We start from the raw sequence: 55,499 nt of genomic DNA on the forward strand, positions 1-55,499 counted from the left end.
GGGCGCCGACCGGGCCCTGCAGCGCGAGCACACCGTCGTGGACGACGACCTCTCCCTCCAGTTGCAGGTCGTCACGGAGGAGCTCGCCGTCGCCGACGACGAGCTGGCCGCGCAGCAGCGGGAGATCGACGAGCTCCTCGCCCGCGAGCTCGACGCCCGGAGGACCGCGAGCGCCGTCGTCCGCAGCGTGCCCGTCCCGGTCCTCGTGACCGACGCGGCCGGGGCGATCGTCGAGGCGAACCTCGCCGCCGCCACCCTCCTCGGCGTGCCCGCCGCGCGGCTGGTGCGCAAACCGGTGCAGGCCCTCGTCCCCGCGCCGGCGCGCTCGGCGGTCCGCGACCTCGTCTCGGCCGCCGCCGGGTCCCGGACGGTGGGAGGGACCGTCGACGTGAGTCCGCGGTCTGGTCCCGACCGCAGCGTCCGGATCGTCATCACGGGCGGGGCCCGCCGCCTCGACGGTCGCTCCGTCCTGACCTGGGTGCTCGCGGACGCGACGCCGGCGCAGGGCACGGCGGACTCCGAGTCCCCGGCCGCCCTGCACGCCGTCGCCGCCCTCACCGCACTGCCCGTGGGGGACCTGTCACCGCACGAACTCCTCACCCGGGTCGCGGCCCTGGCGACGCAGGCCGTGGCGGGGGCGTCGTGGACGAGCGTCGTGCTCGGCGACCCGGCCGAACCGGCGGAGCTGGCCGCGGACTCCGAGGAGGCGCAGCGGATCGACGGCGCCCAGTGGCGAGCGGGGGAGGGCCCCGCGGCGACGGCCTACCGCGACGGGGTCGCGGTGGTCAGCGCCGACCTGCGGCAGGACGCGCGGTGGCCGGTGCTCGCGGGGCCGGCCGGGCAGACCCCCGTGCGCAGCGCGCTCGCGCTGCCCATCCGCTCACGCGACCTGTCCGCGCCGTCGGACGTTCGCGGCGTCCTGACCGTCTACGGCCCCGAACCCGGTGCCTTCGCGGGCGAGGTGCAGGTCGACCGTGCGCTGGTCTTCGCCGAGGCGGCCTCGGCCCTGCTGCACGACCTCGACCGCATCGCCGAGCTGCGCACCACCGCGGAGAACCTCACCCTGGCGATGCGGTCCCGCGCGACGATCGAGCAGGCCAAGGGCCTCGTCGCCGGGTGGCTGGGGTGCAGCGTCGAGGAGGCCTTCGAGGTGCTCACCCGCCTGAGCCAGGACCGCAACGTCAAGCTGCGCGACCTCGCCGCGCTCGCGGTCGCCGACCCCTCCCGCCACGACCTGCGCCCCGTCCTGGCGCACGCCCACGAGCGGATGCAGTCGCGGCGGGCCCAGGAGTCAGCTCAGGAGGGGTCGTCGAGCTGATCCATGACGACGAGGGCCCCGGCGCTGCCGTGGGTCCCCGCCAGTGAGCTGACGGTCACCTGGACCCGGACGGGTCGCCCGCGCCGATTGACCGCGGCGAGTTCGAGGACGGCGTCATCGGTGGCGAGGTGCTCACCGGCCAGGACCGTCCGCACGGCGGGGCCGATCTCGTGCAGCGGCAGGCCGATGTCGAGGTTCAGCAGGTGCTCGCCGGCGGCCTCGTCGGCGCGCACGCCCCACAGGTCCGCGGCCCACGCGTTCCACACCGTGATCCGCATGTCGGCGTCGACGACGGCGACCCCGACACGCAGGCTGGCGAAGACGCCCTCCATGTACCCGTTGAGGGCGCTGACCTCGTCGGTGCGCAGCCGCAGCTCGTGGTTGGAGTTCTGCAGCTCGTCGTTCATCGACTGCAGCTCCTCGTTCATCGTCTCGAGTTCCTCGTTCGTGGAGTGCAGCTCCTCGTTGGTGGTCTCCAGCTCCTCGACGGTGGACTGCAGCTCCTCGTTGGTCGTCTCGAGTTCCTCGTTCGTGGACTGCAGTTCCTCGTAGGCGGTCTCCAGCTGGCGGTGCGCGTCCTCCAGCTCGTCCTGCAGCTGCCGCGACCGACTGACGTCGATGAACACGACGGCCGTTCCGAGGACGTGTCCCAGGGGGGTGCGCAGCGGCACGACCTGCACGTCGAAGAACGTCCGGTCCGTGCGGGGGCGGGTGAACTCCACGTCCCGGATCCACACGGTGCGGCGCTGGGTGTGGGCCTGCTCCACGGCCGAGCGCAGCTCGACCGGCCGGTAGCTGACCTCGAGGTCCTGGAACGGGCGGCCGGCGTCCGACGCCGAGAGGTTGAAGAGCGTGTCCGCGCGGTGGTTGGACAGCACGACCTCACCGGTCTGGTTCAGGACGATCTGCGCGACGGGGCTGGCCGCGAGGGCCTCGGCCCGGAGCGTCACCGCGTCGTCGCCGGTGGGCGGGTAGACCGCAGGCGGGACCGTCGCGGTGATGCGCGGCCGGGTGCGCGTACCGCCCACGCGGCGGAAGAACCGGTTCTTCAGGTCGACGGGGGAGAACAGCGAGGACTGGCTGAGCAGCATCTCCGCCTTGCCCAGGAACAGGAGCCCGTCGGGTTCCAGGGAGTAGTGCAGCCGTTCGGCGATGCGCGCCTGCGTCTCGGCCGTCAGGTACATCAGGGTGTTGCGGCACGTCAACAGGTCGACGTGGGAGATCGGGGCGTCCTGCACGAGGTCGGCCCGCCCGAAGATGACCGACCGCCGCAGGTCCTGCCGGAACGTGTAGCGGGTGCCGTGCTGCTCGAAGTACTTCTCGAGCATCTCGGGAGGCAGGCTGCGCACCTCGCGATCGGTGTACGTCGCCGTCCGGGCCTGCGTCAGGGCGTCCTCGTCGGCGTCGGTGGCGTAGATCTTGACCCGCCGGCGGAACTCCTCCGGTCCCAGGGCCTCGGCGAGGCAGATCGCCACGGTGTACGCCTCCTGGCCCGAGGCGCACCCCGCGCTCCACGCGCGGATGGGCCCGGTGGGCCGACGGGCGAGGACCTGCGGCAGCAGGTCCGACCGCAGCCGGTCCCACGCGTCGAGGTCGCGGAAGAACGACGTGACGTTGATGAGGATCGTGTTGAACAACGCCGTGAACTCTTCGGCGTCGACCTCGAGCCGGTCGCGGTACTCCTCGTACCGGGCGACGCCCACGTCGTCCATGCGCCGGTGCACCCGCCGCAGCAGGCTCGCCCGCTTGTACCCCGTGAAGTCGAAACCCCGGGCCTCCTTGAGGTGCTCGAGCAGGCTCTCGAACTCCTCCGCCGTCCCGTAGGACGTCCCCGGCGCGGTGCCGCCGTCGCCCGTCCCGTCCACCGTCTCGTCCACGCCCTCAGCCGTCCGTCTCGTCCTGTGCCCGTTCCGTCCCCGCCGGTCCCCGCAGTGTCCCCGACGTCAGCAGCCGGCGGATGGTGCGGGCCGCGTCACCGGTCTCGACGGCGCGGTCGGTGTACCGGCTCGCCGTCAACCCGTGCCCGGACTCGCGTGCTCGGTCGGCCATCTCCCGGGCCAGCGCGGCCCGTTCCTCCAGGCTGCGCAGGGCCATCCACAGGGCGCCGTCGAGTTCGGAGGTCTGCTGGTCCTGCAGGCTCCCCGGGCTCCAGGCGTGCCCGACCCGGCAGCGGAACCGCAGCAGCCCGTGGTCCTCGATCCGCCACAGCACGCCCGAGCAGTCGGGGCAGGAGTACCCCGACGGCTCACCGGGGTGGTCGTCGCCCGCCAGGGGACGCAGGTCGAACTCCGCCATCGCGACCTCCTCGCGCATCCGGTCGTCGCCGGCCGAGGACGGCCGGGCTGGGGCCTGCTCGTGGACGAGCCGGACCAGGAGCCCCGGCAGGTCCGCGAGCGGCACGACGTGCTCGGGCCGGGCCGCCTCCAGGGCCGCCCGGGGCATGCCGTCGTAGAGGGCGTCGGCGGGGTCCTGCACGACCCCGGTGCCGCCCTGGGCGCGCAGGGCCACGAGGCCCGCGGCGCCGTCGTCGAGGGCGCCGGTCAGGACCACGCCGATCGCTCGGGGGCCGACCGCGCGCGCCGCCGACCGGAAGAGGGTGTCGACGGCGGGACGGTGCCCGTTCTCCCGCGGTCCGCTCGTCAGGGCGACGTGGTCGTCGGTCAGCAGCAGGTGCCGGTCGGGCACGGCGACGACGACCTCGCCGTGACGCAGGGCCCCGCCGTGCTCGGCGGCGCGGGCCGGGAGCGGGCCGGAGCGGTCCAGGATGGCCGCGAGGGCGTTCGACCCCGTCGGCGGCACGTGCAGGACGACGAGGACGGTGGCGGGCAGGTCGGCCGGCAGGCCGGCGACGAGGGTGCGCAGCGCCTCGACCCCACCCGCGCTCGCGCCCACGAGGACGACGTCTCGGGTGGTCACGGGGCTCACCCTAGTGACCGCCGTGGACGCGACGGACGACCTCGGCGGTGCTGGAACAGTCGTGGTCCCGGCGCAGGGCCACGAGTTCCTCGCGCAGCCGGTCGACGGGCACGGCGAGCCGGTCGGCGGCTTCGTGGACGCTCCACCCTCGGGCGAGCAGGTCCAGCAGGTCACCCGCGGTGGGCAGCCGTGGCCGGGGCCGCGGCGGCGGGGTCCACCCCAGGTCCTGCAGCAGCCGGTGCAGGGGCCCGCCGGTCCTCGTGGGGTCGGAGAGCTCGTCCCGGATCCGGGCGGTCAGGTCGTCGGGCGGGAACACGCGATCACCACGCACGTCGTCGAGTGCCGCGCCCGTTGCTTCGAGCCCGGTCAGTCAACCACGCGGGATGGCCCCGCCGCCCGGACGGACCTGGGATTCGAGTCGGTTGTAGGGACAGCCGCAGCACTCGCGAGAGTCCGACGAAGGAAGCGCGCTGTGTCCACAGCCCCCCTCGACGACGTCTTGACCACCCACCTCCACCGCTGCGGCGGCCGCTGCGTCGTGCGCCTGCGCGGCGAGCTCGACACCGTCTCCGGCCCGCGGGTGGCCGCGGCCCTCGACGAGGTCCTGGCCTGCCCCTGCGCAGGAGCCGCCGTCCTCGTCGACCTGCGCGCCGTCTCCTTCTGCGACCTCGACGGGCTGCGGACGCTGCGGGCGGCGCGAGCCCGTGCCGCCCAGCGCGGTGTGGACCTGACCTGCGAGGGGTGCTCCCCGTTGCTGCTCCGCGTCGCGGCCATCGTGGGGTACCGGGAGCTGCTGGCCGCGCAGGAGTGAGCGGTGAGCGGGGCCGGAGGGGCGGGGGAGTACCGTCGGGGGTCCGGCTCGAGCACAGGGCGGGAGACCGCACGTCGACGGCCGAGCAGGAGGGACCAGCGTGGCCACACCCTTTCCCGTCCCCCCGCTGGGCGACGACGAACCCGTCGGAGCCGTGGAGCTGCTGCACGCCGAGGACGCCCTGACCGTCGTCCTCACGGGTGAGATCGACGACGAGCTCCGTCCGGCGCTGGACGCCGTGACCGCCGACGTCGACCGCGAGGTCCGCGCCGCGGCCCGTCCCGTCGTCGTCGACGCCACCGCCGTCTCCTTCATGGACTCCGCCGGCGCCGCCTTCCTGGCCAAGCTCGCCGTCGCCGTCCGGCCGGCGCGCATCGCGGTGCGCCCCAGCGAACCCGTCGGGTTCCTGCTCGAGGTGACGCGGTTGTCCGAGGTCGTGGACGTGCGCAAGCCCTGACGGACCCCTCCTGCGGTTCCTGACGAGCGCGTGCGCCGATCGTCGGCGACGATCGACCTCCATGTGCGAGTGGTCTCCGAGCGCCGAGTCCGCCGTCGTGGTGGACCGGTCCGCCGCCCGCCACGCGCGGCGCTTCCTCGACGACCACTGGTGCGTCGAGCACGCGGCCCTGCTGCGCGGCCACGCCGACCTCGTCGTCAGCGAACTGGTCACCGAGGCCGTGTCCCACGGCACGCCCCCCGTGACGCTGCGCGTCGAGTGCGAGGGCGCCGACGGGGTCGTCATCGAGGTCAGCGACCGCGACCCGAACGGCCCCCACTTCCAGGCCGTCGGGCCCGACGAGGCCCACACGACGAACCTCGTCGAGGTCCTCAGCGACGAGTGGGGCGTCCGCACCCGCCCCGGTGCCAAGACGGTCTGGAGCCGGCTCATCGTCTGAGCGGCTCCGGGGTGCCGGACGCTCCTGCCGCGCCTAGCGTGCGGAGCAGTCCCTCCGTGCAGACCGTCGCGGGCGACGTCCCCGTCGCCGTCCGCCCTCGTCCGCCGCTGGAGACCCTCGTGCCCGCACCCCTCGTCGAGGCCGCCCTCGCGCTCTGCCGTCGCCTGACCACCGAGGTGCCGCTGCCCGGTGCCGGGGCCACGCGTGCGCGGTGGGACGTCCTGTCCACGCTCGCCGAGCAGGACCTCACCCTCGCCCGGGTCGTCGAGGCGCACCTCGACGCCGTCGCCGTGCTCGCCGAGGCCGGTGCGGAGCCGGCCCCCGGCAGCACGTGGGGGGTCTTCGCGGCCGAGGCCGCCGACGCCCACCTCTTCGCCTGGCAGACCTCCCGGGGACAGTGGCGGCTGGACGGGACGAAACCCTGGTGCTCCCTCGCCGGTGTCCTCACGCACGCGCTCGTCACCGCCCACACCGAGGCCGGACGACGGTTGTTCGCCGTCGACCTCGCGGCGGCCCGCGCCGACGGCCGGCTGGAGGTCCTGCCCGACCGCTGGCACAGCCGCGGCCTCGTCGACGTCCCCAGCGGCCCGCTCGTCCTGCACGACGTCCCGACCGACCCCGTCGGGGAGACCGGTTGGTACCTGCAGCGGGCCGGGTTCGCCCACGGGGGGATCGGGGTCGCGGCCTGCTGGTACGGCGGTGCCGTCGGCGTCGCCCGGCCGCTCGTGCAGTCCGGCCGCGACGACCAGCTCACGCTGCGCTCCCGCGGTCTCGTCGACCTGCGGCTGTGGGCGGCCCGCACCGCCCTCGACGCCGCGGCCGAGGTCGTCGACGCCGGCCACGCCACCGGGGTGGAGGGTGAGCTGCTGGCCGCTCGCGTCCGGGCGCTCGTCGCCGAGGCCGCCGAGGTGGTGCTCAGCGAGGTGGGGCACGCCCTCGGCCCCCGACCCCTCACCGCCGACGCGGCGCACGCGGCCCGCGTCGCCGACCTCACCGTCTACGTCCGCCAGCACCACGCCGACCACGACCTCGTGGCCCTGGCGGAACTGGCCGCGAAGTGAGCCCCGAGTTCACCCACGACGGACCGGGCACCGCCGAGGACGAGTGGCGGCGCTGGCCGGGGTTGCGCGACGTGCCGGAACTGGACTGGTCCGGCGTCGGGCACGTGCTCGTCGTCGCGGCCCACCCCGACGACGAGACGCTCGGGGCGGGCGGGTTGCTCGCCACCGCGGCCGCCCGGGGTGTCGCCGTCGACGTCGTCGTCGCCACCGACGGGGAGGGGTCGCACCCCGACTCGCCCACGACGACCCCGCAGGCGCTCGCGGTCGTCCGCGCCCGCGAGGTGCGCGACGCCGTCGCCGCCCTGGCTCCGGACGCGCGGGTGCACCGCCTCGCGCTGCCCGACGGCGGGGTCACGGCGGCCGCCGAGGCGCTGGCGGAGACCCTGCGGGGCCTCGTCGGCCCGGCGACCCTCCTCGTCGCCCCGTGGACGGCGGACGGCCACCCCGACCACGACGCGGCCGGGGAGGTGGCCGCGCGGGTGGCCGTCGAGGCCGGTGCCACGTGCCTGCACTACCCGGTGTGGTTGTGGCACTGGGCCCACCCGGGGGACGTCCGCGTCCCGTGGCAGCGGGGCACGCGCCTGGACCTCGACGACGTCGCACGCCGGCGCAAGTCCGTGGCCATGGCGCGGCACGCGTCGCAGACGGCGCCGCTGTCCGCGCGGCCTGGGGACGAGGTGCTGCTGCCGGCGGGGGTGCTGGCGCACTTCGAGCGCGGGTCGGAGTTCTTCCTGCGCTCGGGTGACGCCACCACCACGACCAGCCTCGGGGCCGAGTTCTTCGAGGAGTTCTACGCTGCGAACGGGGAAGACCCGTGGGGTTTCGAGGACCGGTGGTACGAGGCACGCAAGCGTGCCCTGACGCTCGCGGTCCTGCCCCGGCCTGAGTTCCGGTCGGGTCTGGAGATCGGCTGCAGCACAGGCGTGCTGACCGTGGAACTGGCGGCCCGCACCGAGCGTCTGCTGGCGGTCGACGTCGCGGCCTCCGCACTGGACCGGGCCCGGCAGCGACTGGACGCGGCCGGTGCGGGGGACCGGGTGGAGACGCGCGTGGCGCGGGTTCCGCAGGAGTACCCCACGGGCACGTTCGACCTCGTCGTGCTGTCCGAGGTCGCCTACTACTGCGACCCCGACGACCTGGCCGTCCTCGTGGAACGGTTGCGGGGGTGCCTGGCGCCGGACGGTGTCCTCGTCGCGTGCCACTGGCGGCACCTCGTCGAGGGGTACCCGCTGACGGGCGACGAGGTGCACCGCGCCCTGCGCGGTCTTCCGGGCCTGGACGTCCTGGTGCGGCACGAGGAGGAGGACTTCCTGCTCGACGTCCTGGTCCCCGCCCCCGCGGTCTCGGTGGCTCGGGCGGGAGGGTTGGCGTGAGGTCCCGTGGCGGGCCTGTTGCGGGGCTGGACCGGATCGTCGTGGTGGTGCCCGCCCGGGACGAGGCCGCGACCGTCGCGGCCTGCGTGACGTCGGTGCTGGTCGCCGCCCAACGGGCCACCGCCGCCGTGGACGTGCTGGTCGTCGCGGACCGCTGCTCCGACGCGACCGCTGAACTGGCGCTGGCGGCGGGGGCCCGGGTCGTGCCGAGCGCGGCGGGCAGTGTGGGCGCCGCCCGTGCCGCGGGCGTCGCCGCCGGCCTGGCCGAGGAACCTCCCGGTGGGTGGTCGCGCTGCTGGATCGCCTGCACGGACGCCGATTCCGTCGTCCCGCAGGAGTGGTTGCAGCACCACGCGCAGGCGGCCGCCGCGGGGATCGACCTGCTGCTGGGCACGGTCCAGCTGCCCGGCCCCACCGCCCGGCACGCCGCGTGGCGCCGGCGGTACGCGGCCGGCCGGGACCACGTCCACGGGGCCAACCTCGGCGTCCGGGCCTCGGTGTACCGGGCGGCCGGGGGTTTCCCGCCGGTCCCGGCGCACGAGGACCGCCTCCTGGTGGACCGGGTGCGCACCCTGTCCGGGGTCCGCGTCGCGTCGTCGTGGGCGTACCCCGTCCTCACGAGCGACCGGACGCAGGGGCGCACCCCCGCCGGGGTCGCCCACGACCTGGGGTCGGGGCTGGCGGGAGTTCGCGACTGCGCCTGACGGCACTGCCGTCAGACGGCGGTGCGGTCGCGTGGGTCGTCGCGCTGCAGGGCGTGGGCGAGTTCCCGCGTCCTCTGCAGGAGGGCGGGGTGGTCGTTGCGCGTCCAGGGTCCGGGGGTCATGAGCTGGCCCAGGTCGCGTTGAAGGCGTCTGGTTTCCGGTAACCCGTCCTCGCCGAACCGGGCTTCCAGCCGGCCGGCGTGCAGGGCTCGGTGGTCCCGGCCGCAGAGGAGGACGAGGTTGTCGACGCTGGTGGGTCCGCCGTCGGCCCAGTGGACGACGTGGTGCAGGTGGCAGGCCCAGGCCGGGGCCCCGCAGCCGGGGGCGATGCAGCCGCGGTCGCGTTCGGCGACGATGAGGCGCTGGTTGTCGCTGGCGTGCCGGTCCAGGGTGTGCAGGGAGCGGGGTCGGCCGAGGCGGTCCATGACGGCGACGGTGACGTCGCCGTCGCAGGAGGCGGCGCGCAGGGTGGCGTCGGTGACGGGGCCGTGGGTGTCGGCGATGGCGGTGCCGGGCTTCACGGCGCCGGTGTCGTCGAGGGTTGCGCGCAGGACGACGGTGGCCTTGTGCGCGACGACGGGGTCGGTGCTGCTGGCGGGGTGGTGGGCACCGGTGGTGACGAGGTCGACGAGGCCGTCGTGGCGGCGTTGCCCGACCGAGCGGGTGTCGTCACCGGATGCCGAGGGCAGGGGTTTGGCGGCGGCTTCGACGGCGGAGCGGACGACGACGGCGGCGGCCTCGTCGAGGTCGACGGTCATCCGCATCATCCCGTGGCGGCGGGTGAAGGTGAGGGTGCGGCGGCTGGCGGAGTCCGGTTCGAGGTCGCGGACGTGCCGGTCGACGCGTTCGGGGTCCAGGCGGGTGAGCAGTTCTTCGCTCAGGTGGGTCGCGGTGCCCAGCGGTTGAGTGCCGGTGACGGTGGCGAAGTGCCCGTCGATGAGGTCGGCGCGGCGTTGCGTGGTCCACACCCGCTCCCCGGTGTCCATCTGCACGTCGATGTCGACGGTGCCGCGTCGCAGGGGGGTGGGGATGGACTGCAGTGCGGTGACGGCGCCGTGGACGTGGGCCAGGGTGGTGTTCCCTGCCGCTAGCTGCTCACCGGTGCGGGCGAGGGAACCGCGGTCGCCGTCGAGCCCACCGATCCTCCCGTCCCAGTGAACCGTCGGGTCGGTGTGCCGGGCGGCGGCGACGTCCTTGCGGGCCAGGGTGCGGGACAGGTTGACGGGGTTGGTGGCGAGCAGGTCGACGACGGCGCTCTCGGGGGCGTGCTCCAGGGCGCGGCGCACCGCGTGGAGTTTGGCGGCGTCGAGGCGGTTTCCGAGGGCGTAGAGCGAGCGGGTGAGGTGGTCGACGTCGTCGCGGTCGAGGGTTCCCAACGGCAGGGCGTTGAGGTCGTCCAGGACGGAACTCAGGCGCGCGAGGGCGTCCTGGGCTGCGTGCTGGGCGGTGGTGGTCACGTGTTCCAGGGTAGTCGAACAAACCCTGTAGGGCTAGGTTCTGGGCCTCCTAACTTGGTGTGCGGCAATGGTTCACGCGCTGTCCCCGCGGACGACGAGATGGGGATGGTCATCGGCGTCGCCCTTCGGCCCGCGGCGTCGGCGTCGCATCCCGTCGTCCGACGACCTGGGCCGCGTCGCCCACCCTCGCCGCGCGGAACCCCGTGCGGGGAACCTCGAGCACCGGTGACCGGCCTCCGTCGAGCGCTGCCGTCGACGGGGTGCTGACGCGCGCCGCGTCAGCACCCCGTCGCGACCGACCTCAGTGGTCGTCGCCCGTGAGCGCGTCCTCCACCTTCGTCACCACGTTCTGCGCCCCCTGCAGGTGCGCGCCGGCTCCCGTGCCGGGCTTGCCCGGTCCGGCGTTGCCGTCGTAGGTGACGAACTGCAACGGGTCGGGGGCGGGGAGGGTTCCGTCGTCGTCGGTCAGCGGCCGGAGTTCCTCGGCCCGGAACGGCTCACCGTCGACGAGGCTGTTTCCCGTGACCCACAGCCCCTCGCCTGCGGCGCTGCCGTTGGTCGAGGTGTAGAAGACGTGGGCGGCGTCCTTGTCCTCCCAGTCCCCGTTGGACTGCTCGATCTCGGTCTCGACGTACCCGTCCGCGATGAGCATCTGGATGCCGAGCAACCACTGCTGCTGGTGGTAGGTGTCGCGGGCCAGGTTGAAGGCCAGCATCTCCTTGACGCCCCGGTCGTCCGTCATGTTCGCGATGCGGCTCGTCATGAGCCGGCTCTGCGCCTCGGCGGCCACGTTGGAGCGGAAGTCGGTGAGCAGGTTCCCGCTCGCGGCGATGTAGCCGGCGTTCCACGGGTTCCCCAGGCTGTCCGTCGGGCGAGCCCCGCCGCCGGAGACGATGGCGTGCTGGACGTTCTGGCCGCCGAGCACAGCCGCGAGGGCCGGGTTCGCCGCGGCGGCCTTGTCGGTCGCCTCGCCGGGAGCGCCCTCGAGCAGGCGGGCGAGCATGACGGTGAGCATCTCGACGTGCGAGATCTCCTCCGTCCCGATGTCCATGATCATGTCCTTGTACTTGCCGGGGACGCGGCAGTTCCAGCCCTGGAACAGGTACTGCATCATGACGGTCATCTCGCCGAACTGACCGCCGAGGATCTCCTGGAACTTCGCGGCGAACAGGGCGTCCGGCTTCTCGGGCCTGGCCGTGAACTGGAGTTCTCGGGTGTGCCGGTACACGGGGCACCTCTCTCAGTCGCGGGAACGACGGTTCCGTCGTGCCCGCCACCTACCCGGGGTCGGTAGACGCAAACCGCTGCGGCGCGGGAGGTCGGGGTCCGGTCGCAGCCAGGGGGTGGGGGCCACGACCTCCGCGTCGTCGGTGTCGGCGGGTGTGCGCACGTCCAGCGCACCGAGGCACCGGCGCAACGCGGTCACGACCGCCCCGGCGCTCTGGCGGTCGCGCTCCGTCGAGAACTTCGCGGTCGACTCGGCGGCCGACAGGCGCTGCAACGCGGTGCGCAGAGCGGTGCGCGTCGCGTCGTCGTCCTCCCGCTCGCGCAGGACCGCCGCCAGCGCACCGAGGACGTCGGCCGTCGGCCACCGCAGGCCGGCCGGCAGCGCGACCTCCGCGTCCCGCGGGGTGAGCGACTCCACGAGGAGTTCGGTGAGTTCCTCGACGCGGACGGCGAGGTTCTCCAGGGCGACGCCCGTGACGTGCTGCTGCCGCACGGTCTCCACGTGGCGCAGCGCCCGGACGTTCCCCGCGACGGACTCCTCGGTCTCCTCCCGGCTGCGGCGCAGCGACTCCCGCACGGGTGCCACGGAGCGCAGCCGCTCGGCCCACTCCTGCGGTCCCGGCGGGTCGTCCCGGCGCAGACCCTCGGCGAGGTCCTCGAGCTGGTCGGCGAGCGTGGTGGCCAGGCGCTGCACGGCGTCCTGCGACTGCGCGAGCGGCAGCGACGGCAGGACCGTGTTCACCGCCACGGCCACGCAGCCCCCGAGCAGGGTGAGCACCGTGTACCCGACGGCGTACTGGACGGGGTGCTGCACGCCGACGACGAGGACGAACAACCCGACGGTGAGCACCCAGCTGCCCTGGTCGGCGAAGAGCCGCCACCCGGCGAGCAGGGTGGCGAGGAACACCACGAGGGGGACGACGAGCAGGTCGCGTCCCAGCAGTTCGGCGACGACGAGCGAGACCAGCGCACCGCAGACGATGGCGGCGACGGCCCGGGCGGAGTTGCGGACGGAACTGCGGACGGTCGAGTACGAGCCGACGACCGCCCCCAGGGGCGCGAAGTACGGGTACGTCTGCGCGATCTCCCAGGGCAGCGCCAACGCGATGAGCCAGGCCAGGGTGGCGGCGAGCGCGGTGCGCGCCGCCAACCCCACCCGGGGACGGCGGGCCAGGAATCTCAGGGCTCGAGCACGACCTTGATGCAGTCGTCGTCCTTGGCCTGGAACATGGCGTAGGCGTCCGGCGCGTCCTCCAGCGGGACGCGGTGCGTCGTGAGGTCCATCACTCCCAGCGGGTCGGACGGGTCCTCCACCAGCGGCAGGAGGTCGTCGATCCACGCCTTGACGTTGCACTGGCCCATGCGCAGCTGCAACTGCTTGTCGAACATCGTCATCATCGGCATCGGGTCCGCCTCGCCGCCGTAGACGCCGGACAGGGAGATGGTGCCGCCGCGGCGGACGGCGTCCACGGCCGTGCGGACGGCCCACAGCCGGTCGATCCCACCGGTCTCCATGACCTTCTGCGCGACCTTGTCCGGCAGCAGGCCGACCGCGGTCTGCGCGGCCTTGGCGATCGCGCCCTCGGCTCCGCCGTGCGCCTCCATGCCCACCGCGTCGAGCACCGCGTCGGGGCCGCGGCCGTCGGTGCGGTCGCGCAGCTGGGCCGGCACGTCGGCGCCGCTGGCGTCGGTGAGGTCGATCGCGGTGACACCGTGGCGCTCGGCCATCGCCCGGCGCTCCGGGACGGGGTCGACGGCCACGACCTCGTAGCCGAGGTGCCGGCCGATGCGGGCGGCGAACTGGCCGACGGGTCCGAGCCCGAGGACGGCCAGCGTCCCGCCCTCGGGGACGTCTGCGTACCGGACGCCCTGCCAGGCCGTCGGCAGGATGTCGGACAGGAACAGGTAGCGGTCGTCGGGCAGGTCGTTCCCGACCCGGACCGGGTTGTAGTCGGCGTGGCGGACCCGCAGGTACTGCGCCTGCCCGCCGGGCACCGACCCGTAGAGCGACGTGTACCCGTACAGGGCGGCACCGCTGCCCTTCTCGCGGACCTGGGTGGTCTCGCACTGCGTCGTCAGCCCGCGCTCGCACATCCAGCAGTGCCCGCAGGAGATCGTGAACGGGATGACGACGCGGTCGCCGACGGTGAGGTTCGTCACCTCCGGGCCGACGGCCTCGACGATCCCCATGGGTTCGTGGCCCAGGACGTCCCCCTTCGCCAGGTAGGGGGCCAGGACCTCGTACAGGTGCAGGTCGGACCCGCAGATGGCGGTCGACGTGATCCGCACGACCGCGTCGGTGGGTTCGACGACCTCGGGGTCGGGCACGTCCTCGACGCGCACCGACCGCTTCCCCTGCCACGTCAGCGCTCTCACGCGGTGCCCCTGCCCGCTGGGCCCGGTGCGAAACCCCTCACAGCGGGGGACCGACGACGCGGGCCTGCACGCGGCCGTCGGCGACGCGGGTGCGCACGGTGGGCTGCGGCGCCGTCGCCGGCCCGTCCAGGACGTCGCCGTCGGCGAACCGGAAGCGGCTGGCGTGCCAGGGGCAGGTGATCGTCGTGGCGCCGCCCTCGCCGGAGACCTCGCCCTCGTGCAGGGCCGCACCGAGGTGCGTGCAGGTGTCGGTGAGGGCGAGGACGTCGTCGCCGCGGCGCAGGACGCACAGCGGTGCGTCGCCGATCCACCGCTGCACCGGCCGGCCCTCCGGCAGCTCCGCCAGGGCGCCGATGTCGGAGAACTCCTGACCGTCCCCCGCGAGGTGGACGAGGTGCTCGGCGTGGTTCGGCCCCGCGGCCCACCGGTAGGCGAGGTGTCCGCCCAGGGCGCCGGCCGCGCCCGCTGCCACCGTGCCGGCCGTCCGCAGCAGCCGGGCGTGCCGGCGCGCGAACAGCGACGCGGTCCAGAGGGTGGCGGCCACGGCATTCCCGGCCGCGTGCACGATCGCCGTGCGCTGCTGGTCGGGGTGCAGGTCCACGTAGTCGGCCCAGCCCGCCAGGGCCGTCGGCGCGACGGTCGCCACGCTCACGGCGGCCAGGCCGCGGGCGGGCACGTCCAGGGCCCGGCCCCCGGGCAGCAGGGAGGCGACGTCGAGCAGCAGGGCCGACACGGACGTGCCGACGGGGACCATGGCCAGCGCGGGATGGGCCGGGTGGCCCGCCGGGCGGCCGTGCAGCAGGCCGCGCACGGCCCCACCGGGCAGCAGGCGGTCGGCGGTGTCCTTGGCGCGCTCGGCCACCGGGTCGAGGACGGTCCACCGCGAGGGGGCGTCGAAGAGGGAGCTCAGGAGGGGCATGGGTCCGTGCTACGCCCCCGGTCGCGAGCCCGCGCGGTGGAAGCCCGGTGTTTCCGAGCGGTGCCGCGGGGTAGGCGCCCCGGGAACCGCTGAGAGGGGAGTGCCGGCATGAAGGTCGCCGTGACGGGTGCGACGGGGAACGTGGGGACCGCGCTGCTGCGCCGTCTCGACGGGACGGACACCGAGGTGGTGGGCGTCTGCCGCAGGCTGCCGGAACCCACCGGAGCCTGGGCCGACGTGCGCTGGGTCCAGCAGGACGTCGCCGGCCCGGACGCCGTGCAACGGCTCACGGACGCGTTCGCGGGGGTCGACGCCGTCGTGCACACCGCGTGGCTCATCCAGCCGGCCCGCGACCCGGGCGAGATGGCGCGGGTGAACCTCACGGGCAGCGAGAACGTCGTTCGGGCCGCGCTCGCCGCGGGTGTCCCGCACGTGGTGCACCTGTCCTCGGTCGGGGCCTACGCCACCCACCCCGTCGACGACGCACGGGTCGACGAGTCCTGGCCGACGGACGGGATCTCCCCCTCGCAGTACTCCCGGGAGAAGGCCGCCGTCGAGTCGCACCTGGACGTGGTGGAACGCGACCACCCCGAACTCCTCGTCACGCGGGTCCGTCCGGCGCTGGTGTTCCAGCGCGACGCCGGCAGCGAGATCGCCCGGTACTTCCTCGGACCGTTCGTGCCGACCCGGTTGCTCCGGCGCGTCCCGTTGCCGGTGCTCCCGCTGCCCGAACGCCTGCGGTTCCAGGTGGTGCACGCCGACGACCTCGCCGACGCCTTGGCCCGCATCCTGGAACGGGCGCCGGGTGGTGCGTTCAACGTGGCCGACGAGCCCGTCCTGCGGGGCAGGGACCTGGCGCTGTCGCTGAACGCGCCGCGCTGGTTCCCGGTGAACCGCCGGGTGGTGCGGGCCGCCGCCGACCTGACGTACCGGGCGCACGTCCACCCGGTCCAGCCGGGCTGGCTGGACCTGGGTTTCGGGGTCCCCGTCATGGACACCACCCGGGCGCGGGAGGAACTCGGGTGGCGCCCGGTTCACGCGGCCCGCGACGTCCTGGTGGAACTGCTGGACGGCGTCCGCGACCACGCCGGGGCACCCTCGGGGGCGCTGCGCCGACGGACGGGCCTGGTGACCTCCCGCACGGGGACGTGAACCCCGAGGTGGCCCCGCAGTCGGCCGAGGATCGAGGTGAGCAGACGGGAGACCTGCATCTGGCTGATGCCGAGTTCCGCCGCGATCTCCGACTGCGTGGCCTCCTCGTAGAAGCGCAGCTTGAGGATGCGTCGTTCCCGGTCGTCGAGTTCGGCCACGGCCCCCTTGAGGGACAGGAGGTCGTCGACGGTGACGGTCGCGTCCGCGTCCCCGGCCACGTCGTGGCGGGGCACGTCGAGGGACAGGGCGGAGTACGCGTTCGTGGCGCGGTGGACCTCACGCAGTTCGTCGAGCGTGGCGCCGAGCTTCTCGGCGACCTGGACGTCGGTCAGGCCGGCCGTGTCCTCGTGCACGAGCCGCGTGCGCAGTTCCTGCAACCGGCGGGGAGGGCGCACGGCCCACCCGTGGTCGCGGAAGTACCGGCGGATCTCCCCGGTGACGGTGGGGGTGGCGTAGGCGCCGAAGTCGTGGCCGCTGTCGTCGCGGAACCGGTCGGCGGCCTTGACCAGTCCCAGGTAGGCGATCTGCTCCAGGTCCTCGGTCGGTATGCCGCGGTGGCGGTAGCGCGCGGCGAGACCGCGGGCCAGGCCCAGGTGCTCCTCGACGAGGTCGTGACGTGTCCCGAGCATGGGTGGGTTCCTCCAAGCGTTCCTTCCGGACTGCCTGGGCGAACGCTGCTGCACCCGACGTGCCTCACTCCAGCACCGGTCAACGGGCCCGGCAACCGGAAGTCTGCACGCCGGTCCTGAGGGACGTCCACGCCCTGCCGTCCACGCCCTGCCGCCCACCCCGGACGGGGATATCCTGACGACAGGGTGCGGGGTCCAACCTCCGGCCGTGCGCCCCCGTCCCCGAGGACCCCCATGACGAACGCCCCCACCTCGCGACCCGACGAGCCGCAGACCTCCCTGGCCGGCGCGCTCGCGGCGTTGGCGCGGGACCTGCAGCGCGGACAGGCCCCGGACGACGTCACGGCTCAGGCGGTCGCCAGCGCTGTCGCCCTCGTGCCCGGCGCCGAGGAGGGGTCGGTCAGCCTGGTGCGCTCGCGCCGCCACGTCGTGTCCGCGGCCGCCACGAGCGACGTCGCACGGGGGTTCGACGCGTTGCAGGAGAGCGTGGGGGAAGGACCCTGCCTCGCGGCGATGTTCTCCGAACCCGTGGTCCGCACGGACGACCTCGCCGAGGACACGCGCTGGCCTCGGTTGGGGGCGCGGACCGACGAGCTGGGGGTGCGCAGCATGCTGAGCTTCCAGCTGTTCGTCCACGAGAACACCCTCGGAGCGTTGAACCTGCTGTCCTCCAAACCCGCGGCCTTCGACGACGAAGCCGAGGGCATCGGAGCGATGGTCGCAGCGCACGCGGCGGTGGCCCTGGCCGGGGCGCAGAAGTTCGACCACCTCCGGATGGCCCTCGTCAACCGCGACGTCATCGGACAGGCGAAGGGCATCCTCATGGAGCGCTTCAAGGTCGACGCCGACCAGGCGTTCGCCCTGCTGACGCGCGTGAGCCAGGACCGGAACGTGAAGCTGCACGTTCTGGCGACCGAGCTGACGCGCACGGGGTCGCTCGAGCGGTGAGGTCGCGGTGACGTCCGGAGGTGGTCTGCGGATCGACGTCGAGTGGGCCGGCGACGCCTGCGAGGTGGTCCTGCACGGGGCGCTGTCGGCAGCCGGCGTGCGCCTGTTCGACGACGCGCTGGAACTGGCGCTCGAACAGGCCGGCAGCCGCCACCACGAGGTCGTGCTCGACCTGCGTGACGTCGTCGCGGTCGATGCCCGGGGTGAGGACGAGCTCCGGTCGGTCGGGCTGCGCGCGCGTCGGGCCGGCTGCCAGGTCCGCGTGCTGGCCTGACGCCGACGCGCGGGCGCGATGGGTCACGCCTACGGTCGGCACATGAGCGAGAACACCTCCCAGAACCCCACCGAGGACGTGCCCGAGGAGAACCCCGGCCAGGAGGATCCCGGCAGCGAGGAGGCGGCGGAGTCGCCGGCCCTGGACGGGTACGGCAACGACACCGGCTTCGCTGACGAGGCCGCCGACCCGGAGTGATCCGGACCGGCCCGGTCGTGTAGGTTTCCCGCACCGGTTGAACCAGCAGCCCTGCAGCACGTCCGCTCCACCCCGGCCCGCCGGACGAGGCGGACCGTCGGGCTGGGAGGAACGTCCGATGCCGATGGGCCTCGACGCCGCGTTCGTGGAACTCGGACGCATCGTCGCCGACCAACCCTTGACCGTCGTCCTGCGTCGGGTGGCCGACCTCGCAGTGGAGTGCGTCCCGGGCGCCGACGACGTCTCGGTCACACTGCTGCGGCGGGGTGCTCCGGTCACCGTGGCCTTCCACGGTGAGCTCGCCGTCGACCTCGACGAGCGCCAGTACTCCCCCCGGGTACGGCCCGTGCGTCGTCGCAGCGCAGGCGGGGACGACCCTGCGCATCGACGACACGGCGTCCGACGGGGCGTTTGCCGCCTTCTCGGCGTCGGCCGCGCGACGGGGGGTGCGCAGCGTCGTGAGTGTGGGCCTGCCCGACCCGGAGCGGCGGCAGGGGTCGATCAACGTCTACTGCTTCGGGCGGCCCGAGCACCCCGTCGTCACCCCGGAGGCCCAGGGCGCTCTGGAGCAGTTCGCCGCGTACGCGGCCGTGGCCCTCGGGAACGCGGCCGCCCTGGCCGAGGCGGGGGACCGCGCCGCCAACCTGCAGATCGCCCTGCAGTCCCGTGCGGTCATCGAGCAGGCCAAGGGCGTCCTCGTGGCGCGCAACGGCATCGACCCCGACGCTGCCTTCGCGCTGCTCTCGACGTGGTCACAGCACCAGAACCGCAAGCTCCGCGTCATCGCGGAGGAGGTCGTCGCCGAGGCGAGCGGGTGGCAGTGACGGTTCCCCGGGTCCGTGTGTCCAGCGAGACGGGGCCGAGGTTCCGGTCGTGGACGCGCCGTCACTCCTTCAGGGGGTCGTTCCCCCAGTTCATGAGGGAGTAGCGCCACTTCGTGTCCGTGACGTCGCCCTTCGGGCGCTGCTTGGAGTGCCGCGCCACGTACGCCGCCACCTTCTGCATGTGCTCGTGGTCGTCGTCGGTGCGGTCGGCCTTCTTCGTCCGCAGGATCTCGACGATCCGGCGGCCCGACCGGTGCCCCACCGACTCGCCGTCGCCCACCCCGACGGACTTCGACTCGTCCGTCTCCAGCCAGTCCTCGAGCTCCTTGGGCGTCATGTTGACCGCCTCGCCGAAGCGCTTCTCGACGTCCTCGACGTCCATCTCCTTCTCGCTCACGCTCCGAGCCTGCGGGCTCAGAAGGCGTAGCGCACCCGCAGGTAGGGGGCGCGGTCGGTGATCAGCTCCAGCAGCTCGCGCACGTAGCGGGCCTTGTCGCCGGCGCGGTACCGGACGTTCAGTCCACCGGACTGCGACCGCTTGGTCTCCTGCATCGCCGGCCGCCACAGCAGGTCCTCCGCCCGGGGGTGCCACCCGAGGTTCACCTGGTGCAGGTTCTCCTCGTGGGTGAGGAAGATGACCTCTGCCTGCAGCTGCGCCTTCGTGGTCTCGCTCGTCGCCTCGCCGAGCTGGTCGAGCAGTTCGGCCCACAGCGCCAGCCAGTCCTCGTGGACGACGACGGGGGAGAGGTTGACGTGCACCTCGTAGCCGGCGGCGACGAAGTCGTCGAGGGCGGCGAGCCGCTCGGGCACCGGGGACGTGCGGATGTCGAGCAGCTTGGCGACGCGGGCCGGCATGAGCGAGAACCGGACCCGGGTCCGGCCCTGCGGGTCCAGCGTCAGCAGGCGCCGGTTCACGTGCTTGGTGGCGAACGACGCCTTGGCCGTGGGCAGACCGCGGAACAGGGCGACGAGGTCGTCCACGTTGTCGGAGATCTCCGCGTCGACCGAGCAGTCGCTGTTCTCGCCCAGGTCGTACACCCAGCTGGTGGGGTCGCACTGGTTCGCCTCCGGTTTCACGCCCTGGCGGGCCACGTGGCGGGCCAAGTAGCCGGTGATCTGCTCGATGTTCGCGAACACCGTGACGGGGTTGCTGTACCCCTTGCGGCGCGGGACGTAGCAGTAGGCGCACGCCATCGCGCAGCCGTTCGAGGTGGACGGGGCGATGAAGTCCGCGGAGCGGCCGTTCGGCCTGGCCTGCAACGACTTCTTGATCCCCAGGACGAGGGCCTCGCGCTTGATCCGCACCCACCGGTCGACGTTCGTCTCGTCGCCGTGCAGTTCGGGGATGCGCCAGTGGCTCTCGACGGGGACGCGCGTGGCGTCCGGCCAGCGGTCCAGCACCTGCCGCCCGCGGGGGAGTTCCGCGGCGGCGGGTTCGTAGTAGATCCTCGTGACGTCGACGAGGTCGCGGGTCCTGCGGTCCGGCTCCGGCACGGGACCATTCTGCCTCCCGCGCGCGGCCCCCGCGGACGCTGCTTACGGTGAAGCGGTGACCGACCAGTTCACCTTCACCAACCCCGTGACCCTCTACCACCAGGGGGGTTTCGACCCCCAGCCGCAGGACGGGCCCGGCCTGGCCTCGCAGCTCTCGCCCCGCCCGGACCACGGTGAGTCCACCTACCGCGGCACCGGCCGCCTCACCGGCCGCAAGGCGCTGGTGACCGGCGCCGACTCCGGCATCGGCCGCGCCGCGGCGATCGCGTTCGCCCGGGAGGGTGCCGACGTGGTGCTCTCCTACCTTCCCGCGGAGGAGTCCGACGCCCGGGAGGTCGCCGACCTCGTCGAGGAGGCCGGCCGCACTGCCGTGCTGGCCCCCGGGGACCTCACCGACGAGGAGTTCACCCGCTCCCTCGTCGCGACGGCCGTGCGCGAGCTCGGTGGTCTCGACCTGCTCGCGGTCGTCGCGGGCAAGCAGCAGCACGCCGAGGACGTCGCGGACGTCTCCTCGGAGCAGTTCGACGAGACGATGCGCACCAACGTGCACTCGCTCTTCTGGCTCGTGCAGGAGGCCGTGCCGCACCTGCCGCCGGGCTCCACGATCGTGACGACGTCCTCCGTCCAGGGCTACCAGCCCTCCCCGAACCTCGTCGACTACGCGACGACCAAGTCCGCGATCATCGCGATGTCCCAGGCGCTGGCCCAGCAGCTGGCCCCGCGGGGGATCCGGGTCAACGTCGTGGCGCCGGGACCGGTGTGGACGCCGCTGCAGGTGGCCGGCGGTCAGCCCGACGACGCGATGCCGGAGTTCGGGACGTCGACCCCGTTGGGCCGGGCCGGCCAGCCCGCCGAGCTCGCCCCCGCGTACGTGTTCCTCTCCTCCCCGGAGTCGAGCTACGTCGTGGGCGAGGTGCTCAACGTCAACGGGGGCATGCCCACGCCATGAGCCGGTCCGCGGGGGGTGCGGCCGACCTGCTCCGCACGGCGCAGGAGGTGTTCGGGTACGAGGCGTTGCGGCCGGGCCAGGAGGAGGCCATGCGCGCCGTCCTGGCTGGCCGCGACGTCCTCGCGGTGATGCCGACGGGGGCCGGGAAGTCGGCCGTCTACCAGGTGCCGGCGCTCCTGCTGGAGGGTCCGGTCGTCGTGGTCTCCCCGCTCATCGCGCTGCAGCGCGACCAGGTCGACGCCATCGTGGGCGGCGGAACCGGCCGCGGCGGCGCCGTGATGCTCAACTCGGCCATGACCGCGTCGGCGTGGGAGGAGGCGCGCGGGGAACTGCGGTCCGGGGCCGCGCGGTTCGTGTTCCTCGCCCCCGAGCAGCTCGCCCGCGACGAGGTGCTCACCGAGCTGGCCGCCCTGGAACCGCGGTTGCTCGTCGTCGACGAGGCGCACTGCGTCAGTTCCTGGGGCCACGACTTCCGCCCGCAGTACCTGCGGCTCGGTTCCGCCCGCGCCAAGCTCGGCCGCCCTCCGGTCGTCGCCCTCACCGCGACCGCGAGTCCCCAGGTGCGCTCGGAGGTGCTGACGCAGCTCGACGCACCGGACGCCCTCGTCCTCGTCGAGGGTTTCGACCGTCCCGAGATCGACCTGCGGATCCGCCACTGCAGCGACGCGGCCACCCAGCGGCAGGGCGTCCTGGACGCCGTCGCCGCCGCCGGCGGTCCCGCGCTGGTCTACGTGGCGACCCGCGCGGACGCCGAGGAGATCGCCGCGCAGGTGCCGGGAGCGGACTTCTACCACGCGGGTCGCAAGCGGGCCGAGCGCGAGGACGTCCAGCGCCGGTTCCTCGAGGGCGACCTCGACGTCGTCGTCGCCACGACGGCGTTCGGCATGGGCATCGACAAACCCGACGTGCGCGCCGTCGTGCACGCCACCGTGCCGGACTCGCCGGACAGCTACTACCAGGAGATCGGGCGGGCGGCCCGCGACGGGGACCCCGCCGTCGCGACGCTGTTCTACCGCCCCGAGGACCTGGGGCTGCGGACGTTCTTCGCCTCGGGGGTGGCCAAGGTCGAACCCCTGCGGGAGACGGCCGCCGCCCTGCGGGTGCACGACGGTCCCGTGGACCCGGCGCAGTTCCGGCGCGACCTGGGGGTGTCCGCCACCCGGCTCGCGGGGATGCTGAACCTGCTGGCGGAGGTCGGGGCGCTGGCCGAGGACGAGGAGGGGAACCTCGTCGTCCCGGCCGACGCGCCGCGTCCGGGGCCGGCGGCGGAGGCTGCCGTGGAGGTCTCCCAGCAGCAGCGCAGCGTCGAGCGGTCGCGGCTGGAGATGATGCGGTCGTTGTGCGAGACGACCTCGTGCCGTCGGCAGTTCCTGCTGGGGTACTTCGGGGAGCAGCTCGCGGACCCGTGCGGGAACTGCGACCGCTGCCGCGCGGGGACGGCGCACGACCGCGTCGCGACCGACGAGCCCTACGCCGTCGGTTCGACCGTCGAGCACCCCGAGTGGGGTTCCGGGCAGGTCATGCACTACGAGGAGGACCGCGTCACCGTCCTGTTCTCCGAGGTCGGGTACCGCACGCTCGCGCTCGACGTCGTCGCGCGGAACGACCTGCTGGAGAGCGCGTGAGGGTGCTGCTCGCCGGGTGGTCCAGCGTGCTGCACGGCGAGGCCACCGCGGGGGACGAGCTGGCGACGCGGGCCGTCGAGCAGCACCTCCTCGCGGCCGGCCACGACGTCGTCTGCGCGTGGAGCCCGGCGATGTCCCTCGTCCGCGCCGGTCCGCGGGACCTCCGGTACGACGACGTCGATCCGCGGTCGGTCGACGTCGCGGTGTGGGTGTGCGGACCGCTGGCGGGGGAGCCCGTGCGGGAGTTCCACACCCGGTTCGCGCCCGCGCGCCGCGTCGCGGTCGGGGTGAGCGTCCTCGACCCCCGCGACCCGGCCGTCGCCGGGTTCGACGCCGTCGTGCCCCGCGACGCCGCCGGGGTGCTCCCGCAGCGCGACCTCGCCGCCCGCCCACCGGTGGGGCAGGCCGCCGTCGTCGGGGTGTTCCTCACCCACGGCCAGGGCGAGTACGGCGGCCGCCGCCGGCACGAGCAGGTGTCCGACGAGCTCGCGACCTGGTTGGGCGGGCTGGACGCCGCGACGCTCGAGCTCGAGACGCGACTCGATCCGCGCGACTGGCGGCTGCCGGCGCGCGCCGAGCACGTCAGCGCCGTCGTCGCCCGGCTGGACGTCGTCGTCTCCACCCGGCTGCACGGGCTCGTGCTGGCCCTGCGCTCGGGGGTGCCCTGCGTCGCCGTCGACCCCGTCGCCGGCGGTGGCAAGGTCAGCGCTCAGGCCGGGGCGTGGGGGTGGCCCGTCCTGCCGGCCGACGAGGTGACCTCCGCGGTGTTGGACGAGCGGTTCGCCTGGTGCCGCTCGCGTACCGGCCGGGACGCCGCCCGAGCGGCGCGGGAGGTCGCCGCGAGCGCCGGGGAGGCGCAGCTAGCGTCGCTGGACTCGGTCCTGGGCGTCCGCGCACTGCGCTGAACCGGCGCGTCACCCGGCGGAGTTCAGGCGGGCCGCCTGGCGGACGAGGTGGTCGCGTTCCCGCGCGCTGCCCGCCCGCCGCGCGGCCTCGGCGTAGAGGCGGGCCGCCGTCGTCGGGTCCCCGCACCTCTCGTGCAGGTGGGCCGCGACGGCGCTGTGACGGGGGAGCGAGGCGTCCAGGCCGGCCAGCGCCGCCAGCCCTGCCGGTCCGCCGTCGGCCTCCCCGACGGCCACGGCCCGGTTGAGGCGGACGACGGGAGAGTCCTCGAGCCGCAGGAGTTCGTCGTACCACTCGACGATCTGCCCCCAGTCGGTCTCCTCCGCGCGCTGGGCGTCCGCGTGCAGCGCCGCGATCGCGGCCTGTGCCTGGAAAGGGCCCAGCCGGTCCCGGGCCAGTGCGGACTGCAGCACCGCGACGCCCTCGGCGACGAGCGTGGTGTCCCAGCGGCTGCGGTCCTGCTCCGCCAACGGCACCAGTGCTCCGGTGGCGTCCGTCCGGGCGGCGCGCCGGGCGTGGTGGAGCAGCTCCAGCGCCAGCAGTCCCGCGACCTCGGGGTGGTCGACGACGGAGGCGAGCTGACGCGTCAGCCGGACCGCTTCGGCGGCCAGGTCGACGTCCCCCGAGTACCCCTCGTTGAACACCAGGTACAGCACGCGCAGGACCGTCGCCACGTCGCCGCTCTCGCCCAGACCGGCGCGGGCGACCGTCCGCTTCGCACGGCTGATGCGTTGCGCCACGGTCGCTTCCGGCACGAGGTAGGCCTCTGCGATCTGCCGCGTGGTCAGACCGCCGACGGCTCGGAGCGTCAGGGCCACGGCCGACGACGGGGTGAGGGCGGGGTGGGCGCACAGGAAGTACAAGCGCAGCGAGTCGTCGGCGGACGGCACCGGCCCGGCCGTCGGTTCGGCCTCCAGCCGCTCCTCACGCCGGCGCCGTGCGCCCTCGGCACGGGTGGCGTCGACGAGCCGCCGCCACGACACCGTCACCAGCCAGGCCTTCGGGTCCCGCGGCGGGTCCTGCGGCCAGGAGCGGACGGCGTCCAGCAGACCCTCCTGGACGGCGTCCTCGGCCTCCGCGAACCCGGCGCCGCGGCGGACGAGGACGGTCAGCACCTCCGGGACGAGCCGGCGCAGCAGCGCCTCGTCCACCACCCCGTCCACCACCCCGTCCACCACCCCGTCCACCACCCCGTCCACCACCCCGTCCACCAGGTCACTCCGTGACGGTCGGCGGGGCGGTGAGGAAGGGACGTACCTCCAGCCACTCGTGGATGGGCTTCCCCCCGGCGCCCGGTGCCGCGGACAGCTCACCGGCCAGTTCCACGGCGCGGTCCCAGCTGTCGACGTCGATCACCATCCAGCCGGCGACGAGGTCCTTCGTCTCGGCGAAGGGCCCGTCGGTGACCGGCGGCCGTCCCTCCCCGTCGTAGCGGACCCAGGCGCCGCCGGGGGACAGGGCCTGTCCGTCGACGTACTCGCCGGTCTGGCGCAGCCGGTCGGCGAACTCGTCCATGTACCGCAGGTGGGCGGTGACCTCGTCGGGGGTCCAGCGGTCCATCGGGACGTCGTTCACGCCCGCCGGTGCGCCGCGGTAGTGCTTGAGCAGCAGGTGCTTGGCCATCGACCGTCTCCCTCGTCGAGCCGGCGGCGGCCCCCGGGGCCGCCGCACGCCCCGGGGTGGGAGCCGCCCGGGCGTCCTCGACATCCTCCTCAGAGGACCGCGGGCACGCGCTCCCTGGCCTGCAGCCAGCGCAGGAACTCCGCCGCCGGGACGGGCCGGCTGTGCAGGTACCCCTGCGACTCGTCGCAGCCGAGCTCGTGCAGCAGGTCCAGCGTGGCGGGGTCCTCGACGCCCTCGGCGACCACGCGCAGCCCGAGGTGGTGGGCCAGCTCGACCGTCCCGGCGACGATGGCGGCGATCCGCTCGTCGGCCAGGGCGCGCGAGGTGAACGTGCGGTCGATCTTCAGCTCGTCGGCGGGCAGGTTCGCCAGGTAGGCCAGGGAGGAGTACCCCGTCCCGAAGTCGTCGATGCTCAGGGAGAAGCCGCGAGCGGTGATGTCCTGGCACGTCGCCAGCGCCCGGTCGGGGTCGTTCATGAGGGAGGTCTCGGTGACCTCGACGACGACGTGCGCGGGGTCGGCCCCGCTCGTGACGAGCTCGTCGAGCAGCGGCAGCAGCCCGGGGTCGGACAGGTGGGTGCTCGAGAGGTTGAACGACAGGCGCAGGTCGTGGCCGGCTGCCCGCCACTCCGTGAGGTCGGCCACGGCGCGGCGCGCGACGAGGGCGGTGAGGGCGGGCATGAGCCGCCGCTCCTCCAGGACGTCGAGGAACGCGCCCGGCGCGAGCATCCCCAGGCGGGGGTGCTGCCAGCGCACCAGGGCCTCCACGCCGACGACACGACCCGCGCCGGTGCCCCCGGTCGCCGAGACCTGCGGCTGGTAGTGCACCTCGAACTGCTCGGCGGCCTCGGGCCCGGCCTCCGGACCGAGGGCCAGGTGCAGGTCGTCGGACAGGGCCAGCCGCTGCCGCCAGGCGCGGTCGGCCACGTCGTCGTGGACGGCCACCCCGTGCCCGGAGGCCTTGGCGGCGTACATGGCGGCGTCGGCGCGGCGCAGGAGTTCGGTGCCGGACAGCGGGTCGGCGCCCGTGGAGGTGGCGACGCCGACGCTCGCGCCGACCTCGATCGCGGCGAGCATCGCGTTCGCCCGGCACACGGCGTCGTCGGTGCCGGACCCGGGCAGGATGGCGGCGAACTCGTCCCCGCCGAGGCGGGCCAGGACCGCGCCGGGGGGCAGGGCCTGCTCCAGCTGCAGGGCGGTGGCGGCCAGCAGTTCGTCGCCGACGGCGTGCCCGTGCTGGTCGTTGACCTCCTTGAACCGGTCGAGGTCGAGCAGGAGCACGCCGAACCCCTCACCGGTCCGGGACTGCAGCCCGAGGCGGCGCAGGAACTCGCGCCGGTTGGCCAGCCCGGTCAGGTCGTCGGTACCGGCCTGGCGCAGGGCGCGGTCGTGGTCGGCGAGGTCGCGCACGAGCCGCACGAGGCGGACCGAGGAGCCGGCGATGGCGACCGTGCCGAAGCCCAGCGCCCAGTGGGTCGGGGCCACGTGCAGGCCGGCGCCGGCGACGGCGGCCAGACCCAGCACGAGCCCGACGGAGCTGGCGACGGGGACCGCGACGGCGGAGGGGTGCTCGCGCGTGATCTGCTTGGGCCGCAGCAGGGACAGCGTGCCGTAGGCCGCGGCGAGCACGACCCAGGAGGCCCAGGCGGCGACGACGACGTCGGTGCGCGGTCCGAGGAAGACGTAGAGGAGCTGGGTGCTGAGCACGAGGAGCACCGCGAGGGCGACACCGCGCGCCCGGCCCCGGATCGCCCGCGGCATCCGCCACGCGGCGACGACGAGCGCCCCGAGGAGGACACCGAAGGAGCACACGTGCAGCCACCGCAGCTGGACGGCCAGCCCGGCCACCCCGTCGGGGACGGCGACGACGACGTTGACGACGCCGGTGAGGCCGAGGATGCAGCTCACCCCGACGAGCCAGTCCACGCGACCCGCGGGCCGGGACTTCTCCCGCAGCTGCATCCAGAGCGCGACGCCCCGGTAGAGGTGGAAGCTCGCCACCGTGCTGGCCAGCCGCAGGGGCAGCGCGAGCCACAGCCCGCTGCTGCCGACGCTGCTGCCGCCGACGACGACGGCGGTCTCCAGGGTGCTGGCGCCGGTCAGCAGCGCGAAGGCCGCGACGTAGTGCCGCCAGGTGGCGCGGGCCGTCGTCTCGCGGCGCAGGCGGCGCACGAGCAGCACGAGGGCGCCGGCGACGGCGAGCGTGCGCAGCACGATGAGCACGGACAGCATGCGACGCTCCTTCCGGGGGCGTGGGGCTCTCGTCCTGTCCTCGGCGTCCGAGGCGTCCCCCGTGATCGCCCGAACGGGTCGGCGTGCGGGATCGGGCCCCGTCCAGCACGCTTCCGGGGTGAGTGAGCACGAACAGGGACACGGAGTGGACGACGGCGAGGAGGTGGGTGCCTGGGGTGGCACCGGGTACGTCCGCAGGGAACCGGACCCCGTGGTGGTGAGCTGGTGGCAGGCGCTACCGGAGACGACGCGGGCCGAGCTGGCCGCCCTGCGACCGGGACAGGTCCTGCCCCGGGAGGCAGCGCGGGCGCTGCACGAGATCGGGGTGGTGTCCCCGGAGGTGGTGGTGACCGAGGGCGGTCGCCGGGTCCGCCGCGGGATCGCCTCGCGGGACGTCGTGTCGACGGTCCTGCTGGCCCGGCTGAACCACTCGGAGCGACGGCTCGTCTGAGCCGGCGACCGCGGCACGGAGCGCCCCCGGACCCTGGGACCCGTGTCGTCGGCACACTCCCGGTAGCCTGACGACGTGTCTAGAACCGACGTGTCTAGAGCGATCGGGAAAGATCATGGAAAGGCATTCGCGAACGTTTTCGCCGACGGATGCCGGAATCACAGCAAACCGTCGCGGCGGGCGTGCTCCACGGCCGCGCGCGTGCTCGAGACGCCGTACTTGCGCCGGGCCCCGACGAGGTGCTGGCTGACCGTGTTGACCGCCACCCCCAGCACCGCCGCGGTCTCGGCGGCCGTCAGGCCCGTGCCGACCAGTCGCAGCGCCTGCTCCTCGCGGGGTGTCAGACGCACTGCGCGAGAAGCGGTTGCGTCGTCCAGGACGTCGGCGCGACGGCCGGTCAGGCGGTCGAACGCCTCCTCGGTGAGGCAGACCAGGGCGGTGTCGTCGACGACGAGCCGCACCACGCCCTCGACCTTGGCTCGGGTGGCCAGGTCGGCGAACCCCACCGCACCGTGTCCGTGCTCGTCGTGCGAGTCCATCGCGCAATCGCTCCTGCTTCGGCCTGACCGTCGTCGGACGTTATCTTTGTGGGCGCTAACAGGCAAACCCTCCCAGGTCAGGCGAAGTGAATGGGCGTGAATCCGCACCGCGTCCACCGGGCGGCGAGCATGGCCGACGTCGCCCGTCGCGCGGGGGTCTCCGCCCAGACGGTCTCCCGCGTCGTCAACGACCGCCCCCACGTCGACGCCGCGACCCGCGCGCGCGTCCTGGAGGCGCTCGAGGCGCTGGGCTACCGGCGCAACCCGGCCGCCGTCTCCCTGGCGACCGGCAGCTACCGGACCATCGGCGTCGTCGCCTCGACCCTCACGGCCCACGGGCCCGTCCTCGCGCTCGACGGCATGACCGAGGAGGTCGCGCGGCACGGCTACTCGCTGGCGCTGTGCCCGCTGCGCGCACCCACCGTCGCGGCCGTGTCCGAGGCCGTCGCCTCGCTCGTGGGGTCGGGCGTCGACGCGGTCGTCCTCGGGGTCGAGACGGAGCTGATGCAGGCCATGCCCCGGCCGCTGGTGCCGGGGCTGCCCGTCGTCGTCATGGACGGCGAGGGGTCGACCGAGGAGCCCGCCGCGGACAGCGACCCCGCGCCCGGGCTGCTCGCCGCCATGGCCCACCTCGCCGACCTCGGGCACCGGCAGCTGCGCCACCTCGCCGGGCCGTCCGACAGCGCGACCGCCCGGCGGCGACGGGAGCTGTGGAGCACGTTCTGCACCGAGCGGGGCCTCGACGTCGTCGAACCGCTCGTCACCGACTGGAGCGCCGCCTCGGGGTTCTCCGCGGGCACTGCCCTGCTGCGCACCGACCCGGACGTCACGGCGGTCGTCGCCGCCAACGACCAGGTCGCCCTCGGGTTCGTGCGCGCGTGCGCCGACGCCGGGGTCCGCGTGCCCGACGACGTCAGCGTCGTGGGTTTCGACGACGTCGAGTACGCCGACGTCGCCGTGCCCCGGCTCAGCACGGTGCGGCACGACCTGCGCGAGGTCGGCCGCCGGGCCGTGCGTCAGCTCCTGCACGACCTCGGGGTCCTGCCCGAGGCGCCGCAGTGGCCCGTGCCCAGCGAGTTCGTCCTGCGCGAGAGCACCGCCCCGCCGGCGACGCGCCCGCGTCAGCAGTGGTCGAACTCGTACCCCGGGACGCCGCGCGGCAGCAGTTCCCGGTCGCGGTAGACCACCGACACCTCCCCGCCGCGCGCCGCGCACGCCTCCTCGAACGGTTCCCGGCCGTCGTCGGAGTACTCCACCTCCAGCACGCGGTCGCCGTGGACGGCCGTGTAGTCGCCGCACTCGGCGTACACCTGGCAGCTCTCCGCCACGGCGAAGTCGAACCCCGCTTCCCGGGCCTGCTCGGTCGTCGTCCCGGCCGTGTTCTTCTGCGCGTACGCCAGCCCCCGCGCGTGCGCCCGCGCCGACAGCAGCGCCGAGTACGCGTAGGCGTCCGCCATCGCCAGGGCCCCGTCGCTGCGGGTCGCGGAGTCGAGGTTGTCGGCCTCGACGGCCTGGAACCCGGCGTCCGCGCAGCCGTCGATCCACGCGCCCACGACCTCGGCCAGGGCCGCGCGCTTGTCGGCCGTGGAGGTGTCGAGGAGGAACTCCCCGGGCCAGCCCGGGTCCTGCACGACGTCGCCGTCCACGCGCAGCAGCAGGTCCGGGCGGTCGCGCAGCCACTCGCCCGTCTCCTGCGGCTGGGTCTGGAAGGCGTTGACGTAGCAGACCGAGTACAGCCCCGCGGCCGGCTCCGCCGTCCGGTCGCGCACCACGACGCGGACGTCGTCGGCCGGCTCGTACGCCCCGCCGAGCTGGTAGTCGGCCACCGCACCCGCCGGGGGCGGGAGGACCCTCGGGCTCTGCGGTGGGCTCTGCGGTGGGCTCTGCGGTGGGGTCTGCGGTGAGGTCTGCGCGGGGCTCGTCGACGGGCCCGCCGGGGGAGCGTCGGGGCACGCGCCCGAGCAGGAGGTCAGGAGGAGCAGGGCCCCGGCCAGCCACCTCGCGCGCACGACACCATCCTGCCCGCCCCGGCCGGCCCTCCGTCTACGCTCAGGACGGTGCCGAAGAAGAAGAAGCCCCGTGGCCACCCCGCCCGTCAGCCCGCGGCCGGGAACCAGCTCTCCCCGCTGCGGGCCGGTGGGCGCGTCCTGGGCGACCTGCAGGTGCCGTTCCGGCGGTTCCTCGAGGCCGAACGCGCCGAGGAGGGCGAGCAGGACGCCGGGGACACGGCCCTGGAGCTGCCGGTGGAGGACGTCGAGGCCCGGCTCATGGAGTCCCTCGGCTGGCTCGTCCTGAGCCTGGAGGCCGACCTCGTCCCGGCCGCCGCCCGCCGGTTCGGCGCCGCCGACCTCTCCGAGCTGTTCACCGAGATCGTCCCCGCCGTCGCCGAGCACAACGACCTCGACGCGCAGGAACTCGTCGACGAGACCCGGCTCGCGTGGACGTCCTACCTGATGTTCCTCGGCGAGTCCGAGCAGTGGGCCGGGGAACCCGAGGAGCTCGCCGACTGCCTCGACGTGGCCTCCGGAGGCGTGGCCGGTGCGGTCGCGGGCCAGGGCAGCGTCCTGGACGCGCTGACGGCGGCCGAGGCGGCGGTGCCGCCGGCCGACCGGCTCGAGGACCTGCAGTCCCTCGACGTCGTCGCCGCCTTCCTCGCCGCGGTCGACGAGCTGGCCGCCGGGGTCGACCTCGCCGGGGCGGAACTGCCCGAGAGCCCCGTCGTCGAGGTGCTGCGCTCGCGCCTGGCGGACGTGCCGGAGGTCGACCCGGTCGCGCTCCTGCTCGACCTGCTCGCCGACGGGGTGCTCGTCGTGGAGGACGGCCGGGCGGTCCTGCCGGACGCGGCCGACCCCGAGCGCCGCTACCAGCTGGCCACCTTCTTCCTGGCCTCCCTCGTGACCGGGGTGCTGGCCGACTGCCCGTCGCCGGCCGCGATCGTGGCGGCCCTGTCCGTCGTCACCAGCGCTGTGCTGCAACCGATGACGGCCGGGGAGGTCCGCGGCTACCTCGAGGAGAGCGGAGAGGGGGACGAGGCATCGGCGGCGCTCGCCGTCGTCCGCCGGCTCGTCGACCTCGGGGTGCTGTCCCCGGTGGAGCCGTGGACGGCGCGGCCCGGGACCGCCGGCGCCGTGCTCGACGTCGTCGAGGGGTTCTTCCGCTCCGAGAGCGAGCAGGACTAGTCCTGGCGCGTCGCGCGCCGGTACTCGCTGGGGGCGGTGCCGAGGACGCGGCGGAACTCCCGCGTGAGGTGGCCGTGGTCGGCGTAGCCGAGGTCCGCGGCGATCCCGGCCAGGTCCGCACCGGGGTCGGAGCGGACGCGCTCGGCGGCCTCCTGCAGCCGGCGCCGCCGGACGACGGCGGCCGGCGGCAGCCCGACGAACCGCTGCGCCAGCCGCTGCACCGTCCGGGGTGATCGGGCCAGCCGGGCGGCCACGTCCTCGACGCGGACGAGGGTGGGGTCGGACTCGACGAGGGCGACGAAGGCGTTGGCCGCCAGGGCGTCGTCGTCGACCGGGCCCACCCGGTCGGCGACGAGACCCGCCAGGGCCGCCGTGGCGCGCTCGAGGCGGTCCGGTCCCTCCGAGGTCATGGCGGCGGTCACGTCCCGCACGAGGGCGGGTTCGTCGAGGTGGCGGTAGCGGTCGCGGTCGGCCGCCGGGTCGGGGCTGAAGGCCGGCACCGCCGCGGGCTGCAGCAACGCCCCGACGGCCCACCCGCGGCCGGTGAGGTCCTGGTGCGAGGCGCGGGTCGTCGGGCCGGCGAACCCGGCGAAACCCCCCTGCCGGGAGTCGACGACGAGGTTGCAGCCCGGGTAGCCCACGACGTGCTGGCGCGACGTGCGGCCCGGGTCCACGTCCCACTCGGGGACCCAGAACCAGCGCACGAGGTGGGCGACCGCGGCCGGGGCCGGCAGCCGCGTGAACGTCGGCAGGCGGCCCGGGTGCAGGATCCCCCGGGTGGGGTGCGCGGGCAGGCTCACCGGCTCATCGTGGCGCGGAAGTCCAAGCGCCGGGGCCGGACGGGGAGCCAGGCTCGTCGCATGACGACCGGACAGCACACGACCGACGGTGTCCCGCACGGGATGACGACCCTGACCCCCTTCCTCGCGGTGCCCCGCGCCCGGGAGGCCATCGCCTTCTACCGCGACGTCTTCGGCGCCCGCGTCGTGGACGTCACCGAGGTCGGTGGTGTCGTCGTGCACGCCGAGCTCGACCTCGGCCACGGGCACCTGCAGCTGGGGGAACCGAACCCCGAGTACCACCTCGTCCCCGCGCCGGCGGGGGAGGACGACTGCTACTCCCTCGGCCTGTACTGCGCCGACGCGGACGCCGTCGTCGCCCGCGCGGAGGCGGCCGGGGCGAGCGTGCGCGAACCCCTCAACGACTTCGTCTCCGGCGACCGCTTCGCCAGCATCCGCGACCCGTTCGGCGTGCGCTGGTCGGTGATGACCCGCACGCAGGACCTGTCCGAGGAGGAGAGCGCCCGGCGGGTGCGGGAGTGGGCCGCCTCGCTGGGCTGATCCACAGCCGCCTCCTGGGGCGGGGCGAGCCGCGCGGCGCACGCTCGGGCACATGGGAACGACACGGGCGCGGTGGATCACCGCGGGGGTGGTGGCGGGCGGGGTCCTCGTCACCGCGGGCGCGACGGCGGCCTTCGCCACCACGGACAGCGGCTCGGACACCTCGACGACCAGCACGACCACCACGACCACCACGACCACCACGACGACGACGGACCAGGGGTCCTCGGGCTGGGCCCCCGGCTCCTCGGGCACCACGGCCGGATCGGGGTCCGGTGCGGCGACCTCGGGCGGTTCGTGATGCCGCTCACCGAGGCGCTGCCCGTCACCGACGCCGTCGCGCAGTGGGACGTCTGGGGCACCACGGCGCGCGTCGTCGTCGACGACCCGGCGGCCCTGGCCGCCGCCCGCGGTCTCGTCGTCTCCCAGTTGCGGCTCGTCGACGACGCCTGCAACCGCTTCCGGCCCGACAGCGAACTCGCCCGGCTGCCCGTGGGGCGGTGGGTCGAGGTGTCACCGACCCTCGCGGACCTGCTGACGGAGGCCCTGCGCGCGGCCCGGCGCACCGACGGCGACGTCGACCCCACCCTCGGGGACGCGATGTGCGCTCTGGGCTACGACCGGCCCCTCGCGCGGTTCGCGGTCACCGGGACCGCCGGGCCGGTCGAGGTCCGGGTGGTGACGCGGGGACGGCGGGACTGGCGGGCGGTCGAGCTGGTCGACCACCGTGTGCGCGTCCCGGCGGGGGTCCACCTCGACCTCGGGGCCACCGCCAAGGCCGTCGCCGCCGACCGCGCCGCGCGGCTCGTCGCCGACCGCCTCGGGACGCCGGTCCTCGTCGCGCTCGGCGGCGACGTCGCCACCGCGGGAGGGGACCGGCGGTGGGAGGTGCTCGTCAGCGACGGGCCGCGCGAACCCGCCCAGGTCGTCGCGCTGCCCCCGGGGGGTGCGCTGGCGACGTCGAGCACCCGCTCGCGCCGCTGGCGCTGCGGCACCCGCGAGGTGCACCACGTCCTCGACCCGCGCACCCTCCTGCCCGCGGACCCGGTGTGGCGCACCGTGTCCGTCGCCGCGGGCAGCTGCGTCGAGGCGAACACGGCCAGCACGGCGGCCCTCGTGCGGGGCCGCGCGGCCCTCGGCTGGTTCGCCGCCGCAGGGGTCAGCGCCCGCTGCGTCGCCGCCGACGGCACCGTGCTGACGACGGGACGGTGGCCGGCGTGAGCTCCGAACTCCTCTGGGCGCTGTCCCGCGCCAGCGGACTGGTCCTGCTGCCGCTCTTCACGCTCGTCGTCGTCCTCGGGGTGCTCACCCGCGGCGGCCGGCGGCTCGGCCGCTCGCCGCGGTGGGTCACCCCGCTCGTGCACCGCTCGCTGGCCCTGGCCGCACTGGGGTTCCTCGTCGTCCACGTCGGCAGCGTCGTGGCCGACGGCTACGTCGACGTCTCGCTCCTCGACGTCGTCGTCCCCTTCGCCTCCGGCTACCGCCCGTTCTGGACCGGCCTGGGCACCGTCGCGGTGCTGCTGCTCGTCGCGGTCGTCGCCACCAGCCTCGCCCGCGTCCGGCTCGGCCGGCGGGTGTGGCGGGCCGTGCACGCCCTCACCTGGCCGTTCCTGGCCGTCAGCCTCGCCCACGCGCTCGGCGTCGGCTCCGACACCCGCACGCCCTGGGGGCTGGCCCTGGCCGCCGCCTGCGTCGTCGCCGTCCTCGCGGCGCTCGCCGTCGGCCGCCGCCGGGACCGCTGGCGCCCCGCCGACCCCGTCCACCGTCCGTCCGTCCTGCAGGGGAGCCCCCGGTGATCCTCGACCCCTCCCACGACCGTCCCCACCCCTGCGGGCGTCCGGACCTGCTGGAGCTGCTGCGCCGCACCGGGTTGCGCGGTCGCGGCGGCGCCGCCCGGCCCGTCGCCGCCGAACTCGCGCGCGTCCGGGACGCCGGGGCCGGTGGCGTGGTCGTCGTCAACGGCGTCGAGGGGGAGCCGCTGTCCCGCAAGGACGTCACGCTGCTCACCGCCGTCCCGCACCTCGTCCTCGACGGCGCCCTCGCGGCGGCCGCCGCCGTCGGCGCGACCGACGTGGTGGTCTGCGCGGCCGCCGGCCCGGGGCTGGAGTCGGTGCACCGGGCCGCGCGGGAGCGTCCCGACGCGGTCCACGTGGCCCTGCACGTCGTCGAGGCCGCGCCGGGGTTCGTCGCGGGGCAGGAGTCGGCCGTCGTCGCCCACCTCGACGGGTTCGCCGCGCGACCGCGGGGGACGGGGGTCCCGTTGTGGCGCAACGGTCTGGGCGGCCGGCCGACCGTGGTGAAGAACGTCGAGACCCTGGCCCGCGTCGGGCTGCTGGCCCGCGGCGGCGAGCTGGCCGACACCGTCCTGCTCACGCTCGCCACCACGACCGGACCCCGGGTCCGGGAGGTCCCCGCGGGCACCGGACTGGGCGCCCTGCTCGACCGCGAGGGCGTCGACGGGTCCGCCGGGGCCCTGCTCGGCGGGTACCACGGCACGTGGACGGCGCCCGGCGAGCCCGTCGCGCTCACGGTGGGCACCGTGCGCTCGGGAGTCGTCCGCCCCCTGCTGCGGGGCGAGTGCCCGCTGGTCGTCACGGCGAGCGTCGTCGGGCACCTCGCGGCGGCCTCCGTCCGGCAGTGCGGTCCGTGCACGTTCGGGCTGCCGCGCCTGCACCAGCTCAGGACCGCCCTGGCGGCCGGCCGGCTCGACACCGACGGGCTGCACGAGCTGCGGCGGACGGTCGGCCTGCTCGTCGACCGCGGCGCGTGCCACCACCCGGACGCCTCGGCCCGCACGGTCGCGAGCGTCCTGGTGACCTTCCCCGCCGAGGTCGAGGCGCACCGGCGCGGGACGTGCCTGGCGGCCCGGGCGGTGGCGGCGTGAGCGAGCTGCGCATCGACTTCGCCGCCTGCGACGGGCACGGCGTCTGCACCGGGCTGCTGCCCGAGCTGCTCGTCGCCGACGACTGGGGGTTCCCCGCCGTCCGCGGTGGGGGTCGGCGCGCCGTCGTGCCGGAGGAGCTGCGGGGGCGGGCCCGCGACGCGGAACGGATGTGCCCCGTGCTCGCCCTCCGCGTTGCCGCCGCGGAGCGCGCTGGTTAGCGTCGGCGCGTGACGGCCGGTGGACGCAAACCGTTCGGCACCTCCTTCGAGGACTGGATCGAACGGCAGGTGCGGGAGGCGCACGAGCGGGGCGAGTTCGAGAACCTCCCCGGCGCCGGCAGACCGCTGCCCGGGCTGGACCGGGAGTTCTCCGCGGAGCGGTGGGCCGCGGACAAGGCCCGCCGCGAGGGGTTCGACGTCAGCGCCATGCCGCCGCCGCCGCTCGCCCTGCGCCGCGAGCGCGAGGTGCTGATGCGCGACGTCCACGAGCTCGTCTCCGAGGCCGCCGTCCGGGACGTGGCCGCCGACTTCAACGACCGCGTGCTCGAGCTGTACCGGCGCCCGGCGGACGGTCCGCTCGTCGTCGTGGGACTGCTGGACGTCGAGGCGCTCGTGGAGGCGTGGCGCGCGTCCCGCCCCGTTCCGGCCGAAGCGCCGCCGGCGGCGGAACCTCCGCGGCGGCGCTGGTGGCGGCGCCGGGGATAGCGTTCGAGGGGTGGACCTCTCCTGCGTCGTGCTCAACGACCTGCACCCGCACGCCTTCGCCGACACCGCCCGGGCGGCCGAGGACGCCGGGGTGCGCACGGTGTTCAGCTACGACCACCTGTCGTGGCGCGACCTGCGCGACGGCCCCTGGTACGCCGCGGTGCCGCTGCTGGCGGCCGCCGCGACGGCCACCGAGCGGGTCCGGCTCGGAACCCTCGTCGCGTCCCCGAACTACCGCCACCCCGTGACGTTCGCCGCCGAGGTCATGACGCTCGACCAGCTCTGCGACGGCCGGGTGGAGCTGGGCGTGGGGGCGGGCACGTCGGCGCACGACGCGTCCGTGCTGGGCGTGCCGCCGCTGACCCCGCGGGAACGGCAGGACCGCTTCGAGGAGTGGACCCTGCTGCTGCGCACGCTGCTGTCGCAGCGGGTCACCGACGAACGGGGCGAGCACTACACCGCCCACGACGCGCGGAACGTTCCCGGGCCCGTCTCCGGGGTGCCGCTGACGGTCGCCGCCGCCGGCCCGCGGGGGATGCGCTTCGCGGCCCGGCTCGGGCAGGGGTGGGTCACCTACGGCGAGGGGGAGCCCCGCCCACAGGACGGGGTCGAGGAGGCGGTCGAGCGGTTCACGGCGCCCATCGCGCGGTTCGCCGCGCTCGAGGGCGCCGACCGCGTGCGGCGGGTCGCGCTGCTCGGCCTCGACGAGCGCGGCGCCTACGCGGACTGGCCGCGGTTCGCGACGGCGCTCGCCGAGGCCGGCTACGACGAGGTGTGCGTGCACTGGCCGCGCCCGGACGGCAGGGGACTGCCGTCCGGGGCGCTGACCGGGGTCCTGCAGACCCCTGGGCTGACGAGGGACTGATCCTCACGCGAGGGTGAGCTCCACCGTCGCGAAGGAGTGCGGCGGCAGCTCGACGACGAGGGTGTCGCCGTCCTTGCGCGCACCGTCGAACGACGCGGGCGCCACGGCGTCCGGGGCCTGCGCCGTGTTGTGCGCCTGGACGCTCGGGGCGGCCAGGACACGGGCGCGGGCGATCTCCCAGCCCTTGCCCCGCAGGTCGAGACGGACCGTGGCAGGCCCGTCCACGTCGAGGTTGGTCAGGGAGACCAGCGCGGAACCGTCCTTCGAGCTGACCGTCGTGGTCAGCGTCCGGTACGACCCCGCCTCACCCTCGTACGCCGCGTCCGCCGCCGTCACCTGGACGGGGTGGGACGTGGCGTCCTGGTGCCCCGCGTTCATCGCGAACACGTGGTAGGTGGGCGTCAGGACCATCTGCGCGCCGTCGGTGAGGACCATGGCCTGCAGGACGTTCACCGTCTGGGCGATGTTCGCCATGACGAGGCGGCGCGCGTTCTCGTGGAACACGTCGAAGTGCAGTCCGGCCACGAGCGCGTCCCGCAGGGTGTTCTGCTGGTACAGGAACCCGGGGTTGGTGCCGGGTTCGACGTCCCACCAGGTGCCCCACTCGTCGCACACGAGCCCGACCGCGGCCTGCGGGTCGTAGGCGTCCATGACCCGGACGTGGCCGCGGACGATCTCGTCGATGCGCCAGGCCCGGACCATCGTCTCGTGGTACTCGGCCGCGGTGAACTCGGTGGCCGAGCCCTTGTGCTGCCAGTCGTCGCTGGCGTGGGTGTAGTAGTGGAACGACAGCGCCTGCCACCCGTTGTGCTTGGGGGAGCGGGCGGGCCCGCCGAGGCTGCTGATCGACTTCATCAGCGTCTCGGTCCAGTGGTAGTCGTCCCGGTTCGGGCCCGCCGCGATGCGGTACAGCTCGTTGCCGTCGTGGTTGCGGCAGTACGTCGCGAACTGGGCGGCGAGCTGGGTGTACTGCTCGGCGGTCATGTTGCCGCCGCAGCCCCAGTTCTCGTTGCCGATGCCCCAGAAGGGCACCTTCCACGGCTCGGACCGGCCGTGCTCGCGGCGCAGCCGCGACATCGGCGCGTCCCCGGACCGTGTGAGGTACTCGATCCAGTCGCTCATCTCCGCGACCGTGCCGGACCCGACGTTCCCCGACACGTAGGGGGCGGCGCCGAGCAGCTCGCACAGGCGCATGAACTCGTGGGTGCCGAAGGAGTTGTCCTCGACGACGTCGCCCCAGTGGGTGTTGACCATCGACGGGCGCTCCTCGCGCGGGCCGACGCCGTTCATCCAGTGGTACTCGTCGGCGAAGCACCCGCCCGGCCAGCGCAGGTTCGGGATGCTGATGTCCTTCAGCGCCTGCACGACGTCCTCGCGGATGCCGTCGGTGTTCTGGATCTCGGAGTCCTCCCCGACCCAGAACCCCTCGTAGATGCAGCGGCCGAGGTGCTCGGCGAAGTGCCCGTAGAGGTGGCGGTTGATGGTGGCTCCGGCGACGTCGAGGTCGACGACTCCGGACAGGCTGGCGGTGCGGGTGGTCACGGGGTGGTTCAGCCCTTCAGGCCGGTTCCGGCCACACCTTCGACGATGCGGCGCTGGAAGATGACGAACAGGATGACCAGCGGCAGGGCCCCGAGGACCGTGGAGGCCTGGATGTCGGAGAACCGCTGGCCGTAGGAGCCCTGGACGGTCGCGAGACCGACCGGGATGGTCATGAGGTCGGGGTTGGACAGGACGAACAGCGGCAGGATGAGGTTGTTCCACACCCCGACGAAGGTGACGATCGCCATGGCCGCCAGCACCGGGCGCGACAGCGGCATGAGGATCGACCAGTAGATGCGCCAGTTCCCGGCCCCGTCGATGCGCGCGGCCTCCTCGAGCTCGTTGGGCAGTCCGTCGAAGAACTGCTTGAACACGAACAGCGCGATGACGCTGGAGACCTGCGGGAAGATGACGGCCCAGTAGGTGTTGAGCAGCCCGACCGTGTTGAGCATCTGGAAGATCGGGATGATGAGCACGTCGGCGGGGACCATGATCCCGGCGATGACGAGCAGGAAGACGACCTGCCGGCCGCGGAACCGCATCCGGGAGAGCGCGAACGCCGCCATCGAGGCGAAGAGCACGACGAGGGCCGCCGACAGGGTCGAGGTGATGAAGCTCGCCAGGTACCAGTTCCACAGGTCCCCGCCGCCCAGCAGCGAGGAGTACGACGCCAGCGTCGGGTTGATGTCCTTGAGGATCGCCTGCGTCCCCAGGGCCGAGACGGAGTTGGCGGTGAGCGAGGTCTTGATCGCCCACAGGCTCGGGACGAGCCACAGCACGGCGAAGACGGTGAGGACGACGACGGCGATGCGGTTGAACGTCTTGCCCCCGTTCGTCCCCACCTTCGCGACGCGGGCCGGGGGTGCTGCGGCGGAGATGCCGGAGCGGCGGGAGGTACCTGCGGCACCGGTGGTCGCCATCTCAGGCTCCCTTCTGCTGGGCGCGCTCGACGAGCTGACGGACGAGGGCGATGACGAGGATGACGACGAACAGGACGAACGAGGCGGCCGCCGCGGCGCCGATGCGGTAGTCGGTGAAGCCGGTCTTGGTGATGAACACGAGCGCGGTCTCGGTGCTGGTGCCCGGCCCGCCGCTGGTCATCAGGTAGACCTGGTCGAAGATCTTCAGGCTGGCGATGATCTGCAGCAGCAGGACGAGCGTCGTCGTGCGGCTCAGCAGCGGGATCGTCAGGTGCCGGATCTGCTGCCACGGCGTCGCGCCGTCGATGGCGGCCGCTTCGTACAGCTCGCGCGGGATGTCCTGCAGCCCGGCCAGGTAGAGGATGAAGTTGAACCCGATCGTCCACCAGACGGTCGCGACCGCGATGCCGACCATGGCCAGGTTCGGGGTCGCCAGGACGGGGGACGGCGCCTCGCTGCCCAGCCACTTCTGCACCGTCGCCCACAGCCCGGTGTCGGCCGTGAAGATGAAGACCCAGACGAGCGAGATGGCGGCCGAGGGGAGGATGAACGGGGTGAAGAACGCCATCCGCCAGAAGATCTGCCCGCGCTGCATGCGGTTGGCCAGGACGGCGAAGACGAACGACAGCACGACCAGCGGCGGCACGGTGTAGAGCGTGAACTGCAGCGTGTGCCACATCGACGACCAGAAGTCCGACGACGACAGCAGCGTCGTGTAGTTCTCCAGGCCGATGAAGGTGCCCAGGCCCGTCTTGACGATGCTCGTGTCGAAGAAGCTCGCGACGAACATGTAGATCGAGGGGCCGAGCAGGAAGGCCAGGTAGAAGAGGCCGAAGGGCGCGACGAACAGCCACGCCTTGTTCGTGCGGCGCAGCCGGTCCGGGTCGGTGCCGCGCAGGGAGGTCCGCGCCGCCGTGGGCGCGCCGATCGTCTGGGTGCTCACAGGGGGTTCGCCGTCCGTGCGTAGGTCTCGAGTTGGCTGCGGATGCTGGCCGTGGCCGCCTCCGGGGTCGTCAGGCCCTGCAGGACCAGACCGATCTGCGAGCCGGTGACCGTCTCGAAGTTCGAGCCCGAGCCCGAGTACCACGCCGCCGGGTCGTAGGACGCGTACGTCGCGGTCTCGGCGTAGTCGGCCTGCGGCTCCAGCGTCTTGTACTGCTCGCTCTCGAAGATGGGCAGGTACGTCGGGACGTGGCCGCCCTCGGCCCACGTCATGCCCTGCTCGAGCATCGAGTGGACGAAGCCCATGGCGCGCTCGAGCTGGTCGGCGTCGCGGTCCATGCGGGGCAGCACGAAGGCGTGGGAGTCGGCGTGCGCCGCCGGCTTCTCGTACAGCTGCGGGAAGGCGGCCATGCTGAACTTCAGGCCCTCGATGCTCTGCAGCGTCGTGATCTCCCACTCGCCGTTCATGAAGAACGCCGACTGGCCCTGCGACAGGGCCAGTTCGGCCCCGGGGGTGTCCACGACCTTCGGCATGAGCCCGGAGGACGTCCAGCGCTGGATCGTCGCCAGCGTGTCGACCATGAGCGCGTCGTCCATGGTGATCTCCTGCCCCTCCTCGCTCATGAGGGGCTGGGCGCCGTCGCGCTGGCTGTAGAGGGTGTTGACGAAGCGCCAGCAGTTGGAGTCGTCGCCCACCGACGCCGTCGCGGCGCCGTAGGTCCCGGTCGTCTGCTTGGCGGCGGTGAGAGCGGCCTCCCAGGCCTCCAGGCCCTCGATCTTCGAGAGCTTCCCGTCCGGGCCCAGCAACCCGGCCTGCTGGCAGACGTCGGTGTTGTAGAACAGCACCCACGGGTGGGTGTCCATGGGGATCGCGTAGGACTGGCCCTCGAACGTCGCGGCCTCCCACGCCTTGGGGGTGAAGTCCTCGACCTTGAGGCCCACCAGCGCGAGCGTCTCGTCCGTGATCGGTTCCAGCAGTCCGGCGGCGGCCAGGTTGGTGGCCCGGGTGAGGTGGGCGACCGCCACGTCCGGCGGCTTGTTCCCCAGCGTCGCCAGCGACACCTTCGTGTAGTACGGGTTGCCCCAGGCGAACGTCGCCGCGACGAGGGAGTCCGCGCTGCCCTGCTGCTTGCGGTACTCGTCGAGCATGGTCAGCAGCCGGGCGCCGTCACCGCCCCCGAAGAGGTTCCAGAAGGTCACGGTCCCGGGGTTGAGCTGGCTGCCGACCAGACCGGCGGCGAGCGGTGAGCCGCAGCCCGCGGTGGCGGCGGCCAGGCCGAGCCCCCCGGCGGCGAGGCCGCCGCGCAGGAGGGAGCGTCGGCTGAACGGGCTCCTGGGCCCTGGGGGATGACTGTTCACGCGTGTCCGTCCCTGCCGTCGTTGGCGGTGGTCGGTGCCGCCGGGTGGCGGGCACCGGCTGGTCGAGAACCGAGAACCGCTCTGTCCCGATCAGTGCTGCGGAACCTAGCACGCGTTTGCAACGCTGCATAGCGTTGTGTCGACCCACGCTTGCAACGATGTACGAACGTCGGTGAGACTGGCCCCGCACGCCCGAGCGACACCGTCATCGATGAGGAGACGTCCGTGCCCACCATCCCGCGCCCCGAGCACCCCCGGCCCTCGGTGGTCCGCGCCGACTGGCTGTCCCTGAACGGCACCTGGCAGTTCGAGGTCGACGCGGGGGACTCCGGCCTCGAACGCGGCCTGCGCGACCGGGACCTCGCCGGCGCCATCACCGTCCCCTTCGCCCCCGAGTCCGAGCTCTCCGGCGTCGGCACCACCGACTTCCTGCCCGCCGTCTGGTACCGCCGCACGGTCGCGGTCCCCGCGGACTGGGCGGGCCGCCGCACGCTCCTGCACTTCGGCGCCGTCGACCACGATGCGACGGTGTGGGTGGACGGGGAGGAGGTCGTCCGGCACCGGGGCGGCTTCACCCCGTTCACGGCCGACCTCGGCCACCGCACGGGGGAGGTCACCGTCGTCGTCCGCGCCCGCGACGACCGGTACGGCCCGCAGGCCCGCGGCAAGCAGTCGACGCGGTACGACAACTACGAGTGCCTCTACACGCGGACGACGGGGATCTGGCAGACCGTCTGGGCCGAACCCGTCCCGGACGTCTCCCTGGGACGCCCGCGCATCACCCCCGACGTGGCGGCCTCGACGTTCCACCTCGAACAACCCCTGCGCCGCAGCGGGACCGGCGCCGCCGGCGACCGGGCCGGCTGGACGCTCCACGCGTCCGTGCGCGACGCGGCGGGCGAGGTCGTCACGGCCTCGGTGCGCGCCGACCTCGACCTGTCCCCGCGGCTGACGCTGCGCGTGCCGGAGGACCGCGTGCGGCTGTGGGGACCGGGCGACCCGCACCTGTACGACGTGACGCTGACCCTGCGGGACGCGGCCGGGGAGCTCGTGGACACCGTCGAGACGTACGCGGGGCTGCGGTCGGTGAGCATCGACGGCAAGGCCGTCCTGCTCAACGGCCGTCCGGTGTTCCAGCGCCTGGTGCTGGACCAGGGGTACTACCCGGACGGGATCATGACGGCGCCGACGGACGAAGCGCTGCGCCGCGACGTCGAACTCGCCCTCGAGGCGGGGTTCAACGGCGCCCGGCTGCACCAGAAGGTCTTCGAGGAGCGGTTCCTCTTCCACGCCGACCGGCTGGGGTACCTGGTCTGGGGGGAGTTCGGCGACTGGGGCGCCGTCGAGGAGGGGACGTCGGTCCGGGGTGAGCACCAGCGGCCCACCCCGAACTTCGTCAGCCAGTGGCTGGAGGCCCTCGAACGCGACTACTCCCACCCCAGCGTCGTCGGCTGGTGCGGGCTCAACGAGACGCGGCAGGGCCTCACCGACCGCGGCCAGGTGCTCGACGACGTGACCCGCGCGATGTTCCTCGCCGCCAAGGCCATGGACACCTCCCGGCCCGTGCTGGACGCCTCCGGCTACTCCCACCGCGTCCTGGAGTCCGACGTGTGGGACTCGCACAACTACACCCAGGACCCGGCGCAGTTCGCCCGCGAGATGTCCGGCCTGGCCGCGGGGAACCCCGACACCAACTACGGCGCCCACGGGGAACCCTGGTCGCTGCGCTACCAGGGGCAGCCGTGGTTCTGCAGCGAGTTCGGCGGGATCTGGTGGCGGCCCGACGTGGCGGCGAGCAACCCCGACGTCGACCGCGGGGCCACGTCCTCGTGGGGCTACGGCGAGCCGCCGCGCACCGAGGAGGAGTTCCACCACCGCTTCAAGGGGCTGACCGGCGCCCTGCTGGACGACCCGCTGATGTTCGGCTACTGCTACACGCAGCTGACCGACGTCTTCCAGGAGCAGAACGGCGTCTACTCCTTCGACCGCTCCACCAAGCTCGACGTGGCCCGCGTCCGGGCGGCCCAGCAGCGACGTGCGGCGATCGAGGGCCCCGCGGAGGGATAGTCACACGCGGTGACGAGGGCTCGCCCGGGAGGGGGTACCCCGGGCGGGCTCTGTCGTGACCGGGGCGTGCGGACGACATCATCTGGGTGACCAGGCCGACTGCTCCCCGCCGCCCCGCTCGCGGCACCGCACGTGCCACCGGGCGTGCCCGTGTGCTCGCACCCGTGCTCGCAGCGCTCGTCGCCCTGCCCTGCGCGGGGGTCGCCGAGGTCGTCACCGCCGTCCCCGCCGCGGCGGCCGCCCAGGTGCTGCAGCCGGTCGTCCCCGCGGCGACCCAGCAGCAGCAGATCCTCGACGGCCTCAACCGCGAGCGCGCGGCCGTCGGGGCCCCGGCGCTGACGCTGGACCCGACGCTGGAGACCGTCGCCCAGGACTGGGCCGACGTGCTCGGCCAGGGCGACGGCATGAAGCACAACCCGAACCTGCAGACGCTGCTGTCGGACTTCCCGCAGTGGGGCGAGATCGTCGCGACCGCCGACATGGGCAACGCCGACACCCACGGCCTGGAGAACGGCGACCTCGCCGTCGACACCTGGATGAAGTCCGACCCGCACCGCGCCGTGCTGCAGGACGCCAAGTACACGAACGTCGGCGTCGGGCTCGTCTACACGACGCTGTGGTCCGGTGGTCGGACCGTCTGGCGCTCGTACTGGGTTGCCGACTTCGGCTCCTCGCGCCGCACGCCGCTCGTCGCGCAGAACTCCGACGGCTCCCGCAGCTACGCCGGGGTGCCGGTCAAGGGCGCCATCCTGCAGACGTACACGGCGGCGGGCGCCAACGGCGGCTACCTCGGCCTGCCGATGGGCCGTGAGCTCGGGCCGCTGCGCGGGGGCGGTTTCGGCCAGCACTTCGCCGGCGGGTCCGTCTACTGGAGCGCGGCGTCGGGTGCCGCCACGGTCCGCGGCGCCCTCCGCGACCGCTGGGCCTCCCTCGGCTGGGAGAACGGCTGGCTGGGCTACCCGACGGGGGCCGAGTTCGCCGTCCGCGGCGGTGTCGCCCAGCGGTTCCAGGGCGGGACGGTCTACTGGTCGCCGGCCACGGGGGCGCAGGCCCTCGGCGGCGCGGTGCTCGCCGGCTACGGCGCGGCCGGCTGGGAGAACGGGTCCCTCGGGTTCCCCACGACGACGGCGGCCTCGCTGCGCGCCGGGTCCTTCGCGCACTTCCAGGGCGGTTCGGTGTACTCCGGCCCGGCCGGCACGTTCGCCGTCACCGGCCCGGTCCGCACGGCGTGGGCCGCGCAGGGCTGGGAGAACGGCGTCCTGGGCTACCCGAGCTCGGCGGCGTTCGGCGGGCTCGTCGGCGGCGGCAGCGGGCAGCACTTCACCGGCGGTTCGGTGTACTCCTCGCCCGCCTCGGGCACGCACGCCGTCCCGGCCGCGGTCCGCGACGCGTGGGCCGCGCGCGGCTGGGAGGCCGGTGCCCTCGGCTACCCCGTCTCCGACGCCCGGACGGTCGGCGGCTCGGTGGTGCAGGACTTCCAGGGCGGGCAGGTCACCGTCCGCAGCGGCGCCGCCCAGGTCCGGACGCTGTCGGTGGCGCGGGTCGAGCGCGCCCGCTGAGGTGCCCGGAGTAGCGTCCGGGCATGGAGTACCGACGACTCGGACGGTCGGGGCTGCGCGTCTCGACGATCACGCTGGGAACGATGACGTTCGGCGGGACGGGCGCCTTCGCCGCCGTCGGGAACACCGACGTGGCCACGGCGCGACGGCAGGTCGAGACCGCCCTGGACGCGGGGGTGAACCTCCTCGACACCGCGGACATGTACTCCGACGGGCTCAGCGAGGAGATCACCGGCGAGGTGCTCGAGGGGCTCGGCGCGCGCCGCGACGACGTCCTCGTCGCGACGAAGGCCCGCATGGTCGTCGGGCCCGGCCCGAACGACGGCGGCGCGTCCCGCCACCACCTCGTGCGGTCGGCCGAACGCAGCCTGCGCCGCCTGCGCACCGACCACATCGACCTCTACCAGATCCACGAGTGGGACGGTCAGACCCCGCTGGAGGAGACGCTGGAGGCGCTCGACACCCTCGTGCGGTCGGGCAAGGTCCGCTACGTCGGCGCGTCGAACTACTGCGGCTGGCAGCTGATGAAGGCCCTCGCGACGTCGGACGCCCGCGGGTACCAGCGCTACGTCTCCCAGCAGATCCACTACACGCTGCAGGCCCGCGACGCCGAGTCCGAGCTCGTCCCGCTGACCCTGGAGGAGGACCTGGGGATCCTCGTGTGGAGCCCGCTGGCGGGCGGTCTGCTCTCGGGCAAGTACCGCCGCGACGCCTCGGCGCCCGAGGGGTCCCGGCACCTGGGGAACTGGTCCGAACCGCCCGTCCACGACGAGGACAAGCTGTACGACGTCGTCGAGGAGCTCGTGCGGACCGGTGAGGCGCACGGGGTGTCGGCCGCGCAGGTCGCCCTCGCCTGGCTGCTCGGGCGGCCGGGGGTCACCTCGCTCGTCGTCGGGGCCCGCACCGACGAGCAGCTGCGCGACAACCTCGCTGCCGCCGACCTCGTGCTGTCCGACGACGAACGCCGTCGCCTCGACGACGTCAGCGCCGTCCCGCTGCGCTACCCGCACTGGCACCAGGCCGCCACGGCGACCGACCGCCTGTCCGCCGCCGACCTCAGCCTCCTGGCGCCCTTCGTCGACCGCACGTGAAGGGTCCCGGCTCGTCGTAGGATCTTCGTCGGCTTCGCTCCGCCCAGACCTCGCTGCGCGAACCGCCCTCCTCGCCGACCGGCCGGGGGGTCGGCTGCACCGGAGGACGCAACGAGGATGCACGACGAGGACGGTCGGGTCGCGGAGCTGGACACCCTCGACCACGAGCTGGACCCCACCGGCGCGGACGTCGACGCGCTGCGCGCAGAGCTGGCGCAGCTGCGCACCGCCCTGACCCGCCGACCGGTCATCGACATGGCCAAGGGCGCGATCATGGCGCTGACCCGGTGCGACGAGGACACCGCGTTCCGCCAGCTCTCCCAGGTGTCCCAGACGCACAACGTGAAGCTGTACGACCTGGCCACCGCCCTGCTGGCCGACCTGCGGCGCCAGGACGGGGCCGAGACGGCGGGCGCCGACCAGCGCGACGTCGACCGTCTCGTCCAGCGGAACTGGACGCGCCGCTGACCCTGCGCTGACCGGGAGGGGTCAGGCGCCGCGGGCCCGGCCCAGCGGCGCCACCACCTCGGAGGCGACCTCGCGCAGCCGGCGGCGTTCGGTCCGCGCGCGGGCCCGCAGCTGCGCGAACGCCTCGTCGGGGTGGATGCGGTGGCGTTCGGCCAGGACGCCCTTGGCCTGCTCCAGGACGACGCGGCTGTCGAGCGCCTCCTGCAGCTGCTCGCGCAGGCGTTCCCCCTGCGCGCTGGCCTCGAGCTGGCCGATGCCGACCGCCACGAACGACGCCATGGCGTGCGCCACGTCCGTCTCCACCGAGGAGAACGGACCCTCGTGGTCCCGGAACAGGTTCAGGGCGCCGATGGTCCGACCGCCCACCTGCACGGGCACGGCGTGGACGGCCACGATGCCCTGCGACGCCGCGCCGACGGAGAAGCGCGGCCAGGTGCGCTGCAGCGTGGCCGCGTCGACGGCCGCGGTCGGACTGCCCGTGCGGTAGCAGTCCAAGCACGGACCCTCGTCGTTCTGCAGCTGGAACAGCTCGACGACGCGGGCCTCGCCGGAACTGGCGGCGAGCAGGCGCAGGTCGCCCCGCGCGTCCTCGACGAGCAGCCCGACGGCGCTCGCGGACAGCAACCGCGCGCAGTGGCCCACCAGCCGGTACGCCAGGTCGAGCGCCTCACCGCGCTCGGCCAGCACCTCGGCCAGTTCACCGACCGCCGCGGCGACCTCCTCGGCCCGCACCTCCACCGCACCCCTCCTCCTGCCCGCTGCGACCCTGACGGTCAGAGCGTGCCAGGCGCGGGGGAGCGGTGCGTTCCGGGCAGCGGTCCCGAGGGTCAGCCCAGGAACGTGGAGGGGTCCGGGCCGCTGCGCCGGGGCAGGACGCGACCGGCGGGACGGCACCGGGCCTCGAGGTCGGCGATCTCGGACGCGTTGCGCGCCAGGTCCTCCGCCGTCGGGTGGTCCGGTGCGTCGTCGGCCACCAGGTGCCAGCGCTCGTCGTACGCCTCGCGCAGGGCGTCGAGGGGACGCTCGCGCAGGTCGAGGACCGCACCGGTGGTCAGACCCCTGGTGAGGGTCGCGGTGTCGGTGGTGGTGTCGTGGGCAGGAACAGTCGCAGTCATGGGAACCCCGTCGTCTCCGGTCCCTCCGCGGCGCACCTCTGGACCACGGCTTGCCGACCATTGGACGCCCCGCGGGGGGCGCGGGCAACCCGGGCGTGTCGCGACGCAGTAGTTTCGGAGGGAACTGGCAGGAACAGCGCGGCGGCGACGTCGCGGGAGGGGAGCGGTCGTGGGACGGGCCCAGGGGTCGTTGGCGGGGTTGCGGTCCGCGACCGCGTCGGCGCACGGGGACCTCGACGCCGCGCTCGACGTCCTCGACCGTCCGTGGGACACCGCGCTGCACCGCCGCTGGCTGGAACTCACGTGGGGCCTGCTCGCGCCCCTCGAACGCGCCCTGGCGGGCCAGGCCCGGCACGACCCGGACGCCCTCGAGGTGGCCGGCCGGGTGCGGGCCGACCTCGCGCTGGAGGACCTGCGCGCGCTCGACGTCCCCGAGGCCGACCTGACCCGCCTGCCCGAGTGCCCCGACGTCCCCGCGGTGCCGGACCGTGCTGCGGCGCTGGGGGTCCGCTACGTCCTGGACGGGTCGACGCTCGGCGGGCGCCTCATCGCGCGGACCGTCGTCGAGGCGGGGGTCCCGGCCGCCGCGACGACGTCGCTCACCGGCCGGGAGGGCACCGGCCGGCGCTGGCGGGAGACGACCGCCGCGGTGGACGCGGCGGGGCCCGACGCCCTGCCGGGGATGACCGCCGCCGCGCTGGCGACGTTCGCGGCCTACCGCGCCTGGCTGGCACCACTGGTGCGGCCCCGTGGCTGAGCCGCGCGGCGCGGACCTGGCCCGCGGGTTCCACGACGACGTGGTGGCGCCCCTGCTGCGGCGGGAGTTCCCGGGGACGCCGCTCGTCGCCGGGCGCTTCGGGGCCGGGTCGGACGTGCTCGGGCTCGACGACGACGTCTCGCGCGACCACGACTGGGGGTTGCGCCTCGTCGTCCTCGTCCCCGAGGGGCTCGTCGAGCCGGTCGACGCCGTCCTCGAGCAGCACCTCCCCGCGACGCACGCGGGGCGTCCCGTCCGCTTCGCCACGACGTGGGACCCCGCCGCACGGCACCGGGTCGAGGTCGCCACGGTGGACGGTTTCGTCCGGGCCCGCCTGGACCTCGGTGAGGAGGAGGAGCCGACGACCGCCGACTGGCTGTCGTTCACGGGGCAGGCCGTCCTCGAACTCGTCGCCGGGCCCGTCTTCGCCGACGACGAGGGACGCTGGGAGGCGTTGCGCCGCAGGCTGACGTGGTACCCCGACGACGTCTGGCGGCACCTCGTGGCCAGCGCCTGGCAGCAGCTGGAGCAGGAACTGCCCTTCGTGGGACGCACCGCTCAGCGCGGGGACGACCTGGGGTCGCGGGTGCTCGCCGCCCGCCTGGCCGGGACGGCCGTCCAGCTCGGACTGCTGCTCGACCGGACCTGGGCCCCGTACGCGAAGTGGGTCGGGACGGTGTTCGCGGCCTCCCCGAGCGGGCGCGTCGCGCCGCACCTGGCGCGCGCCCTGGCGGCGGGGGACTGGCGTGAGCGCGAGGCCGGACTCCGCGCCGCGCTGGAGGAGCTGCTCGCGCGGCAGGCCGAGGTCGGGCTGCCCGCCCCGGCGCCGGCGACGGGCCCGTTCCACGACCGCCCGTTCGCGGGGGTCGTCGAGACGCTGCCCGGTGCGGTCGCGCCGGCCGGCGGCGGGCGGGGGCCGCTGGGGGTGGGCGCCGTCGGGCAGTGGGCCGCAGCGGTCGACGTGCTCGTCCGTCCCGCGCTGCGCCGCGACCTCGCCCGGGCGGTGGTGGGCTCGTGACGGCGGCGGCGCACGCCCAGCTCCTCGGCCACGTGGTGGGTGCGGGGGAGGACCTCCTCGCGGCCCTGCCCCTGCGCGCCGGACTCGTCGGGGGCGAGGGCGCGCTCGGCGTCGGGACCGTCCAGCTCTGGCTGTCCCGCCCGCAGCTCGTCGGCGGGGCCTCGGTGGCCGCCGTGCCCCTGGGCGACGTCGGTGCGGGTGCCGTCCGCGAGCGGCGGTTCGGTGGCCTGGAGCTCAGGCTCCTGCTGTCCGGCCGGGAGGTGGCGTTCGCCACGAGCGCCGACCGGACCGCGGTGGAGGAGTTCCTGCGGGTCCTGGCCCAGGCTCAGCGCACGACGTCGTAGACGACCTTCACGATGCCGTTCGGGTAGGTCTCCGACTCCAGCACGCGCAGCGGCTGCTTGTCCTTGTCCGCCTCGCTCCACAACCGCTTGCCCGCACCGAGCAGCAGCGGGAACACCAGCAGGTGGTAGCGGTCGACGAGACCGGCGTCGGTGAGCGCACGGGCCAGCGTCGCGCTGCCGTGCACCGCGATCGGCCCGCCCTCGGTCTCCTTGAGCGCCGCGACGTCGTCGAGGGAGCGCAGGAGCGTCGCCGGCCACCGCTCGTCGTCGTGCTCCAGGGTCGTGGAGACGACGTAGCGGGGCATCGCGTTGTAGCCGGCGAACTCGTCCATCGTCGGCCACACCGGGGCGAAGGCCTCGTAGCTCGTGCGGCCGAGCAGCAGGGCCGTCGTCTCCTCCTGCTCACGGCCCTTGATCTCGTAGGCCTCGGGGACGAACTGGATGTCCTTGAAGGTCCAGCCGGAGCTGCGGTGGCCGGGTTCGCCCCCGGGGGCCTCGACGACCCCGTCGAGGGAGACGAAGGCGGTGACGACGAGCTGGCGCATGGGGAGCCCTTCCTGGACGGTCTGGCCGGTCTGGGGAACCTACTGCCCCTGCGACCTCGCCCGGGGCGAGAACTCAGCGGTGGACCCCCGCACGACCAGTTCCGTGGCCAGTTCGACGTGGTGGGAGTCCAGGCGCTCGCCGCCGGCCATCCGCAGGACGGTGCGCAGGGCGACCCGGCCCATCTCCCGCAGCGGCTGCCGGATCGTCGTCAGCGGGGGAGCGGCCATCGCGGCGAGCTCGGTGTCGTCGAAACCCGTGACGGACAGGTCGTCCGGCACGCGGAGCCCCTGGGCGCGCGCCGCCTCCATGACCCCGAGGGCGATCGAGTCGCAGCCGCCGACGACCGCGGTCGGGCGGTCGGGGCCGGCGAGGAGCTGGGCTCCCAGGCGCCGGCCCGCCTCGTACTGGAAGTCGGAGTTCAGGACGTGCTCGGCGACGGGGACCAGGCCAGCGCTCTCCATGGCCGCGCGGTACCCGTGCAACCGGGCCTGGTTGCACTGCGACCCGGGCGGTCCGCCCACCCAGGCGATGTGCCGGTGCCCCTGGGCCAGCAGGTGGTTCGTCGCCGTCAGGCCGCCGGTGAAGTTCGTCGAGCCGACGCTCGTCACCTCCCGGCGCGGGAGGTTCAGGGGGTCGATGACGACGAGCGGCAGGTTCACCGCGGCGAGCGCGTCGACGTGCGCGCCCGTCAGCTCGCCCGTGACGACGATGACCCCCGTGCGGCCCGCGGCGGCGAGCCCGCGGGCCCACGACCGGGGTGGGGAGGGGTAGCGGCCGTTGCGCTGGTCGCGCAGGACGCCGACCACGACGGCGGCGTCGGCTGCGGTGGCGGCCTCGACGACCCCGTCGACGACGGCCGTGGCGTAGGAGGAGAAGTCGCCGTCGATGAGGAACTCGACGAGGGCGCTGCCGGTGACCGCGCGCCGCGTCGTCGGCGGCGAGTACTCGTGCTGGACGAGGAGCTCCTCGACGAGGGCGCGGGTCTGCGCGGACACGTCCTCCCGGCCGTTGACGACCTTGGAGACGGTCGCCACGGAGACGCCGGCGCTCGCGGCGATGGTGGCCAGGGTCGTCTTGTCCCTGGACCGGGTGGGGGTGTGCGGGCGGTCCAGCACGGGTCCTCCTCGACTCGATGTGCGACGACCATACGGCCCGTGGAGGGTCGGGCGCCAGCCCTTCTCCGAAAAGTTTCGAGATGTGTTCGAGACCTAGTGCCCGTTGTGCTGCAACGACTTCACTGCAGCGGGTGGCGAGTGGTGGAGGACCGCTTGACCTCGGCACCGAGACCCTCTTATGGTCATCGCCAGACAGCGCGGTCGAAAGCTTTTCGACAGCGTTCGACGCGGCCCCGCCCGGGGCCGCGGGGTGGAACAGCCGCAGGGCTGCGGCTCGGCACAACGGAGATCACTGTGGATCACAACCGCGCATCGCGTCGGTCCTTCCTCGCCCTGGCCGGGGCGACCCCGCTCGTCGCCACCGTCCTGGCCTCCTGCGGTGACTCCGGTCCGGCGGGAGCCAGCTCCGACGCCGCGACGGACTGGATCCTCACGGGCCAGCCGAAGGAGGGCATCCGCCAGGGTGCCGTCGACGACTGGAACAAGGCCCACGAGGACCAGCAGATCAAGACCAGCTCGTTCCAGAACGACGCCTACAAGGCCAAGATCAAGACGGCCATCGGCGCCGGCCAGGCCCCCACGATCATCTTCGGCTGGGGCGGCGGCACGCTGCGCAGTTACGCGCAGGGCGGGCAGGTCGACGACCTCACCTCGTGGCTGCAGACGAACTCCGGCGTCAAGGACCGCCTGTTCGACGCGGCCTTCGCCGCGGGCACCGTGGACGGCAAGATCTACGGTCTGCCCACCGAGACCGTCCAGCCGCTCGTGCTCTTCTACAACAAGAAGCTCTTCAAGCAGGTCGGCGCCGAGCCGCCGAAGACCTGGGACGACCTCATGGGTCTGGTGACGACGTTCAACGCGGCCGGCATCGCCCCGATCTCCCTCGGTGGCCAGTCGCGCTGGACGAACATGATGTGGCTCGAGCTCCTCTTCGACCGCATCGGTGGCCCCGAGCTGTTCGAGTCGATCTACAACGGCCAGCCGAACTGGACCGACCCGTCCGCGATCGACGCCCTCACCAAGGTGCAGGACCTCGTCAAGGCCGACGGCTTCATCAAGGGCTTCGCGTCCATCACGGCCGACTCCAACGCCGACCAGGCCCTGCTGTACACCGACAAGGCCGCCATGATGCTGCACGGCACGTGGACCTACGGCGGCATGAAGACCGACGGCGGCGACTTCGTCTCCAGCGGCAACCTCGGCTACATGAACTTCCCCGAGGTGACCGGCGGCAAGGGCGACCCGATGAACACCTTCGGGAACCCGGCGCAGTACGTGTCGATCTCCTCCAAGGCCACGCAGAAGCAGAAGGACATCGCCCTGGCCTACTTCAAGGACGGTCTGCTGCAGGACAAGGAGGCCGAGGCCTACATCAACGAGGCGGGCGAGGTCCCCATCGTCAAGGGCATCGACTCCAAGTTCACCGGCCTCGAGGACGAGGAGTGGCTGAAGTTCACCTACGACCTCGCCACGAACGCCCCGTCGTTCGCCCAGTCGTGGGACCAGGCGCTCTCGCCGACCGAGGCCGAGACCCTGCTCGACAACATCGAGAAGCTCTTCGGCCTGGCGATCACCCCGCAGGAGTTCGCCAGCAACATGAACGCGGCGATCGGCAAGTGAGCGCGTCCGTGAGCGCGGCTCCCAGCCGCGTGCCGGTGAAGGCCACCCCCGCTGCCCACACGTCGACGGGTCGTCTGGGGTGGCTGGTCCTCCCGGCCCTGCTCATCTTCGTCGCCTTCGCGGTGATCCCCCTCATCGGGGTCTTCGTCCTGAGCTTCACGTCCTGGGACGGCATCGGGGCGATCTCCTTCACCGGGCTCACGAGCTGGAAGGCCGTGCTCACGGACCCCGGTCTCCCGCACGCGTTGTGGGTGACGTTCCTCGTCATCGTCCTGTCGTGGATCGCCCAGACCCCGCTGTCGATCCTGCTCGGCGTCTTCATCTCCGGCAGCCAGAGGTACCGGGCGGTGCTGGCGGTCCTGTTCTTCCTCCCGCTGCTGCTGTCCGCGGCCGCCGTGTCCATCGCCTACAAGGCGCTCCTGGACCCGAACTTCGGGCTGGGCCCGGGCCTGAACCTGGGCTTCCTGACCCAGGACTGGCTGGGGCGCGGCACGCTGGCCATGGGTGTCGTGATCTTCATCATCGCGTGGCAGTGGATCCCCTTCCACTCCCTCATCTACCAAGGCGCGATCCGCCAGATCCCGGTCTCGATGTACGAGGCCGCCCAGATCGACGGGGCCGGCCGGGTGCGGCAGTTCTTCTCCATCACGCTGCCGCAGCTGAAGAACACGATGATCACGTCCTCGACGCTGATGATCGTGGGCTCGCTCACCACGTTCGACCTGATCTTCGTCTTGACCCAGGGCGGTCCGAACGACGCGACCCGCGTCCTGGCCCTGGACATGTACCTGACCGGTTTCCGGGCCAACCAGATGGGCCTGGCCTCGGCCATCGCCGTGATCCTCGTCGTCGTGGGCCTCGTCCTGGCCCAGCTCCTGCAGCGCCTCGGCGGCAAGGAACGCAACTCCCAGCTGGAAGGTGCCTGAGATGGCGACCCAGACCGCAACCCCGCGCTCGGGGTCCCGCGTCGCGGGGGCTCCCAAGAACGGCACGACCGAGCGCAGGAACTGGCTCGGTGGCGCCTTCGGCTGGCTCTGGCTGCTCATCGTGCTGGTGCCGATCTACTGGATCGTCATCACGAGCTTCAAGACCTCGGCCAGCTACTTCGGCACCAACCCGCTGCTCCCGGCGTCCACGCCGACGCTGGAGAACTACAAGCTCGTCCT

61 protein-coding genes (2 of these 61 only partly in view) are annotated in these 55,499 nt (G+C 73.9%); 36 read left to right on the plus strand and 25 right to left on the minus strand.

Translation table 11 applies throughout. The annotated features are described in order from the left end of the window. Positions 1-1,318: the 3' portion of an ANTAR domain-containing protein gene (locus AB1207_RS15545; protein WP_367639291.1), read on the plus strand. The gene continues 2 nt to the left of window position 1, outside the view; only the last 1,318 of its 1,320 coding nucleotides appear in the window; only part of the start codon is in view: it crosses the left edge, with 1 base visible at position 1; its stop codon occupies positions 1,316-1,318. On the opposite strand, the gene AB1207_RS15550 is transcribed toward AB1207_RS15545, so the two are convergent. The 3 genes from AB1207_RS15550 to AB1207_RS15560 are packed head-to-tail and all read right to left on the minus strand — an operon-like array spanning position 1,297 to position 4,550. Beyond that, positions 1,297-3,195: a CheR family methyltransferase gene (locus AB1207_RS15550; protein ID WP_367639292.1), complete on the minus strand. Its 1,899-nt coding sequence runs from the start codon at positions 3,193-3,195 to the stop codon at positions 1,297-1,299. The genes AB1207_RS15545 and AB1207_RS15550 overlap by 22 nt on opposite strands. 4 nt (positions 3,196-3,199) lie before the next feature. After that, positions 3,200-4,234 carry a chemotaxis protein CheB gene (locus AB1207_RS15555; RefSeq protein WP_367639293.1) on the minus strand — a complete coding sequence of 345 codons (1,035 nt, stop codon included), beginning with the start codon at positions 4,232-4,234 and terminating at the stop codon, positions 3,200-3,202. A 10-nt stretch (positions 4,235-4,244) separates the two neighbouring features. Then, entirely contained in the window at positions 4,245-4,550 is a 306-nt protein-coding gene (locus tag AB1207_RS15560; RefSeq protein ID WP_367639294.1) for a hypothetical protein, read from the minus strand. 156 nt (positions 4,551-4,706) lie between these two features. Here AB1207_RS15560 and AB1207_RS15565 point away from each other — a divergent pair, with 156 nt between their 5' ends. From AB1207_RS15565 to AB1207_RS15590, 6 genes are all read left to right on the plus strand, one after another. After that, on the plus strand, positions 4,707-5,045 hold the full coding sequence (locus tag AB1207_RS15565) for an STAS domain-containing protein (RefSeq protein WP_367639295.1): 339 nt from the start codon (positions 4,707-4,709) through the stop codon (positions 5,043-5,045). 100 nt (positions 5,046-5,145) lie between these two features. After that, entirely contained in the window at positions 5,146-5,502 is a 357-nt protein-coding gene (locus AB1207_RS15570; protein WP_367639296.1) for an STAS domain-containing protein, read from the plus strand. A 61-nt stretch (positions 5,503-5,563) separates the two neighbouring features. Then, positions 5,564-5,941 carry an ATP-binding protein gene (locus tag AB1207_RS15575; RefSeq protein ID WP_367639297.1) on the plus strand — a complete coding sequence of 126 codons (378 nt, stop codon included), beginning with the start codon at positions 5,564-5,566 and terminating at the stop codon, positions 5,939-5,941. 56 nt (positions 5,942-5,997) lie between these two features. Next, positions 5,998-7,002 (plus strand): acyl-CoA dehydrogenase family protein, encoded by a 1,005-nt coding sequence (locus AB1207_RS15580; protein ID WP_367639298.1) that lies wholly within the window; start codon positions 5,998-6,000, stop codon positions 7,000-7,002. Beyond that, the gene (locus tag AB1207_RS15585) at positions 6,999-8,375 is read left to right on the plus strand and encodes a PIG-L family deacetylase (RefSeq protein ID WP_367639299.1); all 1,377 of its coding nucleotides are present in this window, start codon (positions 6,999-7,001) and stop codon (positions 8,373-8,375) included. Before AB1207_RS15580 ends, AB1207_RS15585 begins: the two co-directional genes overlap by 4 nt. Then, the gene (locus AB1207_RS15590; RefSeq protein WP_367639300.1) at positions 8,372-9,079 is read left to right on the plus strand and encodes a glycosyltransferase family 2 protein; all 708 of its coding nucleotides are present in this window, start codon (positions 8,372-8,374) and stop codon (positions 9,077-9,079) included. Before AB1207_RS15585 ends, AB1207_RS15590 begins: the two co-directional genes overlap by 4 nt. 11 nt (positions 9,080-9,090) lie before the next feature. Here the strand turns inward: AB1207_RS15590 and AB1207_RS15595 are convergent, their stop codons facing one another. From AB1207_RS15595 to AB1207_RS15615, 5 genes are all read right to left on the minus strand, one after another. Beyond that, on the minus strand, positions 9,091-10,536 hold the full coding sequence (locus AB1207_RS15595) for an HNH endonuclease (RefSeq protein ID WP_367639301.1): 1,446 nt from the start codon (positions 10,534-10,536) through the stop codon (positions 9,091-9,093). A gap of 301 nt (positions 10,537-10,837) precedes the next feature. Continuing rightward, entirely contained in the window at positions 10,838-11,764 is a 927-nt protein-coding gene (locus AB1207_RS15600; RefSeq protein WP_367639302.1) for a manganese catalase, read from the minus strand. Positions 11,765-11,776: 12 nt separating this feature from the next. After that, positions 11,777-12,919 carry an FUSC family protein gene (locus tag AB1207_RS15605; RefSeq protein ID WP_367639303.1) on the minus strand — a complete coding sequence of 381 codons (1,143 nt, stop codon included), beginning with the start codon at positions 12,917-12,919 and terminating at the stop codon, positions 11,777-11,779. Positions 12,920-12,942: 23 nt separating this feature from the next. After that, entirely contained in the window at positions 12,943-14,139 is a 1,197-nt protein-coding gene (locus tag AB1207_RS15610; RefSeq protein ID WP_367639304.1) for a zinc-dependent alcohol dehydrogenase, read from the minus strand. A gap of 37 nt (positions 14,140-14,176) precedes the next feature. Beyond that, positions 14,177-15,058 (minus strand): Rieske (2Fe-2S) protein, encoded by an 882-nt coding sequence (locus AB1207_RS15615; protein WP_367639305.1) that lies wholly within the window; start codon positions 15,056-15,058, stop codon positions 14,177-14,179. 108 nt (positions 15,059-15,166) lie between these two features. On the opposite strand from AB1207_RS15615, the gene AB1207_RS15620 reads away from it, so the two are divergent. Further along, the gene (locus AB1207_RS15620; RefSeq protein ID WP_367639306.1) at positions 15,167-16,210 is read left to right on the plus strand and encodes an NAD-dependent epimerase/dehydratase family protein; all 1,044 of its coding nucleotides are present in this window, start codon (positions 15,167-15,169) and stop codon (positions 16,208-16,210) included. On the opposite strand, the gene AB1207_RS15625 is transcribed toward AB1207_RS15620, so the two are convergent. Continuing rightward, entirely contained in the window at positions 16,093-16,839 is a 747-nt protein-coding gene (locus AB1207_RS15625) for a sigma-70 family RNA polymerase sigma factor (protein WP_367639307.1), read from the minus strand. The genes AB1207_RS15620 and AB1207_RS15625 overlap by 118 nt on opposite strands. Positions 16,840-17,073: 234 nt before the next feature. Here AB1207_RS15625 and AB1207_RS15630 point away from each other — a divergent pair, with 234 nt between their 5' ends. The 4 genes from AB1207_RS15630 (at position 17,074) to AB1207_RS15645 (ending at position 19,083) form a co-directional block, all read left to right on the plus strand. Beyond that, positions 17,074-17,787 (plus strand): GAF and ANTAR domain-containing protein, encoded by a 714-nt coding sequence (locus AB1207_RS15630; protein WP_367639308.1) that lies wholly within the window; start codon positions 17,074-17,076, stop codon positions 17,785-17,787. Between the two features lie 7 nt (positions 17,788-17,794). Continuing rightward, positions 17,795-18,061, plus strand: a complete 267-nt coding sequence (locus AB1207_RS15635) for a hypothetical protein (RefSeq protein ID WP_367639309.1) — start codon at positions 17,795-17,797, stop codon at positions 18,059-18,061. A 42-nt stretch (positions 18,062-18,103) separates the two neighbouring features. Beyond that, positions 18,104-18,259 carry a hypothetical protein gene (locus AB1207_RS15640; protein WP_367639310.1) on the plus strand — a complete coding sequence of 52 codons (156 nt, stop codon included), beginning with the start codon at positions 18,104-18,106 and terminating at the stop codon, positions 18,257-18,259. A gap of 293 nt (positions 18,260-18,552) precedes the next feature. After that, positions 18,553-19,083, plus strand: coding sequence for an ANTAR domain-containing protein (locus AB1207_RS15645; protein ID WP_367639311.1), 531 nt, complete (start codon positions 18,553-18,555; stop codon positions 19,081-19,083). A gap of 61 nt (positions 19,084-19,144) precedes the next feature. On the opposite strand, the gene AB1207_RS15650 is transcribed toward AB1207_RS15645, so the two are convergent. Both AB1207_RS15650 and AB1207_RS15655 read right to left on the minus strand, forming a co-directional pair. After that, positions 19,145-19,465, minus strand: a complete 321-nt coding sequence (locus tag AB1207_RS15650; RefSeq protein ID WP_367639362.1) for a DUF3140 domain-containing protein — start codon at positions 19,463-19,465, stop codon at positions 19,145-19,147. Between the two features lie 32 nt (positions 19,466-19,497). Continuing rightward, positions 19,498-20,577: a spore photoproduct lyase family protein gene (locus AB1207_RS15655; protein WP_367639312.1), complete on the minus strand. Its 1,080-nt coding sequence runs from the start codon at positions 20,575-20,577 to the stop codon at positions 19,498-19,500. Between the two features lie 55 nt (positions 20,578-20,632). Between AB1207_RS15655 and AB1207_RS15660 the strand changes: the two genes are divergently transcribed. From AB1207_RS15660 to AB1207_RS15670, 3 genes are read left to right on the plus strand one after another with little or no spacing between them, the layout of a single operon-like run. Further along, positions 20,633-21,526, plus strand: coding sequence for an SDR family oxidoreductase (locus tag AB1207_RS15660; RefSeq protein WP_367639313.1), 894 nt, complete (start codon positions 20,633-20,635; stop codon positions 21,524-21,526). Then, on the plus strand, positions 21,523-23,151 hold the full coding sequence (locus AB1207_RS15665; RefSeq protein WP_367639314.1) for a RecQ family ATP-dependent DNA helicase: 1,629 nt from the start codon (positions 21,523-21,525) through the stop codon (positions 23,149-23,151). The genes AB1207_RS15660 and AB1207_RS15665 overlap by 4 nt, the downstream gene beginning before the upstream one ends. Continuing rightward, positions 23,148-24,056: a polysaccharide pyruvyl transferase family protein gene (locus AB1207_RS15670; protein ID WP_367639315.1), complete on the plus strand. Its 909-nt coding sequence runs from the start codon at positions 23,148-23,150 to the stop codon at positions 24,054-24,056. Before AB1207_RS15665 ends, AB1207_RS15670 begins: the two co-directional genes overlap by 4 nt. 9 nt (positions 24,057-24,065) lie before the next feature. Here AB1207_RS15670 and AB1207_RS15675 read toward each other — a convergent pair whose 3' ends face one another. The 3 genes from AB1207_RS15675 to AB1207_RS15685 all read right to left on the minus strand — a co-directional run bounded on the left by AB1207_RS15675 (position 24,066) and on the right by AB1207_RS15685 (position 27,908). Next, complete coding sequence (locus AB1207_RS15675) at positions 24,066-25,205, minus strand: RNA polymerase sigma factor (RefSeq protein ID WP_367639363.1); 1,140 nt, start codon at positions 25,203-25,205, stop codon at positions 24,066-24,068. A gap of 64 nt (positions 25,206-25,269) precedes the next feature. After that, the gene (locus tag AB1207_RS15680) at positions 25,270-25,677 is read right to left on the minus strand and encodes a YciI family protein (protein WP_367639316.1); all 408 of its coding nucleotides are present in this window, start codon (positions 25,675-25,677) and stop codon (positions 25,270-25,272) included. An 89-nt stretch (positions 25,678-25,766) separates the two neighbouring features. Further along, positions 25,767-27,908 carry a putative bifunctional diguanylate cyclase/phosphodiesterase gene (locus AB1207_RS15685; RefSeq protein WP_367639317.1) on the minus strand — a complete coding sequence of 714 codons (2,142 nt, stop codon included), beginning with the start codon at positions 27,906-27,908 and terminating at the stop codon, positions 25,767-25,769. A 118-nt stretch (positions 27,909-28,026) separates the two neighbouring features. Here AB1207_RS15685 and AB1207_RS15690 point away from each other — a divergent pair, with 118 nt between their 5' ends. After that, positions 28,027-28,359 (plus strand): hypothetical protein, encoded by a 333-nt coding sequence (locus tag AB1207_RS15690; RefSeq protein WP_367639318.1) that lies wholly within the window; start codon positions 28,027-28,029, stop codon positions 28,357-28,359. A 158-nt stretch (positions 28,360-28,517) separates the two neighbouring features. Here the strand turns inward: AB1207_RS15690 and AB1207_RS15695 are convergent, their stop codons facing one another. Continuing rightward, entirely contained in the window at positions 28,518-28,898 is a 381-nt protein-coding gene (locus tag AB1207_RS15695; RefSeq protein ID WP_367639319.1) for a response regulator transcription factor, read from the minus strand. Positions 28,899-28,988: 90 nt separating this feature from the next. On the opposite strand from AB1207_RS15695, the gene AB1207_RS15700 reads away from it, so the two are divergent. Next, positions 28,989-30,080 carry a LacI family DNA-binding transcriptional regulator gene (locus tag AB1207_RS15700; protein WP_367639320.1) on the plus strand — a complete coding sequence of 364 codons (1,092 nt, stop codon included), beginning with the start codon at positions 28,989-28,991 and terminating at the stop codon, positions 30,078-30,080. Here AB1207_RS15700 and AB1207_RS15705 read toward each other — a convergent pair. Further along, positions 30,020-30,907, minus strand: a complete 888-nt coding sequence (locus AB1207_RS15705) for an endo alpha-1,4 polygalactosaminidase (RefSeq protein ID WP_367639321.1) — start codon at positions 30,905-30,907, stop codon at positions 30,020-30,022. The two genes, AB1207_RS15700 and AB1207_RS15705, sit on opposite strands and share 61 nt — an antisense overlap. Before the next feature lie 48 nt (positions 30,908-30,955). On the opposite strand from AB1207_RS15705, the gene AB1207_RS15710 reads away from it, so the two are divergent. Beyond that, the gene (locus AB1207_RS15710) at positions 30,956-32,077 is read left to right on the plus strand and encodes a hypothetical protein (protein WP_367639322.1); all 1,122 of its coding nucleotides are present in this window, start codon (positions 30,956-30,958) and stop codon (positions 32,075-32,077) included. Here AB1207_RS15710 and AB1207_RS15715 read toward each other — a convergent pair. After that, positions 32,074-32,877, minus strand: a complete 804-nt coding sequence (locus tag AB1207_RS15715; RefSeq protein ID WP_367639323.1) for an AraC family transcriptional regulator — start codon at positions 32,875-32,877, stop codon at positions 32,074-32,076. The two genes, AB1207_RS15710 and AB1207_RS15715, sit on opposite strands and share 4 nt — an antisense overlap. Positions 32,878-32,937: 60 nt before the next feature. Between AB1207_RS15715 and AB1207_RS15720 the strand changes: the two genes are divergently transcribed. Genes AB1207_RS15720 through AB1207_RS15755 form a run of 8 tightly spaced genes read left to right on the plus strand, consistent with a single transcriptional unit; the run spans position 32,938 to position 37,870 of the window. After that, on the plus strand, positions 32,938-33,417 hold the full coding sequence (locus AB1207_RS15720) for a VOC family protein (protein WP_367639324.1): 480 nt from the start codon (positions 32,938-32,940) through the stop codon (positions 33,415-33,417). Between the two features lie 52 nt (positions 33,418-33,469). After that, positions 33,470-33,718: a hypothetical protein gene (locus tag AB1207_RS15725; RefSeq protein WP_367639325.1), complete on the plus strand. Its 249-nt coding sequence runs from the start codon at positions 33,470-33,472 to the stop codon at positions 33,716-33,718. Then, a complete protein-coding gene (locus tag AB1207_RS15730; RefSeq protein ID WP_367639326.1) occupies positions 33,718-34,638 on the plus strand; it encodes an FAD:protein FMN transferase in 921 nt (306 codons plus the stop codon). Before AB1207_RS15725 ends, AB1207_RS15730 begins: the two co-directional genes overlap by 1 nt. Then, positions 34,635-35,213, plus strand: a complete 579-nt coding sequence (locus tag AB1207_RS15735) for a ferric reductase-like transmembrane domain-containing protein (protein WP_367639327.1) — start codon at positions 34,635-34,637, stop codon at positions 35,211-35,213. The genes AB1207_RS15730 and AB1207_RS15735 overlap by 4 nt, the downstream gene beginning before the upstream one ends. Continuing rightward, complete coding sequence (locus tag AB1207_RS15740) at positions 35,210-36,301, plus strand: NADH-ubiquinone oxidoreductase-F iron-sulfur binding region domain-containing protein (RefSeq protein WP_367639328.1); 1,092 nt, start codon at positions 35,210-35,212, stop codon at positions 36,299-36,301. The genes AB1207_RS15735 and AB1207_RS15740 overlap by 4 nt, the downstream gene beginning before the upstream one ends. Beyond that, positions 36,298-36,519 (plus strand): ferredoxin, encoded by a 222-nt coding sequence (locus AB1207_RS15745; RefSeq protein ID WP_367639329.1) that lies wholly within the window; start codon positions 36,298-36,300, stop codon positions 36,517-36,519. Before AB1207_RS15740 ends, AB1207_RS15745 begins: the two co-directional genes overlap by 4 nt. 9 nt (positions 36,520-36,528) lie before the next feature. Then, positions 36,529-37,005 (plus strand): DnaJ family domain-containing protein, encoded by a 477-nt coding sequence (locus AB1207_RS15750; protein WP_367639330.1) that lies wholly within the window; start codon positions 36,529-36,531, stop codon positions 37,003-37,005. Positions 37,006-37,015: 10 nt separating this feature from the next. Next, positions 37,016-37,870: an LLM class flavin-dependent oxidoreductase gene (locus tag AB1207_RS15755; protein ID WP_367639331.1), complete on the plus strand. Its 855-nt coding sequence runs from the start codon at positions 37,016-37,018 to the stop codon at positions 37,868-37,870. A gap of 3 nt (positions 37,871-37,873) precedes the next feature. Here AB1207_RS15755 and AB1207_RS15760 read toward each other — a convergent pair whose 3' ends face one another. Genes AB1207_RS15760 through AB1207_RS15775 form a run of 4 tightly spaced genes read right to left on the minus strand, consistent with a single transcriptional unit; the run spans position 37,874 to position 42,633 of the window. Beyond that, complete coding sequence (locus AB1207_RS15760) at positions 37,874-39,412, minus strand: alpha-N-arabinofuranosidase (protein ID WP_367639332.1); 1,539 nt, start codon at positions 39,410-39,412, stop codon at positions 37,874-37,876. Positions 39,413-39,420: 8 nt separating this feature from the next. Beyond that, a complete protein-coding gene (locus AB1207_RS15765; protein WP_367639333.1) occupies positions 39,421-40,332 on the minus strand; it encodes a carbohydrate ABC transporter permease in 912 nt (303 codons plus the stop codon). A gap of 1 nt (position 40,333) precedes the next feature. Then, positions 40,334-41,275: a carbohydrate ABC transporter permease gene (locus AB1207_RS15770; protein ID WP_367639334.1), complete on the minus strand. Its 942-nt coding sequence runs from the start codon at positions 41,273-41,275 to the stop codon at positions 40,334-40,336. After that, positions 41,272-42,633, minus strand: coding sequence for an extracellular solute-binding protein (locus AB1207_RS15775; RefSeq protein ID WP_367639335.1), 1,362 nt, complete (start codon positions 42,631-42,633; stop codon positions 41,272-41,274). Before AB1207_RS15775 ends, AB1207_RS15770 begins: the two co-directional genes overlap by 4 nt. A 225-nt stretch (positions 42,634-42,858) precedes the next feature. Here AB1207_RS15775 and AB1207_RS15780 point away from each other — a divergent pair, with 225 nt between their 5' ends. From AB1207_RS15780 to AB1207_RS15795, 4 genes are all read left to right on the plus strand, one after another. Beyond that, positions 42,859-44,700: a glycoside hydrolase family 2 protein gene (locus AB1207_RS15780; protein WP_367639336.1), complete on the plus strand. Its 1,842-nt coding sequence runs from the start codon at positions 42,859-42,861 to the stop codon at positions 44,698-44,700. 164 nt (positions 44,701-44,864) lie between these two features. Next, the gene (locus AB1207_RS15785; protein ID WP_367639337.1) at positions 44,865-46,259 is read left to right on the plus strand and encodes a CAP domain-containing protein; all 1,395 of its coding nucleotides are present in this window, start codon (positions 44,865-44,867) and stop codon (positions 46,257-46,259) included. A 23-nt stretch (positions 46,260-46,282) separates the two neighbouring features. Continuing rightward, a complete protein-coding gene (locus AB1207_RS15790) occupies positions 46,283-47,350 on the plus strand; it encodes an aldo/keto reductase (RefSeq protein WP_367639338.1) in 1,068 nt (355 codons plus the stop codon). 117 nt (positions 47,351-47,467) lie between these two features. Continuing rightward, positions 47,468-47,818: an ANTAR domain-containing protein gene (locus tag AB1207_RS15795; protein WP_367639339.1), complete on the plus strand. Its 351-nt coding sequence runs from the start codon at positions 47,468-47,470 to the stop codon at positions 47,816-47,818. 21 nt (positions 47,819-47,839) lie between these two features. Here the strand turns inward: AB1207_RS15795 and AB1207_RS15800 are convergent, their stop codons facing one another. Continuing rightward, positions 47,840-48,556, minus strand: coding sequence for an ANTAR domain-containing protein (locus AB1207_RS15800; RefSeq protein WP_367639340.1), 717 nt, complete (start codon positions 48,554-48,556; stop codon positions 47,840-47,842). An 89-nt stretch (positions 48,557-48,645) separates the two neighbouring features. After that, positions 48,646-48,933 (minus strand): hypothetical protein, encoded by a 288-nt coding sequence (locus AB1207_RS15805; protein WP_367639341.1) that lies wholly within the window; start codon positions 48,931-48,933, stop codon positions 48,646-48,648. A gap of 169 nt (positions 48,934-49,102) precedes the next feature. On the opposite strand from AB1207_RS15805, the gene AB1207_RS15810 reads away from it, so the two are divergent. Genes AB1207_RS15810 through AB1207_RS15820 form a run of 3 tightly spaced genes read left to right on the plus strand, consistent with a single transcriptional unit; the run spans position 49,103 to position 51,052 of the window. Beyond that, the gene (locus AB1207_RS15810; protein WP_367639342.1) at positions 49,103-49,690 is read left to right on the plus strand and encodes a hypothetical protein; all 588 of its coding nucleotides are present in this window, start codon (positions 49,103-49,105) and stop codon (positions 49,688-49,690) included. Continuing rightward, entirely contained in the window at positions 49,683-50,708 is a 1,026-nt protein-coding gene (locus AB1207_RS15815) for a DUF4037 domain-containing protein (RefSeq protein WP_367639343.1), read from the plus strand. Before AB1207_RS15810 ends, AB1207_RS15815 begins: the two co-directional genes overlap by 8 nt. After that, complete coding sequence (locus AB1207_RS15820; protein ID WP_367639344.1) at positions 50,705-51,052, plus strand: hypothetical protein; 348 nt, start codon at positions 50,705-50,707, stop codon at positions 51,050-51,052. The genes AB1207_RS15815 and AB1207_RS15820 overlap by 4 nt, the downstream gene beginning before the upstream one ends. On the opposite strand, the gene AB1207_RS15825 is transcribed toward AB1207_RS15820, so the two are convergent. Together AB1207_RS15825 and AB1207_RS15830 are read right to left on the minus strand one after the other, a co-directional pair. Next, the gene (locus AB1207_RS15825) at positions 51,034-51,597 is read right to left on the minus strand and encodes a dihydrofolate reductase family protein (protein WP_367639345.1); all 564 of its coding nucleotides are present in this window, start codon (positions 51,595-51,597) and stop codon (positions 51,034-51,036) included. The genes AB1207_RS15820 and AB1207_RS15825 overlap by 19 nt on opposite strands. 39 nt (positions 51,598-51,636) lie before the next feature. Further along, on the minus strand, positions 51,637-52,713 hold the full coding sequence (locus AB1207_RS15830) for a LacI family DNA-binding transcriptional regulator (protein WP_367639346.1): 1,077 nt from the start codon (positions 52,711-52,713) through the stop codon (positions 51,637-51,639). Positions 52,714-53,007: 294 nt separating this feature from the next. On the opposite strand from AB1207_RS15830, the gene AB1207_RS15835 reads away from it, so the two are divergent. The 3 genes in view from AB1207_RS15835 to AB1207_RS15845 are tightly spaced (at most 29 nt apart) and all read left to right on the plus strand, a layout consistent with a single transcriptional unit that may run on beyond the window. Next, complete coding sequence (locus AB1207_RS15835) at positions 53,008-54,333, plus strand: extracellular solute-binding protein (protein ID WP_367639347.1); 1,326 nt, start codon at positions 53,008-53,010, stop codon at positions 54,331-54,333. Between the two features lie 29 nt (positions 54,334-54,362). Continuing rightward, positions 54,363-55,259, plus strand: coding sequence for a carbohydrate ABC transporter permease (locus tag AB1207_RS15840; protein ID WP_437178956.1), 897 nt, complete (start codon positions 54,363-54,365; stop codon positions 55,257-55,259). Between the two features lies 1 nt (position 55,260). Then, positions 55,261-55,499, plus strand: partial view of a carbohydrate ABC transporter permease gene (locus AB1207_RS15845; RefSeq protein WP_367639348.1) — the beginning only. Its footprint extends 643 nt past the window's final position; the window shows 239 of its 882 coding nt (coding positions 1-239); its start codon is at positions 55,261-55,263; the stop codon falls past the right edge of the window.

The organism is Kineococcus endophyticus, from assembly GCF_040796495.1.
Classification (GTDB): Bacteria; Actinomycetota; Actinomycetes; order Actinomycetales; family Kineococcaceae; genus Kineococcus; species Kineococcus endophyticus.

Bases quoted from the DNA above. Each gene is read 5' to 3' on its own strand.
- AB1207_RS15575 (WP_367639297.1), top strand. From the start codon at position 5,564: ATGTGCGAGTGGTCTCCGAGCGCCGAGTCCGCCGTCGTGGTGGACCGG.
- AB1207_RS15615 (WP_367639305.1), bottom strand. From the start codon at position 15,058: ATGCCCCTCCTGAGCTCCCTCTTCGACGCCCCCTCGCGGTGGACCGTC.
- AB1207_RS15620 (WP_367639306.1), top strand. From the start codon at position 15,167: ATGAAGGTCGCCGTGACGGGTGCGACGGGGAACGTGGGGACCGCGCTG.
- AB1207_RS15625 (WP_367639307.1), bottom strand. From the start codon at position 16,839: ATGCTCGGGACACGTCACGACCTCGTCGAGGAGCACCTGGGCCTGGCC.
- AB1207_RS15630 (WP_367639308.1), top strand. From the start codon at position 17,074: ATGACGAACGCCCCCACCTCGCGACCCGACGAGCCGCAGACCTCCCTG.
- AB1207_RS15640 (WP_367639310.1), top strand. From the start codon at position 18,104: ATGAGCGAGAACACCTCCCAGAACCCCACCGAGGACGTGCCCGAGGAG.
- AB1207_RS15650 (WP_367639362.1), bottom strand. From the start codon at position 19,465: ATGGACGTCGAGGACGTCGAGAAGCGCTTCGGCGAGGCGGTCAACATG.
- AB1207_RS15665 (WP_367639314.1), top strand. From the start codon at position 21,523: ATGAGCCGGTCCGCGGGGGGTGCGGCCGACCTGCTCCGCACGGCGCAG.
- AB1207_RS15680 (WP_367639316.1), bottom strand. From the start codon at position 25,677: ATGGCCAAGCACCTGCTGCTCAAGCACTACCGCGGCGCACCGGCGGGC.
- AB1207_RS15685 (WP_367639317.1), bottom strand. From the start codon at position 27,908: ATGCTGTCCGTGCTCATCGTGCTGCGCACGCTCGCCGTCGCCGGCGCC.
- AB1207_RS15695 (WP_367639319.1), bottom strand. From the start codon at position 28,898: ATGGACTCGCACGACGAGCACGGACACGGTGCGGTGGGGTTCGCCGAC.
- AB1207_RS15700 (WP_367639320.1), top strand. From the start codon at position 28,989: ATGGGCGTGAATCCGCACCGCGTCCACCGGGCGGCGAGCATGGCCGAC.
- AB1207_RS15720 (WP_367639324.1), top strand. From the start codon at position 32,938: ATGACGACCGGACAGCACACGACCGACGGTGTCCCGCACGGGATGACG.
- AB1207_RS15725 (WP_367639325.1), top strand. From the start codon at position 33,470: ATGGGAACGACACGGGCGCGGTGGATCACCGCGGGGGTGGTGGCGGGC.
- AB1207_RS15730 (WP_367639326.1), top strand. From the start codon at position 33,718: ATGCCGCTCACCGAGGCGCTGCCCGTCACCGACGCCGTCGCGCAGTGG.
- AB1207_RS15765 (WP_367639333.1), bottom strand. From the start codon at position 40,332: ATGGCGACCACCGGTGCCGCAGGTACCTCCCGCCGCTCCGGCATCTCC.
- AB1207_RS15790 (WP_367639338.1), top strand. From the start codon at position 46,283: ATGGAGTACCGACGACTCGGACGGTCGGGGCTGCGCGTCTCGACGATC.
- AB1207_RS15795 (WP_367639339.1), top strand. From the start codon at position 47,468: ATGCACGACGAGGACGGTCGGGTCGCGGAGCTGGACACCCTCGACCAC.
- AB1207_RS15805 (WP_367639341.1), bottom strand. From the start codon at position 48,933: ATGACTGCGACTGTTCCTGCCCACGACACCACCACCGACACCGCGACC.
- AB1207_RS15825 (WP_367639345.1), bottom strand. From the start codon at position 51,597: ATGCGCCAGCTCGTCGTCACCGCCTTCGTCTCCCTCGACGGGGTCGTC.